At 36.0% G+C, this 57671-nt stretch carries 56 protein-coding genes (2 of these 56 cut by a window edge); 25 read left to right on the top strand and 31 right to left on the bottom strand.

From position 1 onward, the window contains the following. The 3 genes from rnpA to WFH39_RS06810 all read right to left on the bottom strand — a co-directional run. Positions 1-301: the 5' portion of a ribonuclease P protein component gene (gene rnpA, locus WFH39_RS06820; protein WP_271160089.1), read on the bottom strand. 74 nt of this gene lie to the left of the window's left edge; only the first 301 of its 375 coding nucleotides appear in the window; it begins with the start codon at positions 299-301; the stop codon falls past the left edge of the window. A 100-nt stretch (positions 302-401) separates the two neighbouring features. After that, positions 402-1127: a tRNA threonylcarbamoyladenosine dehydratase gene (locus WFH39_RS06815; RefSeq protein ID WP_185207380.1), complete on the bottom strand. Its 726-nt coding sequence runs from the start codon at positions 1125-1127 to the stop codon at positions 402-404. Beyond that, complete coding sequence (locus tag WFH39_RS06810) at positions 1120-1746, bottom strand: TatD family hydrolase (protein ID WP_336689292.1); 627 nt, start codon at positions 1744-1746, stop codon at positions 1120-1122. Before WFH39_RS06810 ends, WFH39_RS06815 begins: the two co-directional genes overlap by 8 nt. Before the next feature lie 98 nt (positions 1747-1844). Between WFH39_RS06810 and WFH39_RS06805 the strand changes: the two genes are divergently transcribed. From WFH39_RS06805 to WFH39_RS06760, 10 genes are all read left to right on the top strand, one after another. Then, the gene (locus tag WFH39_RS06805) at positions 1845-2474 is read left to right on the top strand and encodes a TetR/AcrR family transcriptional regulator (RefSeq protein ID WP_087708520.1); all 630 of its coding nucleotides are present in this window, start codon (positions 1845-1847) and stop codon (positions 2472-2474) included. A 103-nt stretch (positions 2475-2577) separates the two neighbouring features. Next, positions 2578-3573 carry an outer membrane protein assembly factor BamD gene (locus tag WFH39_RS06800; protein ID WP_290264253.1) on the top strand — a complete coding sequence of 332 codons (996 nt, stop codon included), beginning with the start codon at positions 2578-2580 and terminating at the stop codon, positions 3571-3573. 41 nt (positions 3574-3614) lie between these two features. After that, positions 3615-3938, top strand: coding sequence for a DNA-directed RNA polymerase subunit omega (locus tag WFH39_RS06795; RefSeq protein WP_002983982.1), 324 nt, complete (start codon positions 3615-3617; stop codon positions 3936-3938). Between the two features lie 120 nt (positions 3939-4058). Continuing rightward, positions 4059-5273, top strand: coding sequence for a bifunctional phosphopantothenoylcysteine decarboxylase/phosphopantothenate--cysteine ligase CoaBC (gene coaBC / locus WFH39_RS06790; protein ID WP_336689287.1), 1215 nt, complete (start codon positions 4059-4061; stop codon positions 5271-5273). Positions 5274-5309: 36 nt separating this feature from the next. After that, entirely contained in the window at positions 5310-6218 is a 909-nt protein-coding gene (gene porD, locus WFH39_RS06785; protein WP_336689286.1) for a type IX secretion system protein PorD, read from the top strand. A gap of 62 nt (positions 6219-6280) precedes the next feature. Further along, positions 6281-7930, top strand: coding sequence for a DNA repair protein RecN (locus WFH39_RS06780; RefSeq protein ID WP_336689285.1), 1650 nt, complete (start codon positions 6281-6283; stop codon positions 7928-7930). 301 nt (positions 7931-8231) lie between these two features. After that, positions 8232-8672, top strand: a complete 441-nt coding sequence (locus WFH39_RS06775) for a hypothetical protein (RefSeq protein WP_336689284.1) — start codon at positions 8232-8234, stop codon at positions 8670-8672. Between the two features lie 62 nt (positions 8673-8734). Then, positions 8735-10207, top strand: a complete 1473-nt coding sequence (locus WFH39_RS06770; RefSeq protein ID WP_336689283.1) for a DUF5687 family protein — start codon at positions 8735-8737, stop codon at positions 10205-10207. 1 nt (position 10208) lies between these two features. Then, positions 10209-10940, top strand: a complete 732-nt coding sequence (locus tag WFH39_RS06765) for an ABC transporter ATP-binding protein (RefSeq protein WP_336689282.1) — start codon at positions 10209-10211, stop codon at positions 10938-10940. Between the two features lie 83 nt (positions 10941-11023). Beyond that, complete coding sequence (locus WFH39_RS06760) at positions 11024-11656, top strand: nitroreductase family protein (protein WP_336689281.1); 633 nt, start codon at positions 11024-11026, stop codon at positions 11654-11656. Between the two features lie 132 nt (positions 11657-11788). Here the strand turns inward: WFH39_RS06760 and hemE are convergent, their stop codons facing one another. The 6 genes from hemE to hemA are packed head-to-tail and all read right to left on the bottom strand — an operon-like array spanning position 11789 to position 17006. After that, complete coding sequence (gene hemE, locus WFH39_RS06755; RefSeq protein WP_214588032.1) at positions 11789-12826, bottom strand: uroporphyrinogen decarboxylase; 1038 nt, start codon at positions 12824-12826, stop codon at positions 11789-11791. Positions 12827-12866: 40 nt separating this feature from the next. Next, positions 12867-13550 (bottom strand): uroporphyrinogen-III synthase, encoded by a 684-nt coding sequence (locus WFH39_RS06750; protein WP_336689280.1) that lies wholly within the window; start codon positions 13548-13550, stop codon positions 12867-12869. Next, complete coding sequence (locus tag WFH39_RS06745) at positions 13550-14209, bottom strand: peptidoglycan recognition protein family protein (RefSeq protein WP_336689279.1); 660 nt, start codon at positions 14207-14209, stop codon at positions 13550-13552. Before WFH39_RS06745 ends, WFH39_RS06750 begins: the two co-directional genes overlap by 1 nt. Next, positions 14209-14790: a DUF1287 domain-containing protein gene (locus WFH39_RS06740; protein ID WP_076391385.1), complete on the bottom strand. Its 582-nt coding sequence runs from the start codon at positions 14788-14790 to the stop codon at positions 14209-14211. Before WFH39_RS06740 ends, WFH39_RS06745 begins: the two co-directional genes overlap by 1 nt. Positions 14791-14833: 43 nt before the next feature. Then, positions 14834-15745 carry a hydroxymethylbilane synthase gene (gene hemC, locus WFH39_RS06735; protein WP_336689278.1) on the bottom strand — a complete coding sequence of 304 codons (912 nt, stop codon included), beginning with the start codon at positions 15743-15745 and terminating at the stop codon, positions 14834-14836. After that, complete coding sequence (gene hemA, locus WFH39_RS06730) at positions 15732-17006, bottom strand: glutamyl-tRNA reductase (RefSeq protein ID WP_336689277.1); 1275 nt, start codon at positions 17004-17006, stop codon at positions 15732-15734. The genes hemC and hemA overlap by 14 nt, the downstream gene beginning before the upstream one ends. Positions 17007-17401: 395 nt before the next feature. Here hemA and WFH39_RS06725 point away from each other — a divergent pair, with 395 nt between their 5' ends. The 6 genes from WFH39_RS06725 (at position 17402) to WFH39_RS06700 (ending at position 23749) form a co-directional block, all read left to right on the top strand. Then, positions 17402-18427, top strand: a complete 1026-nt coding sequence (locus WFH39_RS06725; protein WP_027381028.1) for a rod shape-determining protein — start codon at positions 17402-17404, stop codon at positions 18425-18427. A gap of 27 nt (positions 18428-18454) precedes the next feature. Next, positions 18455-19309 (top strand): rod shape-determining protein MreC, encoded by an 855-nt coding sequence (mreC, locus tag WFH39_RS06720; protein ID WP_235132486.1) that lies wholly within the window; start codon positions 18455-18457, stop codon positions 19307-19309. Then, entirely contained in the window at positions 19302-19808 is a 507-nt protein-coding gene (locus WFH39_RS06715) for a rod shape-determining protein MreD (protein ID WP_214588042.1), read from the top strand. The genes mreC and WFH39_RS06715 overlap by 8 nt, the downstream gene beginning before the upstream one ends. After that, positions 19805-21838 (top strand): peptidoglycan D,D-transpeptidase FtsI family protein, encoded by a 2034-nt coding sequence (locus WFH39_RS06710; RefSeq protein ID WP_214588044.1) that lies wholly within the window; start codon positions 19805-19807, stop codon positions 21836-21838. The genes WFH39_RS06715 and WFH39_RS06710 overlap by 4 nt, the downstream gene beginning before the upstream one ends. Further along, positions 21835-23064: a rod shape-determining protein RodA gene (gene rodA, locus WFH39_RS06705; RefSeq protein ID WP_336689275.1), complete on the top strand. Its 1230-nt coding sequence runs from the start codon at positions 21835-21837 to the stop codon at positions 23062-23064. The genes WFH39_RS06710 and rodA overlap by 4 nt, the downstream gene beginning before the upstream one ends. A 106-nt stretch (positions 23065-23170) precedes the next feature. Next, positions 23171-23749, top strand: a complete 579-nt coding sequence (locus WFH39_RS06700) for a pentapeptide repeat-containing protein (protein WP_336689274.1) — start codon at positions 23171-23173, stop codon at positions 23747-23749. Between the two features lie 651 nt (positions 23750-24400). On the opposite strand, the gene WFH39_RS06695 is transcribed toward WFH39_RS06700, so the two are convergent. After that, positions 24401-25114 carry a C40 family peptidase gene (locus WFH39_RS06695; RefSeq protein ID WP_336689273.1) on the bottom strand — a complete coding sequence of 238 codons (714 nt, stop codon included), beginning with the start codon at positions 25112-25114 and terminating at the stop codon, positions 24401-24403. Between the two features lie 442 nt (positions 25115-25556). Continuing rightward, entirely contained in the window at positions 25557-27752 is a 2196-nt protein-coding gene (locus WFH39_RS06690; protein ID WP_076391403.1) for a glutamine synthetase III family protein, read from the bottom strand. Positions 27753-28123: 371 nt separating this feature from the next. Between WFH39_RS06690 and WFH39_RS06685 the strand changes: the two genes are divergently transcribed. The 3 genes from WFH39_RS06685 (at position 28124) to WFH39_RS06675 (ending at position 32566) form a co-directional block, all read left to right on the top strand. After that, on the top strand, positions 28124-29815 hold the full coding sequence (locus tag WFH39_RS06685) for a DUF6909 family protein (protein ID WP_336689272.1): 1692 nt from the start codon (positions 28124-28126) through the stop codon (positions 29813-29815). A 309-nt stretch (positions 29816-30124) separates the two neighbouring features. Continuing rightward, the gene (locus tag WFH39_RS06680) at positions 30125-30589 is read left to right on the top strand and encodes a DUF1572 domain-containing protein (protein WP_336689271.1); all 465 of its coding nucleotides are present in this window, start codon (positions 30125-30127) and stop codon (positions 30587-30589) included. A gap of 135 nt (positions 30590-30724) precedes the next feature. Then, positions 30725-32566, top strand: a complete 1842-nt coding sequence (locus WFH39_RS06675) for a M1 family metallopeptidase (protein ID WP_336689270.1) — start codon at positions 30725-30727, stop codon at positions 32564-32566. 69 nt (positions 32567-32635) lie between these two features. Here the strand turns inward: WFH39_RS06675 and WFH39_RS06670 are convergent, their stop codons facing one another. Both WFH39_RS06670 and WFH39_RS06665 read right to left on the bottom strand, forming a co-directional pair. Then, on the bottom strand, positions 32636-32812 hold the full coding sequence (locus WFH39_RS06670) for a bacteriocin-like protein (RefSeq protein WP_336689268.1): 177 nt from the start codon (positions 32810-32812) through the stop codon (positions 32636-32638). A gap of 170 nt (positions 32813-32982) precedes the next feature. After that, positions 32983-33585 (bottom strand): hypothetical protein, encoded by a 603-nt coding sequence (locus WFH39_RS06665; RefSeq protein ID WP_336689267.1) that lies wholly within the window; start codon positions 33583-33585, stop codon positions 32983-32985. 157 nt (positions 33586-33742) lie between these two features. Between WFH39_RS06665 and WFH39_RS06660 the strand changes: the two genes are divergently transcribed. After that, a complete protein-coding gene (locus WFH39_RS06660; protein WP_336689265.1) occupies positions 33743-34501 on the top strand; it encodes a type III pantothenate kinase in 759 nt (252 codons plus the stop codon). Between the two features lie 316 nt (positions 34502-34817). Here the strand turns inward: WFH39_RS06660 and WFH39_RS06655 are convergent, their stop codons facing one another. The 13 genes from WFH39_RS06655 to WFH39_RS06595 form a co-directional block, all read right to left on the bottom strand. Continuing rightward, complete coding sequence (locus WFH39_RS06655) at positions 34818-35249, bottom strand: nucleoside deaminase (protein ID WP_336689263.1); 432 nt, start codon at positions 35247-35249, stop codon at positions 34818-34820. Beyond that, on the bottom strand, positions 35250-35879 hold the full coding sequence (locus WFH39_RS06650; protein WP_336689262.1) for an energy transducer TonB: 630 nt from the start codon (positions 35877-35879) through the stop codon (positions 35250-35252). 54 nt (positions 35880-35933) lie between these two features. Continuing rightward, a complete protein-coding gene (locus WFH39_RS06645) occupies positions 35934-36854 on the bottom strand; it encodes a helix-turn-helix transcriptional regulator (RefSeq protein ID WP_214588064.1) in 921 nt (306 codons plus the stop codon). Between the two features lie 122 nt (positions 36855-36976). After that, a complete protein-coding gene (locus tag WFH39_RS06640) occupies positions 36977-37606 on the bottom strand; it encodes a leucine-rich repeat domain-containing protein (protein ID WP_336689261.1) in 630 nt (209 codons plus the stop codon). A gap of 166 nt (positions 37607-37772) precedes the next feature. After that, complete coding sequence (locus WFH39_RS06635) at positions 37773-37946, bottom strand: hypothetical protein (RefSeq protein WP_336689259.1); 174 nt, start codon at positions 37944-37946, stop codon at positions 37773-37775. A 240-nt stretch (positions 37947-38186) separates the two neighbouring features. Then, on the bottom strand, positions 38187-38741 hold the full coding sequence (locus WFH39_RS06630) for a hypothetical protein (RefSeq protein ID WP_336689258.1): 555 nt from the start codon (positions 38739-38741) through the stop codon (positions 38187-38189). Between the two features lie 3 nt (positions 38742-38744). Beyond that, positions 38745-39434: a hypothetical protein gene (locus WFH39_RS06625; protein WP_336689257.1), complete on the bottom strand. Its 690-nt coding sequence runs from the start codon at positions 39432-39434 to the stop codon at positions 38745-38747. A gap of 68 nt (positions 39435-39502) precedes the next feature. Beyond that, positions 39503-40105, bottom strand: a complete 603-nt coding sequence (locus tag WFH39_RS06620; protein ID WP_336689256.1) for a DUF2589 domain-containing protein — start codon at positions 40103-40105, stop codon at positions 39503-39505. A gap of 590 nt (positions 40106-40695) precedes the next feature. After that, the gene (locus tag WFH39_RS06615; protein ID WP_214588076.1) at positions 40696-41733 is read right to left on the bottom strand and encodes a patatin-like phospholipase family protein; all 1038 of its coding nucleotides are present in this window, start codon (positions 41731-41733) and stop codon (positions 40696-40698) included. 188 nt (positions 41734-41921) lie between these two features. After that, on the bottom strand, positions 41922-42422 hold the full coding sequence (locus WFH39_RS06610) for a M15 family metallopeptidase (protein WP_235132504.1): 501 nt from the start codon (positions 42420-42422) through the stop codon (positions 41922-41924). 746 nt (positions 42423-43168) lie between these two features. Beyond that, positions 43169-44458, bottom strand: coding sequence for a hypothetical protein (locus tag WFH39_RS06605; RefSeq protein ID WP_336689254.1), 1290 nt, complete (start codon positions 44456-44458; stop codon positions 43169-43171). Between the two features lie 81 nt (positions 44459-44539). Next, positions 44540-45826, bottom strand: coding sequence for a hypothetical protein (locus tag WFH39_RS06600; protein ID WP_336689253.1), 1287 nt, complete (start codon positions 45824-45826; stop codon positions 44540-44542). A 10-nt stretch (positions 45827-45836) separates the two neighbouring features. Next, positions 45837-46397: a hypothetical protein gene (locus tag WFH39_RS06595; RefSeq protein WP_336689252.1), complete on the bottom strand. Its 561-nt coding sequence runs from the start codon at positions 46395-46397 to the stop codon at positions 45837-45839. Positions 46398-47019: 622 nt separating this feature from the next. On the opposite strand from WFH39_RS06595, the gene WFH39_RS06590 reads away from it, so the two are divergent. Continuing rightward, complete coding sequence (locus WFH39_RS06590; RefSeq protein ID WP_336689251.1) at positions 47020-48051, top strand: sensor histidine kinase; 1032 nt, start codon at positions 47020-47022, stop codon at positions 48049-48051. Here WFH39_RS06590 and WFH39_RS06585 read toward each other — a convergent pair. Then, positions 48040-48663 carry a response regulator transcription factor gene (locus WFH39_RS06585; RefSeq protein ID WP_336689250.1) on the bottom strand — a complete coding sequence of 208 codons (624 nt, stop codon included), beginning with the start codon at positions 48661-48663 and terminating at the stop codon, positions 48040-48042. The two genes, WFH39_RS06590 and WFH39_RS06585, sit on opposite strands and share 12 nt — an antisense overlap. Before the next feature lie 636 nt (positions 48664-49299). Here WFH39_RS06585 and WFH39_RS06580 point away from each other — a divergent pair. From WFH39_RS06580 to WFH39_RS06570, 3 genes are read left to right on the top strand one after another with little or no spacing between them, the layout of a single operon-like run. Beyond that, positions 49300-50547: a hypothetical protein gene (locus tag WFH39_RS06580; protein ID WP_336689249.1), complete on the top strand. Its 1248-nt coding sequence runs from the start codon at positions 49300-49302 to the stop codon at positions 50545-50547. 10 nt (positions 50548-50557) lie between these two features. Continuing rightward, positions 50558-51700 carry a hypothetical protein gene (locus WFH39_RS06575; protein WP_336689248.1) on the top strand — a complete coding sequence of 381 codons (1143 nt, stop codon included), beginning with the start codon at positions 50558-50560 and terminating at the stop codon, positions 51698-51700. Positions 51701-51705: 5 nt separating this feature from the next. Then, complete coding sequence (locus WFH39_RS06570; RefSeq protein WP_336689247.1) at positions 51706-52827, top strand: hypothetical protein; 1122 nt, start codon at positions 51706-51708, stop codon at positions 52825-52827. A gap of 101 nt (positions 52828-52928) precedes the next feature. Here WFH39_RS06570 and WFH39_RS06565 read toward each other — a convergent pair whose 3' ends face one another. Continuing rightward, positions 52929-53699, bottom strand: a complete 771-nt coding sequence (locus WFH39_RS06565; RefSeq protein ID WP_336689246.1) for an XRE family transcriptional regulator — start codon at positions 53697-53699, stop codon at positions 52929-52931. Positions 53700-54081: 382 nt separating this feature from the next. Then, a complete protein-coding gene (locus tag WFH39_RS06560; RefSeq protein ID WP_214588098.1) occupies positions 54082-54627 on the bottom strand; it encodes a peptidoglycan-binding protein LysM in 546 nt (181 codons plus the stop codon). A gap of 600 nt (positions 54628-55227) precedes the next feature. Here WFH39_RS06560 and WFH39_RS06555 point away from each other — a divergent pair. Further along, positions 55228-56505 (top strand): Y-family DNA polymerase, encoded by a 1278-nt coding sequence (locus WFH39_RS06555; protein ID WP_336689244.1) that lies wholly within the window; start codon positions 55228-55230, stop codon positions 56503-56505. Positions 56506-56513: 8 nt separating this feature from the next. Here the strand turns inward: WFH39_RS06555 and WFH39_RS06550 are convergent, their stop codons facing one another. Together WFH39_RS06550 and WFH39_RS06545 are read right to left on the bottom strand one after the other, a co-directional pair. Then, a complete protein-coding gene (locus WFH39_RS06550) occupies positions 56514-57125 on the bottom strand; it encodes a YdeI/OmpD-associated family protein (RefSeq protein WP_336689243.1) in 612 nt (203 codons plus the stop codon). Positions 57126-57129: 4 nt separating this feature from the next. Further along, positions 57130-57671, bottom strand: the final stretch of a protein-coding gene (locus WFH39_RS06545; RefSeq protein ID WP_336689242.1) for a serine hydrolase domain-containing protein. Its footprint extends 592 nt past the window's final position; 542 of the gene's 1134 nt are visible here — the last part of the coding sequence; the start codon falls outside the window, past its right edge; its stop codon occupies positions 57130-57132.

The following is a 57671-nucleotide window of genomic DNA, read 5'->3' as shown; positions in this document are numbered from 1 at the left end:
GAGAAGCCCAAAACATCATCGCCATTGTTTTATCGCCGAAAGCTTCTTTAAAAAGATCTTTATTCAGACGGTAACATTCTCTTAAAAGTCTTTTGATCCGGTTTCTGTGAACCGCTTTTTTAAAATATTTTTTGGAAACCGAAACCGCAAATTTCGTGCTTTCAACAGGTGTTGCCGGCTTATTTTTAAGAATAATGATTCTCAGATTCCCATTCGTTCTCCATTTACCTTTTTCGAAAAGTAAAGAGATCTCGGTATTTTTCTTGAGTTTTTCGGCTCTGGGATATCTGAAATTTGTCATGTACGGACTGTAAAGATAGGATTTGTATGATGTTTTTCCCACAGATTTTAAAAATTCAGGCAAAAAGATTTTTGATTGTCCTTAAAATCTGCAGGAAAAATTAATTTTTCTTGGTTAAATAATTGATGACTTCCGCTGCGGCATACAACCCGAAAATTGCCGGAATAAAGCTGATGGTTCCGTAAAAAGATCTTTTATAATTCGTTCCGTCCGTCATTTTTAAACTGTCGTCTTTTTGCAGCTCATCAGAAAAAACACATTTAAATCCTTTGTTTATTTTTTCTTTTCGAAGCCTTTTTCTTACCTGTTTTGCAAGATAACAGTTCTGGGTTTTGCTGATGTCTTTCACCATCACTTTGCTCGGATCGGTTTTTCCTCCGGCTCCCATAGAACTTACAAGTTTTATTTTTCTCTTTTTTGCTGCTTTTATCAGGCAAAGTTTAGGCGTTACACTGTCGATACAGTCCAGAACATAATCAAACTTTCCATTGTCAAGAATTTCGTCCATTCTTTCAGGGTTCAGGAATTCGTTGATTTTAATGAGGTTAAGTTTCGGGTTAATATCTAACAATCTTTCAGCAACTACTTCAACTTTATGTTTTCCTACTGTGGAATGTAGAGCAGGCAACTGTCTGTTAATGTTTGTAATATCTACCGTGTCACCATCTACAATCGTCATGTTTCCGACTCCGGCTCTTGCAAGAAATTCTGCCGCAAAAGAACCGACACCACCCAAACCGACAACTAAAACTGTTGCTTTATTCAACTTTTCCAAACCTTCCTCTTTTAAGAGAAGCTCCGTTCTTTCCAACCAGTATTTATCCATTTTTTATTGTCTCTAAATTTTCCGAAATCTGTTTGTTTAAATTTTCCAGCGAAATTCCCTTTATTTCAGATACTTTCTCATACAATTCTTCGATGCTGAAATCGTCATTGTCGGTTTCCAGAAAGATTTTATCTAAAGGAGTAATTTTCAAAGTATTTTGCAAAGATAAATTATACAAAACCGCTTTTCCAAAACTCAGGTAAAAATTATTTTTCAGCAGATCTTCCGCAATCCTTTCTTTTTTATTAAAACCATGAATAATCATAGGCTGTTCTGCATATTTTTTAAAAGAAATCACTTCATAAAACTTCCGTACACAATGAATGATTATTGGCTTTTTAACCTCATTTGCGAATTTTATCTGTCTTAAAAAAACTTCTTCCTGAATTTTCTCTCCGGTTTCAACGAAAGAATCCAGACCACATTCACCGATTGCGAAACAGTTTTCAAAAATCATGTTTTTCATCCATTTAAACTGATTATCAAGATTATTCACATCAATATCTTTCGGATGAATGCCTATTGAATACGGAAAATCCGGCGGAATCTGTTCAATATCCAGATTGTAAATTCCGTTTGGCATATTTTTCTTATGATGATGAAAGTCAAAAAAATCCATTGATCAAAAATACTATTAATTTAGATTTAACGTAAATTTCTTAAACGAACGTTTATAAATTTGTTAAAAATTTCATAACTTTACTCAAAGTGCACTTCATGAAGAAAAAATTTACAGAAAAGCAAATACATATTTTAGATATTGCGGAAGAACTTATTGCAAAAAAAGGATATGAGGGAACCTCCGTCAGAGATATTTGTTCAAAGGCAAATATTAATGTTGCAATGATTTCTTATTATTTTGGCTCGAAAGAAAAGATGATGTCGTATCTTTATCAGTACAGGGTTTTAAAAACAAGGGAGACTTTTTCAGAATTTGCAGATACCATTAAAGACGGGAAACCGGAAATGCAGCTCAAAGAAATTATTAAATATATTGTTTCCCAGTTATTTAAATATAATTATTTCCATGGGTTTGTTACGCAGGAACTTCGCCACACAGAAAATTTAAAAGATGAACTGCTGGATTTTTACCAGCTTTTCGTTAAAAAATTAGATGAAGTCATTAAAAAAGGCGTGGCTTCAGGCGTTTTTACCTTCACTCCCAAACCTGAAGATATTTTAACAACCATTATCGGTTCCACCTTATTCGTGATCCGCAACCGGAATTTTTATGAATTGTATGTTCCGAACAAAAGCGAGGAAACCTACACAAAGGAAGCAGAGAAAAAAGTGAGAATGAATCTTTTAATGACGGTTTTTGCCATTTTGGGATACGCTGCAGACTAAAATTACGTTAAATAATCATAAAAAAAAATCTATTGGCAAAAAAGTTATATTTTTGCAAATTAGTAAATCGGCTGAATAATCCGAAAACTGTTGAACTTTTTATATGAAAAAATATATTTTAGGTATTTTTACTGTAGCAGTAGTAGCTTCGTGCGTAAGTAAGCAGGAAAGAGCAATGAAAAGTGCGGATAAAAATCTTATCTTAAAAACTGCCAATGAAAACTTTGCTAAAAAGAAGTGGAAAAACGCTTTAGCACTTTACGACAGGCTTCCGAACCTTGTTGCAGGAACAGATGATGCTCCCAATGTGGTTTTTAATTCGGCGTATGCGAATTATTACGACAAAAACTACAGATTAGCAGGAAATCAGTTTAAAAATTTTGCGATCAGCTTTCCTCAGGATAAAAGAAGGGAAGAGGCAGCATATATGTCTGCTTTGTGTTACTACGAAGGTTCAATGGATTATAATCTGGATCAGTCTACCACACAAACGGCAATTAATGAGCTTCAGGATTTCTTAAATAATTATCCTAATTCAGAAAGATCTAAAAATATCAATACTCTTATTGACGAATTGTCTTACAAGCTTGAATTCAAAGCGTACGAAAATGCAAGACAATACTATAAAATGGCAGAATATAAAGCAGCCAACGTAGCATTTGAAAACGTTCTGGAAGATTTTCCGAGTACAAAACTTCGTCCGCAGATTTATGATTACATCGTAAAATCCCGTTACGAGCTCGCTACAAAATCTATTTATGATCTTAAAGATGAGCGTATAGAAAGTGCGTTATCTTTCACAAAACAGATCGAAAAGGAAATGCCGAATACGGAAGTTGCTAAAACTGCTTTGGAAATCAGAAGTAAGCTTGAAAAAGAAAAGAAAGATTTTGCGGTAGTTAAGAAGAATACAGAAGCAAGAATTGCTGCTTTAACAGAAAAACAGAAAAAGCTGGAAGCAAAGAATGCAGAACAGGCAAAAACGATCCAGCAGGAGAAAGATCAGGTAGAAGCAGAAAAGAAAGCAATGCAGATCCAGAGGGACAGTGCAGCGCTTAGCACACCTCCGCCGGCGGCGACTTTCAAAATTAAAAGATAATTCGTAAATTTGCGAACTTAAATAAAAATAATATTCTCAAAATGAGTGTAAAAGATACAAAAGCAGAAGTAAATACCATTACTTACGATAAGGATAAGATTGAAGACAAAGTAGGCTCAATCTACGAAGCGATTGTTATCATGGGAAAAAGAGCAGAGCAGATCAACGCTGAAATTCGTACAGAACTTCACAATAAGCTTGATGAGTTTGCTGTTCATAATTCTACATTGGAAGAAGTTTTCGAAAACAGAGAACAGATCGAGATCTCTAAACATTACGAAAAACTTCCAAAGCCGACTTCTATTGCAATTGAAGAATGGCTGAACGATGATGTGTACTTCAGAAAAACTGAAGAGAGAAAATAAAAATCAGTGTATTTTTTATATATGAAGGTCATAAGAAAATCTTTTTCTTATGACCTTTGTTATTTGGACGGCTTTGTGAGAAAAAATAAGTAATTTAGTATTCTTAAAAATTAAAATTGAATGAGTCTTTCCGGTAAAAAAATTCTCATCGCGATTTCCGGAGGAATTGCAGCCTATAAAATCCATTTTCTGATCCGTGATTTTGTAAAAAAAGGAGCCGAAATTCAGGTGATTATGACGCCTGATGCAGAAAATTTCGTTACAAAACTCAGTATTTCCACTTTATCTAAAAAGCCGGTTTATTCAGACTTTTATAGCGATAATGGGACGTGGAACAGTCACGTGGAAATGGCTTTGTGGGCAGATGTAATGATTGTTGCGCCCTGTACCGCAGGTACATTGTCTAAAATGGTTCATGGGTTATGCGATAATCTTGTAATTGCAACGTATATGTCTGCAAAATGTCCTGTTTTTATTGCTCCTGCAATGGATCTGGATATGTATGCGCATCCTTCCACAACAAAAAATCTGGAATTGGCAGAAAGTTTCGGACACCATATTATTCCGGCGGAAAGCGGCGAACTGGCAAGCGGATTAATCGGGCAGGGAAGAATGGCAGAACCGGAAACCATAGCACAAATAATTGAAGATTTTTTTGATTCTAAGTTTGGTTCTAAGATTGAAAAAACATTAGCAGGGAAAACGGTTTTAATTACAGCCGGACCAACGTATGAAGCCATTGATCCTGTGAGATTCATCGGAAACCATTCCTCTGGTAAAATGGGGTTTTCTCTGGCGGAAGAAGCCGCAAAAAGAGGCGCAAAAGTAATTTTAATTTCCGGACCGAGTGCTCAGAAAATCAATAACGAAAATGTTGAACTGCATAAGGTAACCTCAGCAAAAGAAATGTTATCCAAAGTTCTGGAGTTTTACGATACAACAGACATCGGAATTGCAAGTGCTGCCGTGGCAGATTACGCTCCGAAAGAAGTGGCAAAAGAAAAGATCAAAAAGAATGATGAAAATTTAATGATCGAACTGGTTAAAAATCCGGACATTCTTAAAACCATGGGTGAAAAGAAAACCCATCAGTTTTTAGTCGGTTTTGCGTTGGAAACTCAGAATGAAGAGGAAAATGCCAAAGGAAAGCTGGAAAAGAAAAATCTGGATATGATCGTTTTAAATTCGCTTCGGGATGAAGGCGCAGGTTTTAAAAATGATACCAATAAAATAAAGATATTTACCAAAACGGAAAAAACAGAATTTGATCTGAAATCTAAAGAAGATGTGGCAAAAGACATTTTGGATTTTGTTGAGTCTCAACTTTTAAAATAATTTTAATAAATTTCCGTTCTCAATTTTTAGAAGATAATGAAAAAAATTTTAAGCATATTTTTACTTCTGTTTTTATTCAGTCAGAGTTTTTCTCAGGAGTTACTGGCAACGGTACAGGTGAATTCCCAGCAATTGGGAGGAAGTAACCAGTCTGCCTACAAAGCTCTGGAGAAAAGTCTGAGAGATTTCATCAACAATACAAGCTGGACAGGAAAAAGACTGCAGAATTTTGAAAAAATAAAATCCAACTTCGCAATCGTGATCAGCGAAAGAGACGGAAACCGTTTCAAAGGAAGTATTGTGGTACAGGCAGTTCGTCCGGTTTTCAACACCACGTATGAATCTCCTTTGCTTAACCTTCAGGATACCAGATTTTCTTTCGATTACGTGGAAAACGAAAACCTTATCTTCAACGAAAGACAGTTTTCAGGAAAAAATTTAATTGATGTCATCAGTTTTTACGTGTACGTTATTTTGGGAATGGATGCAGACAGTTTTCAGTCGATGGCAGGAACGCAATGGTATCAGAAAGCACAGCAGATTGCACAGAACGGGGAATCTCAAAATACATATGACGGCTGGAAGCAGATTAATGAGCCGAGAAGCCGTTCTATTCTGATTAAAGAAATTATGAGCCCGAACTGGAGCCAGCTTCGCGCTACGATTTATTCTTATCACAGAGCCGGACTGGATAATCTGTTCAATCAGGATCAGAGCCAGGGTAAAAAAGTAATTTTTGATGCTTTAATGCAGTTAAAACAATACGAAAACTCTTTCCAGCAGGCATATTTCTTCAATCTTTTCATGGATTCTAAGGCAGATGAGATTTTCAATATCTTCAATTCCGGAAATAACGGAGGAATTGTTTTAGGAGATCTTAAGAATGAAATGATCATCCTTTCGCCAAAAAATATTGATGCAAGATGGAATAAATGGAAACAGTAATTCACTTGAATTCTGAAATCTAAAGTTCTATATTTGCAATAGCCAAATAATCGCTATTATCAATGCTTTCGAGAATTTACATTAAAAACTTTGCCCTTATTGATACCCTTGAAGTATCATTGCACAACGGTTTACAGGTGATTACCGGAGAAACCGGTGCGGGAAAATCTATTATTTTAGGTGCGCTCCGACTGATTCTGGGTGAAAGAGCAGATGTAAAATCGATCTCAAAAGCAGAAGAAAAAAGCATCGTAGAAACAGAATTTTCCCTGAACAATCAATTCAAAAAATTCTTTATCGAAAATGATCTTGATTATGAACATCAAACGATCATCCGTCGAGAAATTTTACCTTCCGGAAAATCAAGGGCGTTTATTAATGATGTTCCTGTAACACTGGATATTTTAAAGGAACTGTCTTCTCAGTTGATCGACATTCACTCACAGTTTGAAACATCGAATCTTTTTACGGCAGAATATCAGTTTAAAATCATTGACGGACTTTCTGAAAACAAACAAATCATTCATGAGTATCAGAATGAATTTTCAGATTTTCAAAGTCTTAAAACACAGCTTAAAAAACTACAGACGCAGCTTTCGGATTCCAATAAAGAAAGTGACTATAAAGCGTTTCTTCTGAACGAGCTTGAGGAACTCCATCTGGATAATGTAGATTATGAAGAACTTCAGAATCAGCTTTCCATTCAGGAAAATGCGGAAATGATCTCCGATAATCTGGCTCAGGTTTTATCAAGATTTCATCAGGAAGAAGTAGGAATTTTGTCATTTTTTAATGAAGCGAAAAATAAACTTGCCAAAATTGCGGAAGTTTCCCAGAGTTTTGCAGAACTTGATGAAAGGCTTGAAATGTCTTTTGTGGAATTAAAAGATATTATCTCCGAGCTGGAAGATGAAGCGGAAAGCATAGAAGTAAATCCGGAAAATTTAGCGTTACTGGTTGAATTAAATAACAGAATCAATAATCTTTTTGTAAAACATAATGTTTCCGATCTTACAGAGCTTAAAGAAATCAGAGATCAGTTAGCCGGAGAACAACAGGGTGCGTCCGAACTGGAATCTCAGATTGAAGAAGTGGAAGAAAGCATTTCCAAAAAGGAAAAAACACTTCAGTCTTTGGCTGAAAAACTTTCTAAAAACAGAAAAAAGAGCATCGCTGTTTTCATCAAAAAAGCAGAATCTTTGCTCAAAAAACTAGGTCTTGAAAAAGCCAGAGTTGATATTGAACTACACAATTCTTCGGACTTCAATCCATTCGGAAAAGAAAATATCCAGCTTTTGTTTCAGGCAAACTCAGGATTTCCGTTAAAGCCGATTCAGACGGCAATTTCCGGTGGTGAAAGGTCAAGGGTAATGTTGGCGGTAAAAAAGATCATTGCAGAAAGTGACGAACTTCCAACCTTGATTTTAGATGAAATTGATACCGGAGTTTCCGGAAAAGTAGCCGAAGAGATCGGAAATCTCATGCGCGAAATGTCTGCCGATATGCAGCTCATCGTCATCTCTCACTTAGCACAGGTTGCCGCAAAAGGAAACAACAATTATAAAGTGCTGAAACAGGATATCGCCGGAAAAACCCAGTCTACCATTGTCCCATTAAGTGACGAAGAAAAGCTGAACGAGATTGCCCAGTTGCTTTCAGGAAGTAAGATAACCGAAGCGGCTTTGGCGCAGGCGAAAGAGTTGATAGGATAAGTTTTAACGAAATAAACGATATAGGACTTCTGGATTTTCAGAGGTCTTTTTTTATATTTGAATTTTATCCATATTCATGAAACAATTATTAATTGTCATATTCTCGCTCTTTTTACATCTAGTGTACAGTCAAAACTGTGGCTGTTCAAAAAAGCCGGAATTAAAAAACTTAATTTCCTGTCAAGCGACAGTATTTAAAAATAAAGCGAAAATATATTGGGAATACAATTGCAATGCTTCCTGGATTACGTTTCAAAAAGGGAAAATTCGGCGTAAAATATATTCGCTGGATAAAAAGACAATGGAATTTACGACCAGATTAGGATACATTCAGTGGACTGAATATAAAAATTCATTTTTGATAGAAAACAGCAAGGCTTCCGGATGTTGTGATCCTCATGAATATATTCTTTACAGCAAAGAAACAGGGAAAAAGATTGCTGAACTGGGAACTGCAATTTTTAGCGATGATTCTTCCAAGAATCCTTATGTATTGACGATGTCGGGAAATGATGAAGTATTATTTACTAATCTCAATACCAATCAATCTTGCAGAATAAAAGTTTCTCAAAATAAAATTGAAAATACGCTGAAAAACTCGGATATATTGTATGCAGAAGAATTGTTTGAAAATTTTCAGTTTAAAAAAGGAATATTATCCATGCAGCTAAAATATAAAGATTCCGGAAATTTCTGGAAAAAGGAAAAAATCTTTTTAGATACAGCCAAAGATTGTAATTAATTAAGCTCCTGTATATAAATTCTGTAACAATTCTATCTTTATACAAACTAATGTAATAAAAGATGGCTATGTTTTTAAAATTCCTCAGATTAGAAATCAAAAGCTTTTTTCGGGGCAGTTCTTTAGGAATCAATCTGGCAATGAAGATCCTTCGTTTTATCGGGATTCTGTATTTTATGGCATGTCTTGTAGGAGGAGCTTTCGGCGCATTTTTTTATATTCAGGAAGAAATGCATCAGGATCCCTTTAAAGAGGTTTCAAAATTCATGATTGCAGCTTGGGCGGTCGATCTCATTGCCAAATACATATGGCAGGAATTGCCGACACAGAATATCAAGCCGTTTCTTACGCTCAATATTCCCAAAAAGACATTGGTGAATTATATGCTGGGAAAAACATTTCTGTCGGCTTTCAGTTGGTTCAATTCCCTGTTCCTGATTACTTTTTCCATCATTGCATTATTCAACGGATATGATGTTTTGGGCGTTGTTGGATGGCTCATCGGGATTTCGCTGTTATTTTACCTGAATAATTTTATCAACATTCTTTTTAACGATAAAGAAACCATTGCCATTGTTGTCGGATGTGTTTTTGCAGCAGTTGCAGGATTGGCGTATTACAATATTGTTCCGGTTCTGGATTATTCTGAGCAGTTCTTTTATAATTTTTTTGAAAGACCTTATTTTGTAGTAATTTCAATCGGATTGTTTTTCGGGTTGTGGAGAATCTGTTACAACCATATCCGGAAAATATTTTATCTGGATGAAGGTCTTGAAGCTAAAAAAGAAATCGGAAGAACCGAGAATATTACCTTTCTCAATAAATACGGAGCGATCGGAACGTTCATCAATAACGATATTAAAATGCTGAAACGCAATAAGGTAACGAAAGGGATTTTGTGGGGAAGCATAATGTTTCTGTTCTACGGACTGCTGATGTTTTCGTCACCGGTTTATAAAACTCCTGCGATGATGATGTTCATGGGATTGTTCGTTACCGGAGGATTTCAGTTTATGTTCGGACAGCGGGTTCCTGCTTTCGACAGCTCTTACTATCCTTTGATGATGACGCTGAATGTACCCTACAAAGAATACCTGAAAGCAAAATGGTGGCTGATGAATATTGTCACCGCTTTTTCCATGATTCTGGCAGTTTGCTATGCCTATTTCGGCTGGGAAATGTATCTCACCTTCTTCGCTGCCGGAATTTACAATATCGGGGTAAATTCTCAGTTTACACTTTGGTCGGGCGCTTTTAACAAAACGCAGATGGATCTTAATGCCAAAGAAAAAAGATTCGGACAGAAAAACAGCTTTAACGTAAAAGCACTCTTGCTGCTGATTCCTAAGATGTTTCTTCCGATGCTTGTTTTCGCATTGATGCAGAAATTTTTCAGTATTACAGCGGGAGTTATAAGTATCGGAGTTTTAGGAGTAATCGGATTTTTTATCAGAGAAAAGATCTTCGATATTATCGTAAAACACTACAAAGTAGAAAAATACAGCACATTAGAAGCATTCAAAAACAAAGATTAATATGATCACCATTAATAATTTAACAAAAACATACGGAAAAGCAACCGTTTTAAATATAGAACATCTGGAAATTCCGAAAGGGGAAACATTCGGTTTGGTAGGAAACAACGGAGCCGGAAAAACCACCCTTTTCAGCTTAATGCTTGATCTTATTCAGGCTTCGACGGGATTTGTAAGCATCGACGGGATAAAAGTAAATGAATCTGAAGCATGGAAAAACAAAGTTTCCGCTTTTGTAGACGATTCTTTCCTCATCGGTTATCTTACACCGGAAGAATATTTTTATTTCATCGGGGAACTGAGAGGGCAGAATAAAGCCTCCGTTGATGTCTTTTTAAAACAGTTTCATGATCTTTTCAGCGGAGAAATTTTAAACTCCGGAAAATACGTCCGTGATCTTTCCAAAGGAAACCAGAAAAAAGTTGGAATTGTGGGCGCCATCATCGGAAATCCCGAAATCATTATCCTGGATGAACCTTTTGCCAATCTGGATCCTTCCACACAGATCAAGCTTAAAAATTTAATTAAAGAATTGTCTAAACATGATGGAGTGACTTTTCTTATTTCTAGCCACGATCTTTCGCATACCACAGAAGTCTGCAACAGAATTGTAGTCGTAAACAAAGGACAATTGGTAAAAGATATTCAGACCAACCCTGAAACCCTGAAAGATCTGGAGCAGTACTTTGCCGATCAGATTTCAAGTCCGGTGGAAGAAGATTCTGTATTATAGATAATACCAATAAATGAAATTTGAAAATCATAGATCAAAAATTGTGGTACATCATTTAATTTTGTGGAGTTAAAATTTAATCTATGGAATTAATTGAAAAACTGAACTGGAGATATGCTGCCAAAGCTATGAACGGTCAGAAAGTACCACAGGAAAAAGTGGATAAAATAGTAGAAGCGGCAAGACTGGCTCCTACATCAAGCGGTCTTCTGCCTTTTGAAATCATTGTCGTAACCAATCAGGAAGTTAAAGAACAGATCAAGCCTCACGCGTGGAATCAGCCGCAGATTACAGATTGTTCGCATTTATTGGTTTTTGCAGCGTGGGATAATTACACAGAAGAAAGAATCAATGCAATGTTTGATCTTACCAATGAAGTAAGAGGATTTAAAAATGAAGGATGGGAAAATTACAGACAAATGTTGTTGAGTACCTATCCGCAAAGATCTGCTGAAGAAAACTTCACTCATGCCGCAAAACAGGCTTATATCGGTTTTGGGGCAGCGATTATTGCAGCCGCTTTCGAAGAAGTAGATTCTACCCCAATGGAAGGCTTTATTCCGCAAGAAGTTGATAAGGTTTTAAACCTGCAGAAAAAAGGCTTAAAAAGCGTTCTTTTGTTACCAATCGGGTACAGAGATGCTTCCAATGACTGGTTAGTGAATTTAACCAAAGTAAGAAAACCAAAAGAAGACTTCATTACAGAAATCAAGTAATTATTGATTATTTTACTCATAAAAATACCCTTTCAATTGTTGGAAGGGTATTTTGTTTATTTTTCGCTAAATTTTTGAATAAATCTTACATACGGTTTGTCATTCCGTAGGAATCTAAGCTAAGTTTTGTAATTAAAACTCAGCATTCGGTTTCCAATCCACCACTGCTCTGATGAACGCTTCTGCATTTTCTACAGGAATATTCGGTAAAATTCCGTGTCCTAAATTGGCAATGTAACGGTCTTTTCCGAAACGGTTGATCATTTCCGTCACCATTTTTTTAATTGTTTCCGGAGTTGAATGCAATCTTGCAGGATCAAAATTTCCCTGAAGCGTCATTGTATGATTGGTTAAAGTTCTTGCAAACTCAGGCTTAATCGTCCAGTCAACACCCAAAGCAGAAACCGGAGACTGTGCCATATCTTCCAGAGCAAACCAGCATCCTTTTCCGAAAACCACAACGTGCGTTAAAGGGCTTAAAGCTTCAACGATCTGGTTGATGTATTTCCATGAAAATTCCTGATAGTCTGCCGGAGAAAGCATTCCGCCCCATGAATCGAAAACCTGAACCGCAGAAACTCCTTTTTCAACCTTTCTTTTAAGATAAGCAATCGTTGTATCAGTAATCTTTTGAAGTAATAAATGTGCCGCTTCCGGTTGCGTAAAGCAGAAAGATTTAGCAATATCAAAAGCCTTGCTTCCTTTTCCTTCCACACAATAGCAAAGTATCGTCCACGGAGAACCTGCAAAACCGATCAACGGAATTTCATTATCCAATTTCTGTAAAGTCAGTTCAATAGCATCAAAAACATAACCTAAAGTATCATTCACATCCGGAACCACCACACTCTGCACATCTTCCATCGTTCTGATCGGATTATCCAGCCATGGACCTACAGATTCCTTCATTTTAAAATCAATTCCCATCGCTTGCGGAACAACGAGAATATCAGAGAATAAAATCGCTGCATCCAAAGGAAATCTTCTGATCGGCTGTACGGTAATTTCGGAAGCCAGTTCCGGCGTCTGACATCTTGTGAAGAAGTCGTATTTGTCGCGCAATGCAATAAATTCCGGCAAATATCTTCCAGCCTGTCTCATCATCCAAACCGGTGGTCTTTCTACGGTTTCTCCGCGAAGTGCTTTTAAGTATAGGTCGTTTTTAATCATAATATACTAGACTTTATTGCCAAGAATGACAATTAAAATATCAAATTTTATTTAAAATCTCTTTTCGGATCAGCTTTAAAACAGACAGTAATGTGCTTCCTTCCGAAACCAAAACAGGCTTTGAAGTATGCTTTCTGAGTTCATTGGCAGTCGTTTCTCCAATGGAAACCAGAATCATATCCCCAAAAGAATTTCGATTTGCAAAACTACGAACTCCGCTCGGACTAAAAAACACTGCGGCATGATATTTTTCATTTATCAACGGATTGATTTCTTCCGTATTGTACACCGTTATTTTTCTGTAGCTGATGTTTTGAAGGGGAAGATTTTTGTCAAGCACGTCTAATGCGATGTTTCCACAGAAATGAAGAAATTTTTCCTGCTGACAGTGCATTATGATAAACCGCGAAAGTTCTTCCGCGTTTTTAAGGACTTTAAACGTTCCGAATCCGTTTCTTCTCAGCTCTTTTTTTGTCTTTTCACCGACGCAGTAGATTTTATTGTAGTTTTTCGCCGTAAAATCTTCGTTGGGTTTAAATCCGTTTTTAAAAAAGGAACTTACTCCTTTTGCGCTGGTAAAAATCAATGAATAATCTTTGAGATCAAAAGCATCAGTTTTTATAGAACTTGTTTTAATTACCTCAACACAGTCAAACGAAACATCGTCTCCCAATTCTTTGGTTACAATCGCCGGATCTAGGTTTTTGGTAAATAAAATGTTCATTATGGTTTATCTTTTAGATGTAAATCGGCGGTCTGAAGCCTTACTTTGTTCATAAAATCCTTTCCCGGATCTTCTTTCCCTGTGAAATAATTCGGATCAGCTTCTTTCCAGAGCTTTGAATTTCTGAAGATTCCGTATTCCGAATGTCCGATGAGGTATTCTATTTTATATTTTTGGGTTAAATATCGTATCAGTTGTGCATTCGCGGAAACCTGTTTATCCGTAAGCGGTTCTTTTTTACTTCCGATATTTTCAATTCCGATGGCGCAATAATTCAAACCAATTGTATGTCTGGCAAACTGATTCGGTTCCATCAACTGATAAACCGTTCCGTCTCTGTCAATGATGAATTGTGAAGAAACATTCAGCGTACTTTGCTTTTTTAAAGTGTTTCTTGCGTTTTCAAGATGCGTTTTATTGAAATATTTAAAATTGCTTTCCACATTTCCGCCTGCCGTGTAATGAAGAACGATCATTTTGGGAACAATCGTTGGTGTTTTCTGAGCCAGACCGTGATGCTCTTTCAGATATTCTAAACTTAAACGAATTCTTTCCTCAGAATAATTGATAGGCTTACTGATGATTTTCAGTTCGTTTTTTTGAGCTGATGCAAAACCCATCAACATAAAAACCAATAAGCAGATTACATTTCTCACCATTATTTCTGATATTGATAATGTCCTGTAATGGTAAACTTAAACAAACAATCTTCCAGAACCTGTCCGCCTCCGATATTGTGTACAATGAGATACCTTTTGCCATCGGCAGACTTTCTGTTCACTACAATTCCGATGTGCGTTAAATTTCCCGGAAGATCCCAGGTTACAATATCTCCGGGAACATATAATTCCGGTTTGGTTTCAATGGATTTTGATTTCCCAAATTTGGCAAAGAACACTCTAAGGTTGGGAACTCTGCGATGGTCGATATTCGTGTCGGGCTTTTTCAGTCCCCATTTTTTAGGATATTTTGAAAAATTTTTCGCCATATCTTCATGCACTTCTTTCTGAAGATCAATCCCCAGTTTTCGGTAAGCACGGATTACAACATCGGTACAAACACCTTTGTCCGCAGGAACGTCTCCGTTCGGATATTTGATGTTGAAATAGGCAGGATCGTAAGTTACCCGATCTTTTGTAAGACTCAAAGCCGCATCAGACAATTTTTGGGCAAACTGATTCTGTGCTTTTCCAAAAAACACACAAAGAACTACAATAAATATTGAGAAATATTTCTTCATAGAAATCCGGAACCTTAAAAATTAAAAATGTAAAAAATGAATTTTAGATCTGGCTTTTAATTTCTGCCATCAATTCCTTTCCGCCGTTTTCAAGAACTACTTTCGCGAATTTTTCTCCGAAATTTTCTTCATTATTATATACAAAGCTTTCGTCTGTTGCGATGCTGTTTTTACCATCCAGAGAACAAAGCGCTGCCTTAAAACGGATCTGGTCTTCAAAAAGTTCTGCAAATGCTCCGATAGGCGCAGTACAGCCTCCTTCAAGTGTACTCAGGAAATTTCTTTCCATTTCTACACAGATCTGCGTGCTTTTATGATTGGTAAACTGTCTGATGATATCATTGATCTCAGTTTTGTCTGAATGTCCTGCAACAGCAATTACACCTTGCGACGGAGCCGGAATTAAAAACGGAATCATTTCATAATCAATGTCCATTTTCATTCTCTTAATTCCTGCCAGAGACAGAATGGTCGCATCAAAATCTCCATCCTCCAACTTCTGAAGCCTTGTCTGAATATTTCCACGAATGTCTGAAAATTCAGCATTTGGAAAATTCTTCAGCCAGAATGCTCTTCTTCTTAAACTGCTGGTGGCTAATTTTAGCTCATGAAGTTCTTTATTTTTTGCCGATTCTTTTCGGATCAGGACATCCTGCGGAAAATCTCTTTCCAGATAAGAAACGATCTCAAGATTTTCAGGAAGTTTTGTAGGAACATCTTTTAAAGAATGTACAGCAATATCAATTTCGTCATTTAATAAGGCAACATCAAGATCTCTGGTGAAAACGCCTGTTATCCCTAATGAATATAGAGGCTGTGTAAGATTTTTATCGCCCGAAGAGACAATAGGAACGATTTCCGTTAAATAATTGTTGTTCTGAAGATGCCTCGCAACTTCTCTCGCCTGCCAAAGTGCCAATGCAGAATTTCTGGTTCCGATTCTAATGCTTTTCATTGAATTCGTTGTTTGGTTGTTCAACTAATATTTCGTGCATTAATTTACTAATTTCTTCGGCTTTTAAAGGATTATCGATGATATATTTTGCAAAACGGTTGGTAATTTTCTGGATCATTTTATCAGAAAGTTCCATATCCGTGATGTTTATGTATTTATTTTTTTTGTAAAAATTATGCATTTCATTGCGTTCCATATTCTTAAGAACCGCTTTGAAATGATGAATATTGGGCGCCAGTTTTCTCTTTTTTTCCCACTCAAGGAAGTCTTTCGTCATTTCCTTGATGATTTTTTCGGCTTTCGGGATCTCTTTTTCTCTCTGCTGAATGGTTTCCTGAATCTGTTTGGAAAGTTCATCTACGTCGATCAGCGTTACATTTTCATTCTCCTTTACATTTTTATCCACGTTATTGGGGATGGATAAATCGATTACCAAAGTTTCTTTTCCGTTCGGGAAATGAGACCTGTTCACGATGGGATGTCTTGCGCCGGTCGCAACGATAAGAATATCTGTATTGCCCAATTCTTTATCAAAATCGGCGTAATCAATATGCGGAATATTGTACTTCTCGGAAATCTTAGCTGCCGTTTCCTGAGTTCTGTTGGCAATTTTTATTTTCGGCTGATAAACGTGTTTTACAAGATTTTCAACCGTATTCTGCCCGATTTCTCCTACGCCAAGCAGAAGAATATTTTTTTCGGTAATTCTTTTCTGGCTGTTTAAGATATAATGAACCGCCGCATAAGAAACAGAAGCCGCTCCGTTGGAAATTCCGGTTTCGTTTTTTATTCTTTTCGAAATCTGAATGGCGGAATTGATGGCTCTTTCCAGATAAGGATTAGAGTTCTGTCTTTCTTTTTTGAAACGGTTGTAGGCTTTTTTAATCTGTCCGATGATCTCAAAATCCCCGATAATCTGGCTTTCCAGTCCGGCTGCAACCCTGAAAAGGTGAGTTAAAGCTTCTTCCTTCGTTAAAATATTCGCGAACTGAAGAAAATCCATCAGATTAACCCCGATGGTTTTACAGTATTCTTCCGCAACCAGAAGATAGTTGGGAGAAGTGGTATAGATTTCGGTTCTGTTACAAGTAGAAACAACAAAGGAATCCCCTAAATCTTCATTATGGATTCGGGCAACGAAATTCTTAATGTTTTCATCAAAAAATGCAAATTTACCTCTTGTTTCTGCGTCAGCTTTTTCAAAACTAACGGAAAGTACAGCAAAATTAGACGTCTGATGTATGTTTGAATATTGTAACATAAGCGTCGCAAATTTACGTTTTTTTTAGCAAATTACTTTCTGAAAATGTATATGATAATTATCGTAAAAAACTATTTCAGGAAATTGTGAAAAGCAATGTCTTGTTGTTAATAAACGTTAAAATTAATTTTGAAAAAATAGAAATTTTCACCATTTCCATCTTCCCGAAAAATATTTCACCATACAGGATTTACTTGTCATTGTCGGTTTACCCGCATTAAGCCTGCATTTGCCTTAGATCCAGCTTAAAATAAATCCTGTAAATGCTTACGGTAAAAGTTAATAGCTTGTTACAAATTTTAATAAAAATTTAACCAAATTATATGCTCGCGGAATTTCTTGGGTTGTCTTAAATTTATATCTTTGTAACTCTTTAAAAAATCAGAAGTAAAAGTATGAGTTTATTCGATATGTTTACGCAAGAAATTGCGATAGACCTTGGTACTGCCAACACCCTTATCATCCATAATAATAAAATTGTTATAGACCAGCCGTCTATTGTCGCGATCGAGCGTTCGACAGGCAGACCGATTGCCGTGGGTGAACAGGCAAAACATATGCAGGGGAAAACTCATGAGGACATCAAAACAATCCGCCCTTTGAAAGACGGGGTAATTGCCGATTTCCATGCTTCTGAACACATGATCAAGGAATTCATCAAAAAAATTCCGGGAATTAAAGGGAAATTTATTCAGCCCGCATTAAGAATCGTTATCTGTATTCCTTCCGGAATCACAGAGGTTGAAAAAAGAGCGGTAAGAGATTCTGCCCAGAAAGTAAACGCTAAAGAAGTTCGTTTGATCTATGAACCAATGGCTGCCGCGATAGGAGTGGGAATCGATGTACAGAAACCTGAAGGAAACATGATTATCGATATAGGTGGCGGTACTACAGAGATTGCTGTTGTAGCTTTGGGAGGTATCGTCTGCGATAAATCTGTGAAAATTGCAGGAGATGTATTTACCAACGACATTGCTTATTACTTAAGAACTCATCACAACTTATACATCGGAGAAAGAACAGCAGAGAGAATTAAAATCGAAGTTGGTTCTGCCGTTGAAGACTTAGACGTAGATATCGAAGATATTCCGGTACAGGGAAGAGACCTTATTACCGGAAAGCCAAAAGAAATTATGGTGGGTTACAAAGAGATTGCCAGAGCATTGGACAAATCAATCATCAGAATTGAAGATGCGGTAATGGAAACACTTTCTCTTACTCCTCCGGAATTGGCGGCAGATATTTATAAGACAGGAATTTATCTTGCCGGTGGCGGTGCATTATTGAGAGGTCTTGCAGACAGGTTACACAAAAAGACAGGTCTTCCTGTATTTGTCGCTGAAGATCCGTTGAGAGCGGTTGTTCGCGGAACCGGTATTGCACTTAAGAATATGGATAAATTCAATTTCTTAATTAAATAATTTTAACCTTTTACGAAACACATCTGAATGGGATTTTTGCTGAGATTATTTTCAAAGAATGCACTATTTGTCTTCTTTATATTTCTGCAAATCATTGCTCTTGTTCTGATATTCTCTAAAAATGCCATGCAGAAATCCTGGATTGCAGGGCAGTCTGCTGCTTTCAATTCGTGGGTTTCGGGATATATTGATGAAGGGGTTTCGTATCTTAAGCTGAAACAGATCAACGAAGATCTTGTGGCACAAAATAAAGCCCTGATGGTAGAACTTTACGGAAAACAGGGAGCGAAAAATCCTGTGTTCAGAAAAGTTCATGATACCATCGGAGGCGGACAAATCTATACTTTTGTAGATGGGGAGATTGTTTTCAACAGTATCAACAGAAGAAATAATTACTTTACCATCAACAGAGGCCGCAGAGACGGTGTTTTTCCGCAAATGGGCGTGATGGCTCCGAAAGGGATCGCCGGAATTGTTATTAATTCTACAGACAGCTATGCTTTGGTTCAGTCGGTTTTAAGTGTTAATAAAATCAGAATCAATGCTGCTTTAAAAAACTCAGGATATTTCGGAACTTTAACATGGAACGGGGACAATTCCAGAGTCATGCATCTGGCGGATATTCCAAAATATGTTGCGTTAAAAATTGGTGATACTGTGGTTACCGATGGAAAATCAGCGATTTTCCCTAAAGGTGTACAGATCGGAACCATTGCAGGATATTCTGTGGATAATAAAACCGGATTCTGGGATATTTCGGTGGAACTAAGTGAAAAAATGGGGGCTTTAAGCAAAGTTTATGTGGTTAAAAACCTCAAAAAAGCTGAAGTTCAGAAGATTCAGGATACCATGCAGGCTGTAATAAAAAAGGAAAATGATTAGCAGGACATTATTTACGGATATATTGATTATGATTTTTCTTGTTTCATTACAGATTTTTGTACTGAACAGGATCACCATTTTCGGAAAGTACACTCCTGTACTTTATCCCGTATTCGTTATGTTTTATCCTTTTTTCAGAAATAAATTTCAGTTTTTAGCATTAAGTTTTCTCATCGGACTTTCCGTAGATGCATTTCTTGGAACCTGGGGAATGAATGCGTTTGCAACCACTTTGATTGCTTATTTCAGGACTTTGATTTTCAGAACTTCTACAGATACTTCCACAGATTTTTTCTCTTTTCAGTCCCTGCAGTGGGCGCAGTTTTTACTGTTTTTATTTTCAAGTATCTTTTTGCATCAGCTTTTAGTTCAGTACATTGAATTCTTCAAGTTCAGCAGATTTTTTGAAATATTGCTTAATGTATTGGTAACTAGTTTAATTTCGTTTATATTTATAGTTATTTACGCATTAATCTTTAAAATCAAACAAAAAGTTTGAACACACGTTATTTAAAAATCTTTTCCGTTCTTATCGTTATCGCTCTGATTTTTGTGGCGAGAATTGCTTATTTACAGTTGTTTACGGATCGTTACGCTTTAAATGCGGCGAACACTTCCATTAAAATTGAATACGTTATTCCGCAAAGAGGAGTCATTTTTGACCGGAACGGTAAAATTCTGGTGGGAAACCAGCCTGCTTACGAAATTTCCTTCACTCAGGCTTTGATGCGTCCTGATTTTGATACCGTTGGATTCTGTAACCTGATGAAGATTTCGAAAAATGATTTCGTCAGAACCATCGAAAATATTAAAAAAGAAAAATATTATTCTAAGCTGACTCCCATGACCTTCATGAAAAATCTAAGCCGTGAAGATATTGCGAGAGTTCAGGAAATCATATTCAAATATCCCGCTTTCAGCATCGTTTCAAGACCTCAGCGACAATATGAAGTTTCTACGTCGGGAAATCTTTTGGGATATACCAGTGAAGTTAACGAAAGAGAAATTAAAAAAGACTCTGCCTATTATTTACCGGGCGATTTCATCGGAAAAACAGGGGTTGAAAAAGCCTACGAAAAAGACCTTCGCGGAGTGAAGGGAATGAAATATATTCAGAAAGATATTAAACTGCGGAATGTAGGACCTTACAAAAACGGATCTTTAGACAAAGACGTTATCACAGGAAAAGATATTACACTTACCATAGACTACGATTTGCAGAGAATTGCTGAAGAAATGCTTGTCAATAAGCATGGTGCGATTGTAGCAATTGATCCCAATAACGGAGAAGTTCTGGTGGCTGCAACCGGACCGGATATCGATCCGAATCTTTTTACAGGACCGAATAAATCTAAAAATCTATACGCTTTATCCAAAGATACGATCTACGAGAACAAACCGACTTTCGACCGGTCTTTACAGGCGGCTTATCCTCCCGGTTCCACATTTAAATTGTTAACCGCTTTGTCTGCTATGCAGATGGGCGTGATGGACGAAAATACAATCTTCCCTTGCGGTGGCGGATTTAATTACAGAGGCTTGAGAATTAAAGGTCATGGTGGTGCAGATCCTCTGATCCCTGCTATTCAGGTTTCGAGTAACTGTTACTTTTCGTACGCTTATTTAGCAATTCTCAATAAATATCCCGGAAATCCTTCGAAGGGAGTTGACGAATGGAAAAAGATCATGAGCAGCTTTGGAGTAGGAGAATTTTTGAATAATGATTTTGCAGTAGGTGCAAAGGGAAGAATTCCTACCGGAGAGTTTTATGAAAAAAGAATGGCTTCCATTTACAAAGCAAGTGGTTCTAAAAAAGATCCTAAAAACTGGGATCCTTTGGCTACAGGAGCTGTTTTCAACGGAATGGGACAGGGTGATGTTCTGGTAACTCCGCTTCAGCTTGCCAATTATGTTGCTGCAATTGCCAATAAAGGATGGTATTATACTCCGCATATCGTAAAATCGATCGACGGAAAACCCAATCCTGATCCGAGATTCAAAAAGAAGCATCAGACTTTGGTTGATAAAAAACATTTTGAACCCGTTCTGAAAGGAATGGAAGCCGTAGTTTTAAGAGGTACGGCACATGGTTTAAAATCAAATGACTTCACGCAGTTAGCAAAAACAGGAACTGCACAGGTTCCACAGGGAAAAGATAATTCCATTTTTGTTTTAATTGCTCCGGCTGATAAACCTAAAATTGTGGTTGCAGCGGTAATGGAACATGCAGGATTTGGAGCAACCTGGGCGGGTCCAGCCTCAACGGTAATCGCCGAAAAATTTATTACGGGTGATCTGAAGCGTGAAAATCTCTACAAAAAAATGACTTCCTCAAGCTTTATGCCTGAATACAAAAGACAGTGGATTGCAGATCTGAAGCGCAAAGGATTGTACAAAGAACCGGTAGATTCTCTCAAGCAAAAAAGAATACAGGACAGCCTGAAATTCGTAAAAGAGCAGAAAGCAAAACTGCAGAAACAGATAGACATCGAAACGAAAAATAATAAAACAAAACCTGCTAAACAATGAAATGGGCAGAAGGAATAGATAAATTAGGTCTTGGCTTATATTTCCTGCTTTGTGCTTTTGCCATCGCAAATATTTACAGTGTAGACCAGAAGTTAGGAGAAAAACAGCTTATTTTCTTCTGCATTTCCCTGTTCGTAGGATTGGTGATTTTCGTGGGACGAAGCAAGTTCTTCGAAAATATGTCAGGAATTATTTACATCGGTGGAGTATTGCTTCTCGTAGGGCTTTTTCCTTTTGGTAAAGAAATTCTCGGGCAGAAAAACTGGTATAAATTCGGAAGTTTTACCATGCAGCCCGTTGAGTTTGCAAAGATAGGAACCGCTTTAATGCTCGCAAATTATGTTTCCGGACCGGAATTTAATCTGAAAAACAGGAAATCTTTACTAACTACTTTAGCCATTGTAGGTATTCCGGCTGTTGTCGTTCTTGCCATTCCCGATGTAGGTTCTATGTTGGTTTTTATCGCCTTTTTTATTGCCTTGTATCGTGAAGGATTGAGCGGAGTTCTGTTTGGAGTAGGATTTCTTTTTGCAGGGGTTTTCCTCGTTTCTCTGGCAATAGATCCGATCTGGGTTGCCATTACCATCGTTCTGATTATCGGAGGTTACATTGCAATGAATTATTACAAAATGTCGTGGAATATTATTTCCATTTCAAGTATTGCGGGTTCGGTGCTGCTTTTATGTGGTCTGGCTTTCGGTGCGCCTTATATTTTAGAAAAACTACCAAAACACCAGAGAGAAAGAATTGAGGTTCTTTTTAAAGGTGAAAAAGCATTCAGAGATACTTCCGGTTATAATTTATTGTATTCTAAAACCGCTATCGGTTCCGGAGGACTTTGGGGAAAAGGATACCGCGAAGGTTCCGTTACGCAGGGGAAATTTGTTCCGGAGCAGGAAACCGACTATATTTTCTGTACGGTAGGTGAAGAATGGGGTTTTATAGGAAGCGCTGTTCTTATTCTTTGTTATATGATCTACATCGGACGAATTTATTATCTCGCCGAGCAACAGAAATCGGGATTTAACCGCGTGTTTGGATATTGCTTTGCCTCGATTCTTTTAATGCACTTTACCATCAATTTAGGAATGGTAATGGGGCTATTCCCAACTGTTGGTATTCCGTTGCCGTATTTCAGTTACGGAGGAAGTTCTTTACTGGCGTTCTCAATGATGACTTTTATTTTCTTTAAACTGAATTATTCGGATAAGAATAGTCTGGTTTAAAAGCTTAAAGCCGGAAGTGGGATGATGGAAGTTTAAAATGCTATGTTTTAATTTTCAAACTTGAATCTGCTAAATTCGCGAAATAAAATAACTCTCAACAAAGTTCATGAAAGAATCCTATTTTTCAGATCAGCATTTCGAGAACATAAATTTCACGCAGCCTTTAGACAAAGGCGAATACGAAAACTGTACTTTCCGAAACTGTAATTTTGAATACGCGAATCTTTCAGGATTCAATTTTAACGACTGCGAATTTATTGACTGCAACCTCAGCATGATGAATCTGGTTTCAACAGCTTTTCGCGAGGTGGTTTTTAAAGAGTGTAAAATGTTTGGACTGCATTTTAACGACTGCAATGAATTCGGATTATCATTTACATTTGAAAGCTGTTTTCTTAACAATTCCATATTTTATAAAACATCAATCAAAAAAACACTATTCAGAAATTCAAAATTAATTGAGGTCGATTTTTCTGAATGCGATTTATCGAACGCAATATTTTCCGGATGCGATCTCTCCGGAGCTGTTTTCGACCACACCAACCTTGAAAAAGCGGATTTCCGTACATCGTTCAGCTATTCCATCAATCCTGCTTCAAACAGGCTTAAAAAGGCTAAATTTTCGCTCTCTGGAATTCATGGTCTTCTTCATCAGTTCGATATTGAAATTGATAAAAACGGATAGGGTACAGTTGATGGTTAATTGTTGATCGTTGATCGTTTTGCTGTCTAATACCATTTTATCTTTGGATTTTCTGTACATAAATATTCCGTAGGAATGATATCTGTGTAGCATTAATGAAGAACGCAGAATAAGAACTCCGCAGGAGTTCAATTTCAAAGTATTTTAATAACAAAATTAGATGAGAACTGATCTAAGTTCAATCTCGAAGCTTTTACAGGTGAAGTTAGTTTGTTAAACTAACCTCAGTCCAGATTAAGAAATGAATTTAAATAATTGATTTACAGTATTGTATTAATTTATCGCAAAGAAAAACAAAAGATTTTTTTACTTATTGAAAGTTTGTAAGCTAAACAAAGGCACTTTGTTTATTTAAAAAAGACAAAAATGGTATTACTTTGATAAGTTTTACGCATTTGTATATCTTAAAAGTTAATTTAATCTCTTGGTTTAACCTTGCGTTTAAGAAGACTTATCCCGAACTCAGATTAAACTAAAAATAAATTATTTATCCTCTTAGTATTAGAAAAAAGCAATTCCCCTTCTCTGAAGGGGTGGATTTTGCGAAGCAAAAGACGGGGTAGTCAAAAACGAAACAATAAAAAAACCATCAAAATTTCTGATGGTTTCATTATTTAAATCAATTATTTAAAATTAAAAACTTGCTGCGTTTGCTGCCGGAGTTGTTGTTGCAAGATTATTGTAAGCTTCTCCGTTTTCGTTAATGATTCTCTTTCCGAATCTGTATTTTGGACCCCAATAAGAATCATTTAATGAAGAAATCATAACTCCTTTTGATGTTGCGGCGTGAATAAACTTCACTTCTCCGTCTTCAGTTACGCTTTCTACGATTCCTACGTGAGAAATTCTTCTTCCGTGAGAAAAGAAGATTAAATCTCCTTTCTGAAGGTTTTCTTTCTCGATTTTTTCACCTTCTTCAGATTGTGAAGCAGCTACTCTTGGTAAGCTAAGACCTGCTGCAGCTCCGAAAACTGAAAGAACGAAAGCAGAACAGTCGATTCCGTTTCTTGTCATTCCTCCATATCGGTAAGGAGTTCCAAGATAAGTCTGTGCTTCGTTTAAGATGTTGTCGATTGTTGCGTTATGCTTGATTGCTTTTGCAATCTCAGAATTTTTGATAGAATTTTTTGTGTTGGCTAAAGTAGCTGCCTTTTCTGCAAGAAATGAGTTGATTAATTTCTGCTTATCCTGCTCCATTTTGTTTGTTTCAAGAGAGGCAAGTTTGGCATCTGTTTTGTATTCTTTAGCGTAAGTTGCTGGTTTTGAAACTACGTAGTTTGTAACACACGATTGTAACGATACAGTAGAGACGAAAGCAACTAGATAAAACAAAACTCTTTTCTTCATATATATTTGATTACCGTGTTAAAAAAAGGATAGTATATTTTCAAAAGCAATACAAAAATATAGAATCCGAGTAAAAGAGCCCCGATATGACAATTGTCAGGTTCTTTATTTAACACATTTTAACATAATTTTTACGTATGTTAAAAAAAAATAAACCGCAACCGCCTGTTTTGGATAGGTGTGCGGTTTTTTTTATTAAGATTCTTTAACAAAATTATTGCAGATTATGGTGGAATAAAGGATAGTCAATCAAATTAATTCAAAATACCCCATTATAAATTTTGTTAATAAATGATTGGTTTTTCGGCTGTTTCAGGTTTTTAACTCTACTTTTTAATGCTTTTATAACGGCTGTTGTTATCGATTTAACAAAGCATTCATATCTCATAAAAAAACTCCCCGATCAATAGGGGAGTTTCACTAATATGGAACTTTACAAATGTTACTTTGTAAATAACATTTCTCTGTATTTCGTCATTGGCCAAAGCTCATCATCTACCATCATTTCAAGATCGTCTGATGCATCTCTGATGGTGTCGAATAAAGGTTTTACCTTATTACAGTATTCTTCAGCCTGTTTTTGGCTCTCGGTAACTGCTTTTGCCGCTTCTCTTGCTTTAATAAGATCTTCAACGCCTACTTTAATTTTAGAAACATTCTCGGAAATGCTTGTAATTAAGCTCATCTGTTCTTTTGCCAAAGACTTGAATTCTTTGTCTCCGAAAATTTCTTTTAACCCTTTTACGTTTTCGATCAGTCTGTTCTGATAATTTAAAGCAGAAGGAATAATGTGGTTTCTAGCGATATCACTTAATACTCTTGCTTCGATATCAATAACCGTAGAATATTTTTCTAATTTAATTTCGTTTCTCGCTTCAACTTCTCTGTGCGTGAAAATTCCCATCTCTTCGTAAAGCGCTAAGAATTTCTCATCCATTTCCTGCTTAAGAGCTTCCGGAGTTGTTTTTAAGTTGTTTAAACCTCTCTTTTCCGCTTCTTTAGCCCAGTCATCAGAATATCCGTCTCCTTCAAACATAATGTTTTTACACTGTTTAATGTACTCTCTTAATACATTGAAGATTGCTTCATCTTTCTTAAGACCTGTTTCAATTAAAGCATCTACTTCTTTTTTGAAGTCGTTTAATTGTTTTGCAGCAATCGTGTTCATTACCGTCATGGACTCTGCGCAGTTTGCAGAAGAACCTACCGCTCTGATCTCGAATTTATTTCCTGTAAATGCAAATGGAGAAGTTCTGTTTCTGTCTGTGTTATCCAACAAAATTTCAGGAATTTTTCCTACTACATTTAATTTTAAATCTGTTTTTTCGTCCGGAGAAAGTTTTCCTTCCGTTACTTTTTCAAGCTCTTCCAAAACTCTGAACAACTGACTTCCGATGAATACGGAAATAATTGCCGGCGGAGCTTCGTTCGCACCCAATCTGTGGTCGTTGCTTGCAGAAGCAATACTTGCTCTTAAAAGATCTGCATATTCATGAACTGCTTTAATTGTGTTGACGAAGAACGTTAAGAACTGTAAGTTTTTCTTAGGATTTTTTCCCGGGCTTAAAAGATTTTCACCTGTATCGGTAGCCAAAGACCAGTTATTATGCTTTCCGCTTCCGTTTACGCCAGCGAAAGGCTTTTCGTGGAATAGAATGTGGAAATGATGTCTGTGAGCGATTCTTGCCATAACGTCCATCAACAAAGAGTTGTGGTCAACAGCAACATTTACTTCTTCAAACATCGGAGCCAACTCGAATTGATTCGGAGCTACCTCGTTGTGTCTTGTTGTAACTGGAATTCCCAATTTCATACATTCGATTTCCAGTTCTTTCATGAAATTCATGACTCTTGTAGGAATTGAACCGAAATAATGGTCATCCAACTGCTGTCCTTTTGCAGGAGAGTGTCCTAACAAAGTTTTACCTGTTAATACAAGGTCTGGACGAGACTGATATAATGCAGAATCTACTAAGAAATATTCCTGCTCCCAACCTAAAGTAGGAGTTACTTTTGTTACATTTTTGTCGAAATACTGCATGACATTGGTTGCAGCTTCGTCTACCGCGTTCAAAGCTCTTAGAAGAGGAGCCTTATAATCTAAAGTTTCTCCTGTGTAAGAGATGAAGATCGAAGGAATACATAAAGTAGTTCCCATGATGAACGCAGGAGATGTAGGATCCCATGCGGTATAACCTCTTGCTTCAAAAGTGTTTCTGATACCTCCATTCGGGAAAGAAGATGCATCCGGTTCCTGCTGGATCAGTAAATTTCCGCTGAATCTTTCGATCGCTCTTCCACCTTCAATCGGAGTGAAGAATGAGTCGTGCTTTTCTGCCGTAGAACCTGTTAAAGGCTGAAACCAGTGCGTGTAGTGCGTTACGCCTTTGCTCATTGCCCAATCCTTCATGGCTACCGCAACCTGATCTGCAATGTGTCTCTGGATTTTACTTCCTTTTTTTACGGCATCCATAATAGACTGGAATGCTTCTTTCGTTAAATATTCTCTCATTGTTTCTTCAGAGAAAACATTCTGACAGAATAATTCTGATAATTTCACGGGAACTTCTACAGAATTATCTCTTCTGAAGTCCTTGAATGGTAAAGTTTCTAACGCTTTGAATCTTAAAGTTGACATATTAGGTTAATTTTTACGGGGCAAATTTACGAAAAAATTAAACCGAAAATTATTTTACCCTAAAAATTTAAGGGGTGTTTTTAAAATTTAATATAATTTTAAAATAATTGTAGTTTTTGGAGGGGCTGACTTTCAAAATTACATTCATACCTTATTATATATAAGATGTTTTTTCTGAATGGAAAATTTAATATTAATAAAATTTATTCCTGAAACTTTTAAAAACAAGCGGTGAAAATCTTAATTTTAAAACAGCAAAATATTTGTAGACTGATGAAATGAGATTTGCTAAAACATTGGTTATTAAGTTAAAAATTTCATTTAAAATATTTTTCGTAACTTAGCAGACTTTTTATAAAAATTTTAAATATATGACAAATTCTAGAGCAAGAGAAACCACCGAGGCAATTGAAAGACTATACATATCTATGAGACACCTGTTTTATAGAGGTTTTTTCAAGCCGAGCGGAGTTTCAGGAGAAAGCATTAGAAGTTTGTTGAAGACGATCAATCCGGAAATTTACGGTACCATGAGTATTCCAGGGAAACTGGAACTCGATGGTTTGATGTATGTTTTAGACAGACTTCCAGAAGGAATTGAAGAATGCGCCTTCATTCATCTTACATCAGACGAAGGTTTTGATAAAGGAAGTTTCGAACCGATTGTTCCTAAAAAAAGAAGAAGAAACTGTTACAGAATCGATGAACACCAGATGAACATTGAAGTTCTTTTGGGACGTTCGGAAATTTATGATATTCTTACCCACCTTACCTTTTTATTTATTGAGGCAGATAAAGTCCGTAATCTGGCTTTCATTCAGGATGAAAACTGGAAACCGACAAGGGCTTTCAAAATTATCGAAGAAGTGGTGAAAGGGGAGAAAAAATTCAGCAGAAGAGAAAAAGAAGTTGCCCTTATTCATTTGTCTTCTTTAATAGGAAGAACTTTTGATGAAACTTTAAAGGCTTACAATACTTTCGGGGATGATGAAAATCCTGACCGTTTATTCAAAATCATCTACAACCTTGCGAAAGTAAGTCTGGAAGATGCAAAACAGACGAGAGAAAGAGAAATTCATTTCAGTGCTATTTTAAAGGAAAGAGTAGGGCATCACTATTTTGGTGAAAAGTGGGCAAATAAAGTGAAAGAAGTTTTGTTTGAAAATAATCTTCACATGAGGCCGCTTCACATCATTTCTGCGAATATGCACTCTGTGAAAAATATGTTGTATGCCAACGAAGCATTGAAGAAAAAAGATCATAAAGAAGTAGATTATAAAATGTACGGAGAAATTTCCGACAAAAAAGAACTTCGCGATAAGGTTTCAAAATACGCTTTGGAACAGGGAATGATCTACATTAATGACAAAAGCGGAAGTAATATCGATGTACAGATCATCGACCTCAGCAAAACAGATCTCAGAAATACGCCTTTTCAGGATATTAAATTTGCAGGTGATGATGTCGTAATGGTTTTCGATTATGCATTCGGAGAACAGGCTTACGAGGTGATGGACGAATTGCTGAGACCTTACGAACATAAAGGCGAAGTATACATGATGAAGGTAAAATCTGTTTCCATCATGGGGAAAGCGGGAATTCTTGCCGGAAGAAAAGGAGACATCATGATTCCGACTTCACATATTTTTGAAGGAACAGCAGATAATTATCCGTTCGAAAATGCGCTGAAACTGGATGATTTCAAAGATGATGAATTGAAAGCTTTCGAAGGTCCGATGATTACCGTTTTGGGAACTTCGCTTCAGAACAGGGATATTCTTTCGTATTTTATGAATACTTCATGGAAAGCTATTGGTCTTGAAATGGAAGGAGCGCATTACCAGAAAGCCATTCAGGTGGCGTCGAAAATAAGACACCATATTTCTCCGGATCTGTTTGTGATGTATGCTTATTACGCATCGGATAATCCTTTGGAGACAGGAAGTACCCTTTCTTCGGGAGGTTTAGGATTAACAGGAGTAAAACCAACGTATCTTATCACCTTAAGAATCTTAGAAAAGATCTTACAGAGCGGAAAAAAAGAATCTTCAGCGAAAAAATAGTCTGATTAATTTCAATACATATAAACCTCGAATGTCTTCATTTGAGGTTTTTTGTTGAGGCACGAATTCAGTTTATTTAAACACGAATGACGCGAATTTTCTACACGAATTTCATTAAGTTTATTTGTGCCTAAAATTGTGATTATTATTTATTGAATTTGTGTTTAAGACATTTGCTTTAAAGAAAGTAAACTGAGCCGCGCGAATTTTCCACACGAATTTCACTAAGTTTATTTGTGTCTAAAATTGTGGTTTTTATTTGTGGAATTTGTGTTTAAGAACATTTATCTTTAAGAAAAATTAAAACAGATGAGTTCAACAGCACAATTAGCCAAAAGATTTCGGGAGGTTACATTAGATGGTTTATGGATTGCCAATACGAATTTTAAAAATCAGCTTTCAGATGTATCATGGGAACAGGCAACAGCGAAAATAGGCTCCTTAAATACAATCGCAATGCTAACTTTTCATATTGATTATTATATTGCTGGTTTAATTAATGTTTTTGAAGGGGGCGATTTGGAAATCAGGGATAAATTCAGCTTCGACCTGCCTCCGATTGAATCTCCGGAACAGTGGGAAAGTTTGAAAAGTAAATTTTTAAGCGATGCCGAAAAGTTCGCAGATTTATTACAGAAAATGCCCGATTCGAAAATGAATGAAGGTTTTGTAGACGAAAAGTACGGAACCTATCTCAGAAATATAGATGGCATGATCGAGCATTGCTATTATCATCTGGGACAGATTACTTTGATTAAAAAATTGTTGAATTAAACACAGATGACGCTAATTTTTCACGAATCACACGAATTTTTATTTGTGCTTAAAATTGTGTGAATATTAGTGATATTCGTGTTTAAATAGATTATTATTTTTAAATACTTATCTTTAGAAAAAATAAAATTTTAAATGAAAAAATCGGTTGCAATCCTGTTTGCATTTATCATTTCACAGTTTCATGCTCAGCAGGGAGCTTATTATCAGCAGAGTGCGAAATATAAGATGGATATTGATGTAAATGCTGAAAAGTTTACCTACGAAGGAAAACAGACCTTAGATTACAAAAATAACTCTCCGGACGAACTGAATGTTGTCTATTTCCATTTGTACTGGAATGCTTTTAAGCCCAATTCGATGATGGATCAGAGAGTTGCAGGACAAGGAAAAAACGGAGATTCCAGACTGCAGAAAGACGGTGTTTCAAGATTAGCTTCTATCCCGAAGGATCAGGAAGGAGCGCAGAATATCCATTGGATCAAGCAAAACGGCAAAACACTTAAGTTTGAAGTTCAGGAAACGATAATGAAAGTGTACCTTGCAGAACCGATTAAACCTAATTCATCCACTACATTTACTTTAGAATGGGATGCGGTAATTCCGCAGCAAATCAGAAGAAGCGGAAGAAATAACAGGGAAGGAGTGGATATGACGATGACGCAGTGGTATCCGAAAATCGCAGAATACGATTACGACGGTTGGGCGACATTTGATTATATCGGAAGAGAATTTCACGCGCTGTTCTCGGATTTTGATGTAACCATTAAAATCAATAAAGAGTATGTCATCGGGGCAGGAGGAATTCTGGAAAACCCTTCTGAAGTAAAAGGGTATGATGTCAATGCTAAAATTAAATCAGATAAAAATAAAGCAACATGGAAGTGGAGCGCTAAAAATATCCTTGATTTTGCGTGGGCTGCAGATAAAGACTATATCGTAAAAAGTTTTGACGTTCCGCAAGGTCCGAAAGTTTTCTTAGTATATCAGAATAACGATAAAACAAAAGTCTGGGAAGAAGCACAGCCTTACATCACGAAATATTATCAGTTGATGAATTCCCATTTCGGGAAATATGTGTATCCGACATATTCTTTCATTCAGGGAGGAGACGGAGGTATGGAATACGGAATGTGTACCATGATTTTAGGTGAAGCAGATGATATTGAGGGACTAATGGGATTAATGGCTCATGAAGGAGCTCATTCATGGTATCAGCAAATGTTGGCTACCAACGAACCGATGCGTCCGTGGATGGATGAAGGATTTACAAGTTATGCGGAAGGATATGTCATGAATCAGTTATTTCCTCCTGCAAAAGAACTTCCGAATCCTTTTGCCAATTCATTAAATGCTTATAGAAATTTTGTAAAAAAAGGTATCGAAGAACCGGCAATCTGGTTGGGAGATCATCATGATAACGGAACTTCCTATACGTATGCTTCTTATGTAAAAGGAGAATTATATCTGGTTGAGCTGGGTTACATTATGGGGGAACAGAATCTTGCGGAAACATTGAAGCAGTATTACGATCAATGGGCGCTAAAACATCCTTCAGACAGAGATTTTTTACACATTGCCCAAAAGGTTTCGGGGATGGATCTGAAATGGTTTCAGAATTATTGGATTAACACCACAAAAACAATAGATTACGGAATCAAAGACGTAAAATATGATGCAAAATCCACCACCATTACTTTGGTGAATAACGGACAGGTTCCGATGCCGATTGATTTCAGCGTAATGACGATCGATAAGAAGGTAATTAATTATCAGATTCCTATGAACATGACACATACGTGGAAGGAAAAAGATGCTTACGGAGAATTCAAAACAATGCCATACTGGCCTTGGACTCAGAAAGAATATTCGATTACTGTGCCTTATACAAAATCACAATTGTCTGTTTTAGGAATAGATTTTAGTCAAAGACTTGCTGATGTAAATATGGCAGATAATTTCGTTGAAGTGAAATAAATTTATTAGATAATAAAAGGCGAGGCTGTTCTTTTGAGACAGCCTCGCTTTTTTATTTAAATTAAAAAATTATATAAGACAATATCTTTTTACGGAAGTTGGGCATCCCGGAATTGATGTATAAGTTAAATCTGGTCCTGGATTTAATTGGCATCCCATAGCATACATGTTATCTGAACATTCTTTCGTATAACCACCTTTTACCGTTTTAAGGCTTTCTCTTGAAAGTTTTTTTAAATTTTTCATAATTACTAATTTGTTTTAATTTCCTACTCTAATTAAGCTTTTCGGACTCCGCTTTAAATTTGTCCTAAATTAGTGAATTTTATAAATAAACCAAGAATTAATTTTCTATCATGTAAATTTTTTAGAAAATGGACTTTGAACGATTAATAACCTAGCAATAAAGAAGGGTATTACTGAATCCCGAACTGCTTTACCATCCAATGATTGGAATGGTTCTTAATCAAATCGTTTTTAAGGGCATCATCATTGGTATTGAGATAACTATAAACTTTTAAAGGAACAGAATCTGGATATTCTTTTAATCCCTGAATAACTGCAGCTTTGGCTTCTTCTTTTTTATCGCCACTGTCGAATGATTCGTATTTATAGATATAAATGATGGCTGGGATTTTTCCATAGATTTTTTTTGTTTCTTCTTCCAGCAAGCTCATCGTTTCGATCTGAAATTCAGGGTTTGATTTTTTCCCGACAGCACCAGTCTGGCTGATGTGCTGCTGATACATCAAAAAAAGCAAAAGAATATGAATATTTTTAGTATCGGGATTAGAAATCAGAGTCTGAATTTTTCCTATAGTTTCGTCCGTCATTTCATCATTTTCCGCCTGCAAAGTTTTATTGTAAAACTCATCCAGAATATTATACACTGTTTTGTCGGTTCCATCAGTTTTGGATTCTTTTTTAAGCTTTTCAAAGACTTCCTTTGCAGCAGCGGCAGTCTGAGAGAAGCTGTTTATTCCCCAAAGAAATAAAAATAGAAGGATCAGTTTTTTCATGAAAATTAAGTTGAAGTGATTTTTAGGTCTAAATATAAATAATTGTTTTTTAAGTATAACAAAACTTATCCCGAAGATCGACTGTGTTTTTATTAAAATCATTAAATTTAGTGCCTTAAAATTAAACGGAGATTTCCATCTTTTTGAAAATAAATAAATGAAGTCAATTGTAATAAACATAGGAAACAGCAACATCAGATTCGGGCTTTTTAACGAAGATAACTGCGAGATTTCCTGGGTAATTAATACAAAACCTTACCGAACGACAGATGAGCTGTATGCGCAAATGCTGATGCTGTATCAGACTTATAAAATTGAACCTGAAGAAATTGGTAAAGTCATTATCGGTTCCGTTGTACCTCAGCTTACAAAAGTGATGAGTGCGGCGATAAAAAAAATTCATGATATTCATCCCGTAATTGTAGACAGAAATACACCTTCCGGAGTTCAGGCAAAATCTAAACAGATGGGAACGGATATTTATGCAAACCTTGTTGCTGCTCATAATATGTATCCTGACAGGAAAAAAATTGTTCTGGATTTCGGAACGGCACTTACAGCGAGCTGTGTTGCGGAAAGTGGGGAAACTTTAGGGGTAATTATTGCTCCGGGAATTGTTACCGCTCTTAATTCTCTGATCAGCCAGACCGCTCAGCTTCCGGAAATAGAGCTGCTAAAGCCAAAAACAGTTTTGGGATTAGATACCGTAACCTGTATGCAGAGCGGAATGGTGTATGGATTTCTGGGAATGGTGGAAGGGTTTATCGACAGGATAAACGATGAAGTGAATGATGATTGTTTTGTGGTAGCTACAGGAGGAGTTTCTCACGTTTACAAGCCTTTAACAGATAAAATTCACGTGATGGACAGATTGCATACTTTGAAAGGGTTATACTTTTTGGGAAAAGACAAATAAAAAAAGCCAGCCTACAGAGAAGCTGGTTTAATTTTACAGAGTACAAGATACGCAATCTTGTCCAGGAATAGGATAGATCCAACCTCCACAACAATCAGGCACAGGCTGAAGTCTGCATCCTAGCTTCCTTACCCCGTTTTCATCGATATAAAAACATTGACCTGGGGCTATCCCTCCGTTGATTTTTGCTGTCTCTTTTCTTGATAATTTTCTCATATTGATTATTTAATTTTAGTTCGTGTCAAATATAATTAATATTTCAATATAAAGTGATTTTAAAGAAAAATTATTTAAAGTTTATCAATTAATACTGATATCATCTTTTAGATTTAAAGAATTCTTTCACAATTAAAGAACAGTCATGTTCTAAAACACCTGTGATGATTTTTGTTTTTGGATGAAGTGAAAGATGTTTGTTGATGAATCCTCGATGCTCGTCTCGCGCTCCGATCACGACTTTTGAAATTTGTGACCAAGACAATGCCCCTGAACACATTACGCAAGGTTCCATTGTAACATACATCCTGCAGTCTTTTAAGTATTTTCCGCCCAGAAAATTGGCTGCAGAAGTTATGGCCTGCATCTCTGCGTGAGCCGTTACATCATTTAATGTTTCGGTAAGGTTATGGGCTCTTGCAATCACCCGATTGTTTGAAACGATAATGCATCCGATGGGGACTTCATCTTTTTCCAGTGCAATTTCGGCTTCATGAAGAGCCATTTTCATGAAATATTCGTCGGTAAACATTTATTGCTCAATATTCATGGTGAGTGGGAGCCGGAAACGGTATCTTACCGGACCGCCGTTAATGATAGCCGGAGAAAACTTCTGAGAAACAGAATACAGAGCAATTTCTGCCTGTCTGTTAAAGGTAAAATTATCTCCTTCTGCCTGAACGTTACTTATACTTCCGTCTTTTTCTACGATAAATGCAACATTTGCCTTTACGGTTTTTACATCAGAATATACACCCCCGAGATAAAAAAGGTTGGCAACTTCTTTCCGAAGTTCATTAATTCCTCCCGGATAATCTGCCATCTTATCGATAACAACAGAAGGAATAGGAGGAGTTTCAGCGGACGGAGTTTTCAATAATTTTAGTTTATTAAGATCTTCTAGATTTTTTGTCTTTAATAAAGCTCCTGTAAGCGCAACATTCTCTATGCTGTCCATTTTCTGCATAAAAAGCATATAGTCGACCTTTATGGAAGCCTTATGATAATTGTCTGTCTCGGCATCAAATTTTTTCTTAAACTCTTTGCCGAGCATGGAACGGTGCTGGTTGTAATAATTTTTAATAAGCTTAAATTCCTCAGTCTGTTGGGAAAAACAGAAAGAAAAACCGCAGCAAAAAAGAAAAACAAAAAAAGATTTCACTTTGATATATTTATGTAAATGTAATCAAAAAAATGGATCAATTTAATAAGTTTTTTAGCTTTCGAGATACCTGTTTAAGGATTCCTGCAGATGTTTGCGGATATCGTCAACTAAAACTTTAGGTTCCAGTACCTGAACTTCTTTTCCGAAGGAGAGAATTTCCTGCAAAAAATCGTAAGTAGGATGCAGGAAAAACTCAAAAAATATTTCTTCCGGTGTTTCTTTGGTTTCTTTCTGAGACTGATGAAGCGGAAAACTTCTGATGTATTCTCCCTGATGTCTGCTGCATTTTAAGGCAATTTTCTGTGGATTCTGTTCTGTAAGATTCATCACTCCGAAAGCATTTTTAAAATGTTCTCTGAAATTGTATTTGTATTTCTCTCTGAAAGTATTTTTAGAAACATCCAGATAATTAATTCTGTCTAATCCGAAAGATTTCAGCATTTTATCTTTTGTATCGATAGCGATAAGATACCATCTTCCTTTGGATTCTTTTAAAGCCAGCGGATGGACTTTTCTTGAAGTCATCAGTTTATTTTTGTAGTTGTAATGCTCAAAAGAAACAATTCTTTTATTACGGATGGCAAAGAAAAGGTCATAAAAATGCTCAACCCCAGTTGGTTTTCTGCTTTCAAAAAAGATAAGATTTGAAAAATCAGGATGAAGGTTCAGGGCGTTGCTTACCTGAAAAGACTCCAGTAATTTTTGATTGTATTCATCCACTTCCATAATCGGGCGGCTCTCGATATAATACCGATTATCGCCTTTCTTTTTGTTATGAATAGAAAGATTGAAAAGATCTGAAATTTCCCGGATATCTCTTTGCAGTGTACGGATGGAGTAGCTTTTAATCCCCGCATCCTGAAATTCGAAGGAATTAAGAAGATATTCTTCCAATTGAGAATAAGTAGCCGGAGAACCTTCCAGTCTTTTAATAATTAGGGCGTATCTTGTGAGATAAAAATCTTTTTTCATTGTTAAAAGTTTCTACCACAAATATATGAGGTTAAAGCGACAAAACTTGTCGTATTTTAATTTTTTAAAGATTATTTTTTAGAATTGATATAGCTTTTGGTGCTTTTGTTATTCTCACATAATTATTGTCGATATGTAATTACTGCTGTTGCAGGAATTCCGGCGGCGCTAAGATCTAAACCGGCAGGTGCAGATACGGTTTCTAGTGAAGGAATGAGAAAAGCATCTTGTCCTACTGATTGTACAGTGGCTGGAATATATAAGTCTTTAACTTTTGCTTTTGAACTACTAAATGCATATCCCTCAATTTTTATTAATCCTTCATTCAAGATAATTTGCTCTAAAATACCTGATCCCCTTTGATTTCCCTGATTGGAAAAAGCATAAGATCCGATAGATTTAAGAGAGGAAGGAGTTTTAATGATTTGGATATTTTGACCATTAAATGCGTTTTGTCCTATCTCTTCTAAGCCCTCGTTAAAAATAACTTTGGCTATCTGATAATTAAATCCTTCATATAGGTATGCCGATATTAAAATCTTTTTTACATTTAAAGGTATTGTTAACTCTATTCCAGGACCGATGAAATTATCTTCATCAAAAAGCGGAATCACTTTTTCAAATGTTTCAACAGAATCCTGTGGTATTTTTTCTTCCTTATGCCAATACGAATCCATCCATTCCCAGAACTGATTTTGTGTAGGATAATCTCCCTTTTCAAAGTAGAGTTTTAGTTTTTCTTTTGTTGTCATAATATATGTATTTTTTTTGTTTATTGATTTATATAGATGTTTTGATAATTATTTTTAAGCAAGTTCCGGCTGTTCAGCATTTTAAGAATATTGAATTTAGAAAAACGAAACAGAAATGGTGGTATAAGAGACTGCTGAACAGCAGCAGGACTTGATATGTTTAAATTTAATTGATATATATATTTTTGAATGTCATCTTTTTTAAAACTCCGTCGGAAGACGTTTCAATGTCATTAAGATAATTGTCGTAATCTGTTTCTGCATTTTCAATATCGCTCCATTCAATAGTGTAGCGGTTTCTGTCGAAAATAATGTCTGAGTAATGATGTTGTGTTTTCATTTTGTTTTGGTGTTTGGCATTAAAAAATTGAATACATTTTGAGCTGTTCAGCATAGATACGTTGAGTGAGAATTTATTTTTTTAAATGATACTTTGTGTTTTGTTTTATACTTCAAATGTAGACATGGTGAACGTCAAAACTTGACGTATTTTTTTAATATTTAAAAATTTATTTCCTGATGAAAAAAATAACCCAAATGTTGAGTTATTTTCTACAATAGATAATGCGCAAAAATAGTGTCACATAAATTCCGTTATTTCGATCTCATCGCCAACAACCATGATGATGTCTGTTTCAGACAGTATAGATTTTAATTTGATGGCTCCTACGCTAAGTTCATTATCCATAAGTATGGTCTGCCATACACTATTAACAAATACTTCAAAAGAAACCTGAGGGTTGTAATGTATTGTTCCCCTTTGTTTTAGAAGTGTAAGCAGCTGTTTTATAAGTTCACGACAGTCGTCTATTTTCTTTTCAAAAGGCATTAATACCGTTAATACCGTACTTTGCAGATCATACAGAATATCTGAAGCTGCTTTAATTTGTTTTTTTTTAATATTGCCTCCTCTTTCGTTACCTATTCTTGCAGCGAGAATTTTTGCTCTGAAACCTGCCAGTTCGGAAACAGCACTAATGTTATAAGAAGAAAAGATATCTTCAGCAGATTTCAGCCAGACCAATAGCGAGTCGATAAAATAAGGATCTTTTTTTTCCAGTTTCGAAACAATAGAAGGAAACTGGAGCAATTTCTCTTTCAGTTGTTTGATCAAAATAAATTGTGATTTTTTCATATTTTATTCAGGAATTAATGTTTCGACTATGTTACCGTCAATATCTTCATGTCTGGACCATTCCATTCCGGATTCGGTGACACTCATTTTCGCTATAATGATACATTTGGGATCCAAATCCATCAGTTTACTTGCTTCTACAATTACCTCGTTGGAGTTATCAGGTGTATTCTGTAATGCTTTTTCGGCTTCTGTAAGAATACGTCGATGTACTTTTTCAATCAAACTATCTTTTGATGAGGCTTCCAAGGAGAAATTAGAAAGTGAATAGCAGAATTCTACAACATAATTAGAAATGTCTTTAAAAAACTTTATCTCATTTGGAGTGAGAAAAGTAATATTTTGTCGTTTTAAACTTATAATAACTTTGTCATATTCATTCTGCTTATCCATAAGATTCACTTTGAGTTCTTTATCATTTTTTACATCGGAAGCATCATAATCTGTTTTAGCATTTTTAGTAATTTCTTCATATGTAAAATCAGAGAAAGATAAGGCGGGTGATGCTGCTGCTTTTGCAAAAGGAACCGTAAGTTCTACAGTTCCTACCTTCATTCTTGGAACTGAGAAATGCTTTAGTAAATTATCTTGAGCATATTCTTGAGCAATTTCTAATGTTTGTATATCTGCCATTTTTCTGGCTGCGGTAATTTCTGATACAATTCCACCTAAATATTCTTTTAATGTCGGCATAATAAGTTAGTTTTTAGTATTAAAAAATGAAGTAAAAAGATGGCTGCCAAAGCAGCCACCCTGAAATTTTAACCTCCCGTAGCAGGTGTTGCTGTGTTTACAGCTGTAATTGAATCTTCCAGCATATCAAGAATTCTAGAAAGACCAGAAGGCAGTTCATCATTCACTGCTTTAACATGTACTCCTAAAGTATACGTTTTTTCAGTTGTAGAGGTACTAGATGTATTTTTCTTGTAAGATGCTGTTGCATTGAGTTTTACTTTCCAGAATTTTGCACTGATAGAAGCGTTTCCTGAGAATTCGCTAGATACATTTTTTGTTTCTACTGAATTCAATTTGGCATTAAAATCGATAGTCATTTCTTCAATTCTAATTGCCGGTAGCGTAAGCATTGTTAAAAATGGAACTTTTAATGTGACCTGAGAATTTTCTGTTACTCCGGTTTCTGAATTAGGCGCAGACTTTGTATAGGAGAAATCTACATATCGCAACTGAGAGGGTACTGCGGGAGTACTTCCTGTAGCGGGAACTGCAGGGGTAAAGCCTACTTCTTTAATGAAATTAACCTGGGAAATCGAAGCGTCGTGTTGTGCTTTTACTGCAGCCTGCAAAGGACCACCAATGTAAACACTAAAATCTAAACTGTTTAATTCTTGTACTAAATTTGCCATAATTTGTGAATGGTTTTAAAATGTTAATAATAATTGAAATATAGTTAGTGCTAGCAAACTAATCTTATTTTGAACATAATCTTATCCTATCCAGTGAGAAAACTGAATGATTCTTTGTAGAAAAAAAGCCGGATAGATTAAAGAGAAAGAATTCTGAAGATCATCCTTTCAGAACTGAAAGTATAATTATTAATATTCTTTTTGTATTAAAATTTTCATCGTTGTAAGTTTTTAGATTATTGTTTTTAATTTCTGAGGTAAAGATATTTACCCAAAGCGTCAAAACTCGACGTATTTTTAATTATTTTCTTAAAAATTAAAAATTTTCTGAAATATATTTTCTGATGAATACGAAAAACAGAATAGTAAAAACAAAGGCAGCTATTACCGAACATAATACATTTTCAATCGGCATATATGGATGTCCATCTTTTGTGACCGAAGGATTGAAGTAGTCTAACAAAAAATAAAAAATAAAACAGCCTGCAATGAAAGATAGGATATTGAGAATAATAAATGTGAATATTGTTTTCATGATTATTTAAATATAATTAAAAAAGCTTATATCGATGTTTTATAATGTATATAGCTTATATTTTGTTTTTAATGAGTTTTTGAACAATCTGATTTAAGATTTCTCTGTTATCATCAATATAGCTTAATCCGGCTTGTATCAGATTTTCAATATTAGATCTTTTTACATTATCCATTGCGGGAGAAGCATTTTTTAAAGAAGGATTAAGTCTGTAATAATTTTTCTGATTTCTCAGTCCTAAAGTCTGGAACATCTGACAAAGCTGATAGTCTACTGTTTCTGCGTTGGCAGACATCAAAATATCGATTATTGGATTTACCCAGCCTATTTTTCCGGATTTTTCCAGTTTTTTAAAAGAATATGATCTCGCTTCGATTCCCGTTCCGATAGAAATAACAATCATATCATTTACGCTTGGATGATTGGCTTTCTGATGATTTTTCAGAACTTCCGCAAACGGAATTTTTCTTGCTTCTGCGTACGCGCACAAAGCCGGATTATTAGCAAACATTCCACCATCAATTAAGCTGAAAATTTGCCCGTACATCGATTTTATCTGAACCGGGCTGAAATACGTCGGAGCTGCAGAAGTTGCTCTGCACACGTCTTTTACATAAAAATTATCTGTACTTAAACTGGCTTTCCACGAATTGAAAAGTTTTGCTCTTCGGTTTTCTATATCGTAACTGGTTATTAAACAAGGTTTTATTAGCTCTTTTAATTCTAAATTTCCAAAAAAATCATTCAGGTTTTTTTCAAGTGCTTCCTGAGAAATTTTTTCGTTCAGAAGTCCGAAAGGATTTACCAAACGTTCCCAAAAAGAAACCTGAAATATGTCACCACCTTTTTCAGCATATAATTCTAATCCTTTTTGGATAGAATATTTTGCTTTTCGGTGTTCATCGGGACAAAGAATAATCGAAGCAATCAGTCCGCCGGTGCTGCTTCCCGCAACAAAGTCGAAATAATCACCAAGTCTGGCACTTGGCTTGTCATGAATCTGAAGCTGCTCTTCTATGTAACGCAGAATAATACAGGTGATAATTCCTCTGATTCCGCCTCCGTCCAAAGAAAGAATGGTTGTTTTTTTCATATGATTTTTCTCTTTTTTGAAGAAACATTTAACAATTTTAGACAAGTAAAACCAATAGATTCAGGAGAAATAACTATTGGTTTTAGCTTGATATGATGATTGTCTTAGTGTTATCTTACTGAAGCAAAGATAGATCGGGGAAGCGACAAAACTTGACGTATTAAAAATAATTTTCAAATAAATGAGAATTAAAGTATAACGTAGTTTTCTTTATCTCTGGGCATTTTAGAAAGCGTTCTCCAGGATGATTTTACCAATCCTTTCTTTGTTACAATATTTTTCTTTTCGAAATGCGGAAGATCTTTAAAGGTTTTCCAGTTTCCGCCCCAGTCCCATCCATACTTTGCGAAAATTTTTACGCACTCGTACCAATCGGCAACCTGATCATTATCCCAGTCTTTGGCGGTATCCCAACTTGCCGTTGTTCCGTCAATTACCAGACAGATGTCTACAGCCAATCCGTAATTATGGATGCTTTGTCCTGCCTTTGCATTGGTTACTTTTTTTCCTGAAGTAATTCTTCCGATGGCATAAAGTTTTTCCTGTTCTTCAAAGCTCCTTAAACCTTGTGTAATTCGTACTTTTGCTCTGCCTGTTAATGCTTTGTCGCATTCATCGATTATCTTCTTTACTTCCTCTCTTACATAGGGGTGAAGTTTTTCAATTCTCTGTAAAGTTGCTTTATCCATTATCAAATATTTTTATGATTTTGAAATACAAAGATATACACTGACAGCGCCAAAACTTGACGTGTTTTTATGAATTTTGGTCTAAATGAATGTTAATAGGAGAACTTTTATTAACCGGAAGATTAACAAGCAAATCTGGATTTGTTTTGGAAAATGACAACAATAAAATTATGCTTAAAAAGAGTCAGCTGTATACTGAGAGTAGGCGGAAAATTGATGCATTATCACATTATATGATGTAATATTGAAGTTGCTTAAAAGATTTATATCTGAATAAATCATTTGATATGGGCGCGAATATTGTGTAAAAAATGAAAGTCTGGAATAGAATGAAATTCAGAAAGAATATAATTATGCAGAATGTTTTGAATCCAGATTTTATAACAGAATGTTTAAAGACTAATACCGAAAAAAGCTCTAAATTTTAATATAAAAAATGGAGTCAAATCACATTATAGGCTATTTCTATTTTGAGCTTGAAAAATAATTGTTTGCCTAAAAACTTAAACTATGTGTTAAAATTAAGCGTTAGGATTGCTGAAAGATACTCAGATTGTTTTATCTGCTTCTGAAATTCTTTATCTCATAAAAAAGTCTTCAGGATGATAAGAATATAAGATATGTTTTCAGGTTCCAAAAGAAACCGCAGATACATTTATTCTAAACATCCTGAAGACGGGGTGGTAGCATATAATAGTGAGAAACATTGTGTCTTACCATTATATTTATTGGCTGTTACCTCTGGATTATCTTAAAGGTAGTGCAGTAATACTTAAGTTATCATTAGCAGAACTACCTAAAGTAGCCGTAAAACCTGTTCCTCCTGTAGCATCTGTCAGCCTTCCCACCATTTGTACTGTATAAGTTCCCGGAATTAATGCCAAGGAGACATTGGGAGTCATGTTAAAAACTCCTGAAATTGCAAATGTAGTTCCACGAAACAATCCGCTGCTGGGACCATAAGGGGTGCTGGTTGCCAGTGTGGATCCCGCAGGAAGAGATGTAAATTGCCAATAAGAACGGTAAAGTTTAGAAACTGCAGTATCATTAGCCGGGGTTCCAGTCATACCACACCCTACACTGGCTTTAAAAGTAACCAAAGAAGGCTTCGTAAGGGTAAATGTAGCAGTGTATAGAGTGGTATTCACGCTTCCTCCTGCCGGAACTGTAATCGTGGCGGTAGTAGCCATGGCATCTGTACCATCTGCTCCTGCAACAATGTTTATATCATTGATATTTAAAGGTCTTCTCCACGCAGTACCATCATTTACATATTTTCCGGGATATACTTCCTGCCCCGTAGTGGACGTATTCGTAGCAGTATTATAAACTTCCATTCCCGCTACATGGGCAGAAAGCGGAGATGCGTTGTTGGTTGCGGATAATGTTACTCTTGGGAGCAGCAGTCCTTTGCTGGTAGAATTAACATCTAATGCTGCATTAGTGTTGGGTGCTGCTGTACCTATCCCCACTTCATGATTGGCTGCATCCACAGAAAATGTGGTGCCGTCTACTGAGAATCCATTGGTCGCTGTCGGGGTAAATGCCAGTGTATTAGCTCCCTGTGTTACGGTTCTGTTTGCAGTAAGGGTTCCGTTCGCAGTATAAAGATTAGAGACATTTACAGAAGTACTCGCGACTCCGTTTACTGTAGTTACCAAGCTGTTATTATTTCCCGTAAGTACTGTGGTGTTAGCTACGGTATTTACTGAGGGTGCAGTAGCAGCTGTTCCATTTACTGTACTTGTAATAGTATTGGTAGTATTAGTAAGGGTATTCGTGGTAATTGGCGTAATTGAAACTGTTGTCCAGCTGGGAGCCGTTCCGGCTCCGCCAGAGGTAAGAACCTGCCCTGCTGTTCCCGCACTTCCGGCTGTTGAGGCATTACCTCCTACATTAATTTCGTTTGTGACCTGCAGAGAACCATTAACATGGAGGTTTTTTTGAGGGGTGGTTGTATTCACGCCTACATTTCCTGTCTGTGCATATATGAATGTTCCGAGAACACAAGTATATGTTATAATTATCTTTTTCATTTCTTTAGATTTTTAGTAAGACATAGAAGTTACGGTTATCGTATTCTATTATTTATGGTAGATAACCCAAATTAGATACGATTATTTTATAGGTACCGCTGTTATGCTTACGTTATCATTGCTTCCGGCTCCAAAGTTTGCCGTAAAGCCGGTTCCTGATGTAGGTTCTGCCGCTCTTCCCGTTAATTGTACCGTATACGTTCCGGCAATGAGTCTCAGAGTTACACTAGGGGTAAGTTCAAAAATTCCTGATGTGGCATTTGTCGCTCCAAAATATAATGCACTACTTGGTCCGTATGGTGTTGCCGTTGCCAGTGTAGAGCCCGCCGGAAGCGATGTGAACTCCCAAAATGAACGATATAATTTAGATACTGTGGTATCGGTAGTATTGCTAAGCATTCTGAATGAAACACTTGCACTGAAAGTAACTAAAGAAGGTTTAGTAAGGGTAAATGTGTTGGTATAGATGGCTGTATTTACAGCTCCTGCTGCCGGAACCGTAATCGTTGATGTAGTGGCAATGGCGTCTGTGCCATCTGCTCCTGCAATAACATTAACATCACCGGAATTTAAAGTTCTTCCCCAGGTGGTTCCGTTATTTACATATTCCCCAGGGTATACTTCCTGTCCGGAAGTGGCAGTATTCGTAGCAGTGTTATAAACCTCCATTCCTGCTACATTCGCAGAAAGCGGAGACGCACTGTTAAGAGCTGATAATGTAAGTCTTGGGATTAATAACCCTTTTGTAGTAGAAGTAAGATCTAATACCGCATTGGTATTGGGTGCTGCTGTACCTATCCCCACTTCATGATTGGCCGCATCTACAGAAAATGTGGTGCCGTCTACTGAGAATCCATTCGTTGCTGTTGAGGTAAATGCGAGTGTATTAGCTCCCTGTGTTACCGTTCTGTTTGCAGTAAGAGTTCCGTTTGCAGTGTAAAGGTTAGGGACGTTTACAGAAGTACTCGCGACTCCGTTTACCGTAGTTACCAAGCTGTTGTTATTTCCTGTAAGTACGGTAGTGTTAGCTACAGTATTTACTGCGGGTGCAGTTGCAACTAATCCATTTACTGTGCTGGTAATAGTATTGGTAGTATTGGTAAGTGTGTTGGTTGTAGAACCGGCTCCAGGTACTGTTGCCCACGTGGGAGCTGTTCCGGCTCCGCCAGAGGTAAGAACCTGTCCTGCTGTACCGGCACTTCCTGCTGTAGAGGAATTGCCCCCTACATTTATTTCGTTTGTAACTTGTAGAGAACCGTTAACGTGTAAGGTTTTTTGAGGAGTAGTAGTATTTACTCCGATATTTCCTGTCTGTGCACTGATTGCAGAGGCAAAAAATAAAAATATAATGGTAGATGATATCTTCATTTTAGTAAAATTAAAATAGGTTGTATGCTTTATTTGAATATTCAAAATAGTCTGATGGCTCAAAATCAAAGCCATTGGATAATCGAACAGCAAATGGCGGAGCTCTTGAAGAGTTTTTACAAATTTTTAAACTCGAATTATAAAATTTGTAATGGTAAAACTTTTTATGAACTCCCCACAGTCTTCCCAAAAAAGGGGAAGATCCAAAATGGAAGATAATCTCTTTTTGAGTTTTATTGTCTACAGAAGCCAGAGAACTGCCTCCTTTATTTTTTATTGTGGAATTATTCTGGTCCTGATGAGGGGTGTAGTTACAATTACTTTTGGCGATGCATTGTCCGGAATCTTTTTTAGTGTTTTTTTTCTTGCTTATCAGCTTGTTTTTTCCGGATCTATTCTTAGTCGCTTTTTTTTCCGGATTAGTTGATTTGCTTATGGTTATTTCTTCTTCGTTCGTTTTTTCATAAATTACTGCATCCCCTGTTACAACAATTAGATCTTTATTATAAATGTAGGTCTGGGTTGTATTTGCTTCTGAATCATCAGATGTAGCAGCATTTACAAATTTCACTTGAGAAAATGAAAAAGATGAATTAATAATTAATAATAAAAGCACTACTTTTAATAAAAAGGCAGTGTTTTTAAAAAATATCTTATTAATTATCAATTTACACACGTAGTGAAGCTTTGTACAAAAATATGCTGTAATAAAAACAGATTGTGTAGAATAAATAAGTTTCTTTTTGTAGAACTATTTCTACAAAAAATAACCGTAAAATAAAAATAAAACGAAATAAATCTCTTTTCGTTATTATATTTTTTGAGGTATTAAAAACCGAAAATTTCTCCTGTTCTCAAGCTGTGCAGAACTTTCTTACCCTCTTATAATTCCCGTTTTGCTGAATTTTTCTTGACGGAAAATGGCAGGTTGAAAAAAAATAGTTTTTATAATAAGAGATTTATTTATTGTACGATTCCGATTATTCAGATTTCGTTAAACTTTTTTATACGGATAAAATAAAGAACTTATAAAAGCTTTGCGTGTAGAATTTTTTCTACTTCTTTTTGTAGAATTTTTTTATATATAGTTTCTGCAACTATTTTATATTTTTGTAGTAAATGATATGAAAAAATTTGCTGTTCTTTTTATCTTTTTCTTTTCCCTTTTTTTTTCTCAGCAGAAAAAAAAGAATTTGGAATGCTATATTTCAGATAATGGGCGGTCTTTCCAAAGAGAAATAAATAATATTCATAGAATAACGGATGTCTTTGATCCTTTTACCTTATTTGAAAATAACATATTTTTTGATGAAGCTCTAAATAATTTATTTGCAGATTTTCAGGATGGGAATCTAGATCCTTCTAAAAAACCTGAAATTTGGGAAACCGGGATCTTCAAAGTTGCTTTTTTTATACTTTTCATCTTAATGGTTTTCTTCCTTGTTAAGATAAGAAATTTTTATATTGAAAGAGAAAATGAAAAGCTAAGAATAGAAATAGAAAATCATACAAAAGATCTGGTCATTCTGCTGGATAAATTACAGAAATCCAAAGAAAGATTAAAGATAAAGCTGGAAAATCAGGAAAAACTAACCCGCCTTATCTGCCATGACATTAAGAGTCCTCTGAGGTTTATTAATTTAAACCTGAAAAGTCTGATTTCGACTACAGATGATATGGAGATTAAAGAATCATTAATTTCTACACAGGAGACCACAGAAGAGCTGTATCATTTTGTTTTAAACAGTCTGGATTATACCAAATTATTTTTAACGGATGATGAATACAGGGAAACGATCAATCTTAGGCAGCTTATCCATGAGAAAATCATGATTTTCCGTAATCTGGCTGCAAAGAAGAATATAGATATCATTAATAATGTAGACGAAAACATTATTCTCAATAATAACAAGGCTTTGCTGGAAATGCTTTTCCATAACCTCATAGATAATGCTGTTAAATATACTTCTATTGGTACGGTAACTATTTCTGCACATCAGAAAGAACAAAATATAATTGTTTCTATACAGGATACAGGAAATGGGATGAATCCTGAAAAACTTGGCAGAATAAACAATTATCAGAATACTGATGTATATATTTCTAAGGGTATTGGCTATAAAATTATTACAGAAATAGTTAAAAAAACAGGAGCCAAAATGAAACTCAAAAATAGATTGGGCGGCGGATTGGAAGTAAAAATATGGCTGATGTTATATAATTGAAAATATTTCGAACAGTTCTGCAATATTGCTTATTTCAAGCTTCTCGTATATTCTCTTTTTGTATGTGCTTATAGTGGATTTTTTCAGATTCATTGTTTTTGCTATACTGGAAGTAGAGTATCCCTTAATGATAAACTGGGATACTTCTAATTCTTTATCGGAAAGAAGGGATATCTGACTGCTGGTTTTTTTGTTTAAATAATCGTCTATTATTTTACTTTTGATATTTTCACTAATGTATCTTCCATTTTTAAAAAAGTAATCTAAGGCAAAAATAAGTTCTTCATCGCTGGATAGTTTGTTGATAAATCCATCGGCTCCCGCTTTTATAAATCTTGAGGCATATATTTCCTCATCCATTGCAGAAAAAATTGTAATCTTAGCATTGGGTAAAATGTGTTTCATCAATTCTACAGTTGTTGTAGATATATTTTGATCAGGAAAGCTAATATCCAGAAATATGAAATCTACAGCCGAAGTTTTAATAAGCTCTATAGCAGATTTAACGTCATCAGCATTAAAGATTTCAGCTTGTGCTATGATGCTTTTAATGACATACTTCATTCCCTGCCTTACAATACTGTGATCATCTACTAATAAAATTCTTTTCATTTGAGTTTTTTGTTTTTATACTCCAAACTCACTCAATGATAAGGGCTTATGTATATTTACGTATCTTTCATCAAAGGTGTAATTGGAAGTGTGTTTTTATCTGTCCGGTCGTAGTGTAAATTTAGCCAAAAAATCTTAAAGTCCTAAATTTTTATTATGGTTTATGATTTGAGGGTTAAAAATCTTTATTTATACGTCTGTTGTATTAAATATTCTTCAATGTCTGTGTTGGATTTCTTTTGAATGCTGATGCATAACTAAATAGCTTAGCTTATTCAAGGATATTCTGCTTTGTATAGATTGCTTTGGGACAACTTAATTTAATTGGGAAAGAAATATGTTTAACGCCTTAATTTATTTTAATCCTAAACAAACAGGCGCATCGCAGCTCCTTTATAATTTTTTCTCTTCTCTAAACTATTAAAATGTATAAGTTGGGATTTGTAAATAATTACGGCTTTAAATATTTTTTTACTGTAACGTTTTTATTATCAATATTAAAGAGTAGAGCTGTAAAAAGAATTTAAAGAGTTTAAAAAGAAAATTTTTGCTGAAAATTGATTTAACTTTTACAAAAATTCTTGTATATTTGTTTTCCGGGAAGAAGATCATTCCTGAAAAATAAAAAAACACTAAATGAAAAATAATTATCTAATAATTCAGGTATTATTACTGCTATGTAGTAGCGTATCATATTCTCAGGTAGGTATCAACACAACAACACCAAAAGCAACTTTAGAAATAGTAGGAAAAAATTCAGGAGGAGCTGTAGACCCTAAAGATGGGATCGTAATTCCTCGGGTAAATCAGGTTTCCAATGCATCCGGTACTACAAACAGCCAATTGGTTTATTTAACTGCAAATGACGGAAGTCTGGTTCCGGGATTTATATTCTGGGACGGCACAGCCTGGAAACAGTTAGGAGGAGCATCATTAACTTTATCAAATTTTTCGGCAGCATCACCGTTAACTTATAATAATTTAACGGGTGTATTCTCAATTTCTCAGGCAGGATCTTCGGCCAATGGCTATTTATCGTCTGCTGATTGGAATATCTTTAATAATAAGCAGAATGCTTTAACTTTCTCAACGGGGCTTACCAATACGGCTAATACAATTACATTAAATCCGGCTACAGCTTCTTCTATCGGAGGAGTAAAAGTAGGTAGCGGATTAAATGTAGCGCCAGACGGTACTATAAGTGTCCCTTCAAATGTAAGTAGCTTCAGTGCAGGAACTACAGGATTAACTCCTTCCACTTCAACTTCAGGAGCTGTTACTTTGGCCGGAACCTTAAAACCATCTAATGGAGGTACAGGAAATACATCTGTACCCGCTGTCGGCGCTGTTTTACAGGGAGACGGAACTGTTTACCAAACTCTTTTGCCCGGAACGGCAGGGCAGGTCCTAACATCAAACGGAACAGGAAATGCCTTAAGCTGGTCTACACCCTTTACTTCAAGTGTAGCAGAAATATATGATGCGGCAGGAACACAGACTTTTGCTACGGCAGCCGGATTTACAACGATGTTAATAACCACCGCCGGAGTTGTAGACAGTGGTTATAGTGCGGGTTCAGGGACAATTACGATTACCAGTGCAGGAAAGTACAGGGTAACTTATCGTATATCTGCATCCGTAACTACAAATTCTCAGGCTACCGGAGAATACAAACTTCAGGTAAACGGAACCGATGTTGCAGGAACTTCAGGCTTCACGTTCCATAGAAACAGTGCAGACCCAAGAGGTTCTGTAACAGTAACGAAAATACTGAGTCTTAATGCTAATGATATTTTAAGAGTGCAGGGAAAGGTTTGGAATACCACGAACAGAACTCTTCAGCTGGTTGCTAATGGTTCATCTTTAATTGTAGAAAAACTGTAATTCTTTAAAAATGAAAATTTTAAACTTAGGCAAAATATTTCTTATTATACTAAATTTCGCGGCTATTGATTCTTTTGCTCAGGAGACTATACCAACGGCAATAGGATTTGCAACAGCAGCCGAAGGGAATTTATATAAAGCAACAGATGATGGGCAGATTTATATAGGTCTGCGAAACGGAACTCTTAAATTAGTGGGAGGGAATATCGTTGTAGATAATGTGACACTTTCGGGAGCAGGTACGGCAGCGAATCCTCTTAAACTGGCTCAAAACGGAGCGGCCAACCAACAGGTGATGACTTGGGATTCTACCCTTAACAGCTGGAAGCCTGCAACGCCGGCAGCTGCATCTAACTGGCTTATTACAGGAAATGCCAATACAACTTCCAGTAATTTTCTGGGCACTACTAACGACGTAAAACTTCAGCTGGCATCAAACAACACCCCTATGCTGGAAGTAGGGCGAAGACAGACTTTAGGGCTGTATGATTCCAGCAGTACAGGTCTTTATCCCTATAATCAACCTGATGCATCGGTGATGTATGTTCGCGGAACAGGAGGGAATTCGGCGTTACAGTTTGAAGCAGGAGGTGCAAGTTTTTACAAGCCTGTTTTTTATACAGACAGTAACGGAAACTTCAGGCTGAGAGGTTCTTCTGCAGGAACCGATTTCTTTGAAATGGGAAGCAGCGGAGCATCCAATGCCGGAAGATTCGATTTTATCATCGGGGATGATGGAGATGAACCTTTTGTTTTTAATAAATACAATGGCGCTACAGCCACTACGGTTGAGTTAATGCGCTTATCAGGCAATGGTCTCAATACCAATGTAAGAGTAGGAATAAATACCGGTGCTTTAGCCAATTCCACATTACAGAACAACGGATCATTATCCACGTCAACAATTATAACCACAGCGGCTTTAACACTTACTGAAAGTCACTTTACAGTAATTATCGGAGGAAACCACGCCATCACCTTACCGGCTGCAAATACCTGTACAGGAAGGATGTATGTGATTAAAAATCCTACAACCAATACCCCGGCAATTTCTTCATACAGAAACTTGTCAGGAACTGCTGTAACTGCACTTACGGCAAACTCTATTTTATGGCTTCAGAGTGATGGAACTAACTGGCAACGTATAAATTAATAAAAATGAAAGGAATTTATTCTGCTGTTTTTATCATTTGTATCAATATCTTTTCTTTTGGACAGGAAAGCATAGCGTCCGCTTCTACTGTATCTAATGCAGCAGAAGGTAACCTGTACAAAGCAACTGATGATGGTCAGATCTATATAGGTTTAAGAAACGGTACCGTGAATGCATTAAGTCCGGTTTTTACCGCAGCCATATTTTCCGGTAACGGAACATCATCTAGCCCATATTCTCTGGGACAGATGGGAGCGACCAATGGTCAGGTTTTAAGCTGGAACAGTACGACAAATACGTGGGTGCCTTCCACAGATGCAGCCACTAACAATTGGTTCCTCACTGGTAATACGAATGCTTCGGCAAGCAGTTTGTTAGGTACAACGAATGATGTGCGTTTACAGCTGCGTTCCAACAATACCGAAATGCTAGAATTGGGAACAAGGCAGACTTTAGGGCTTACGGAAAGCTCAAAGCCCAGCCCTTATAACTCTACAACTGCATCTACTATGTATATGAGAGGAACATCAGGAAATTCGGCACTGCAATTTCAGGCAGATAACGCTGCCATCTATAAACCTGTTTTCTTTACAGACAGCAACGGTAACTTTAGAATGAGAGGATCTGCTGCTTCCAGCGATTTTTTTGAACTTGGAAGTAATGGATCATCAGAAAATGGACGATTTGATTTTCTGGTAGGAGACGACGGCGATGAACCTTACCTTTTTTATAAATACAACTATACCTCTCAGACCTATATAGAAATGCTTCGTCTGCAGGGTACAGGATTGGATAATACAGTCCGGGTGGGAATTAATATGGGAGGAAGCGTTCCTAATTCAACACTGCAGATTTCAGGATCCCTTTCTTTACCGATTGTTACTACTACCGCATCCTTAACATTAACCGAATTAAACTTCACTGTCATTTTGGGCGGAAATCATAATATAATTCTTCCTTCTGCAAGTTTATGTAACGGAAGAATGTACATCATTAAAAATCCGACTACGAATACCCCATCAATATCAGCTTATAATAATATTTCCGGAGGAAGTACTTCAACTATTGCTGCAAACTCTGTGCTTTGGTTGCAGAGTATTAATAATCAATGGGAACAGATTAATTAAAGCTTTTTAAAAAAATCATAGAATAAAGTCTGAATTTTAAAATCTATTGTAAATAATTACATTAAAAGTCTGGTATGGCTAAGAAGCTTTTACCCTGATTTTTAATTCTTCAATTTATCATTCACTTCTTTAATATCTCTTCTTAACTCCAGAAACATATCTTTTAAATTATAATTATCAAAATTATCAGGTTCAAAATCTTCCGGAAAAATTCCAGATGCATATTGCCAGATTTCAACAATTTCTCCCAAAGGAATATCATAAGGTTTGTAAAATGAATTGTCTGAAGCTACTGTTATTGCTTTTTTCTTTTTGGTTTTAAATCTTTTGTAAGAAATGCCGTCATTCAAAGTCACGAAAACATAACTTTTATTCGGTTTTAGATCTTCAATATTTTCAACATACTTCCCGATAATATAAGAGCCGTCTTTAAAAGGCGGCATTGAATCTCCTTCTGCCGGAAATGCCCTGTACTTTCCGCTAATTAAGAAAGGTAAAGAAATTCGCTGTAAACTTTCAATATATTCAGGATCACTGTAACCGGATAAATAACCCATCGATGCTTTTTGAGGGACAATTTCAATGCTGTTGTTTCCTAACTGATCCACCACAACCGGAAGAACAATTCTGTTATCCGGAAGTTTCAGTACATCTTCCAGCGGATATTTGCGGATATCTACTGTAAGAAGCAGATCGATACTGATATTGAAATACTTCGAAATTCTGATCAGCAGTTCATAAGGCGGCTCAGAACGTCCGTCTTCATATTTCGAATACCGGACACGACTCATTAATGTTTTGTCCGCAAGTTCCTGCTGTGATAAATTTTTCTGAGTCCTTAAAAACCTGATGTTATCTGAAAAAATTGACATTGATACAAATTGTATCTGTAAATATACTAAAAATGATACAAATAGTATCTAATCTTATTCTGTAGAATTAACAATTATGTATGCTTTGGCAGATTCCAATAATTTCTTTGTTTCCTGTTATCAAAAGTTAAATATTATCAATAGTTAAAAATATCTACTTATTTAATGGATTGATAATCAATATGAATTTTCATAATAATGTTTGGTGTGTATGAACTAGATTTAAAATGTTCAAAACATAAATTTTACCTTACAGCTGATAAATGATTATTCCCGGATTTTGAATTTTCTTTATATTGGTATTGATACATACAAAATCAAAGGCCTCCTTTAGGAAGCCTTCGAAACACCAAATCACAAAATATTAATATGAAATTTTTTTTTATAAAGCTGTTGCAGTATAAGTTACTGTTTGAGTATAAGTTCCAGCCGGTTTACCTAAAATGTCAGAAGAAGAAGACTTTGCTGCCGGAATGGTATAGTCCAAATTCAGTGTTAAGGCACTTCCAAGCGGAGCATTTGATACTAATGTCTGATCTGTTGCAGATAAAACAACAGCACTTTTTGTTCCTCCCATAGTTCCGGAAGCTGTAGCTGCTTTGATGGTCAAAACATTTACAGGAATGAGGTTCGTTCCATTCATAAAATTCGCACCTCCTGCTTTTACTTTAACATTAAAGTTCTTCGTTGAAGTAACTTTTAAAGAGTTAGCTTTAGTTATCGTTTGATCAGAGTTATAATCCGCTGCAGTAACATAGTTGAAATCTACAGTGTTCCCGATTGCAGTACTTCCCGCATCGATAGAGATTACATCGTTCAGGGTAATGTTTACTGTTGTGGTCGCTGTAGTATTTTGAGCTTGGGCATTGTTAGTCCCTAAAATGAATGCTCCGATAGTTAATGCTGCGATGGCGATTTGTTTTGTCATGATCGTATTATTTAATTTTTTATTCTTTGTTTAATTGTTCTCTTTTCAACATTACAAATCTACAGCGGCGAAAAAATTTTCTTTGTAGTGGAAAACGGAAGTTCATGTAGTAAAATAACTACAGGATCAATTATTTGCGTTAAATAGAAAAGCCCTCAACACTTAGAAATTGTTGAGGGCATATATCAATTGCTGTTATTTCCATTAATCCATATCATTCCAAATAGTTCATTTATTCACAATTTTTACAAATTTAGGGGACATCATCAATTCCCTCAGATATATCAATTATATTTTCAAAATGCGTTGTACATTAAATATCACTTCTATAATTTAGACATTTTTAGAGCCACAAGTGATACAAAATTTTTATTTAATTAAAAAGGAAAACAAGTTGGTTCTTATACAGCTTAAAAAGCATTTTCTACCAGAATTATAATGATTTTATAATAAGAAGTCAATTCCTGCTGCGATACATTTTTCTGAGTCCTGGAAAACCTGATGTTATCTAAAAAAATTGACATTGATACAAATTGTATCTATAAATATACTAGAAATGATACAAATAGTATCTAATTTTGTTCTATAGAATCAACAATTATGTATGCTTTGGTAGATTGCAATAATTTCTTTGTTTCCTGCGAAAGAACGCTTGATCCGAGGCTTGAAAATAAGCCCGTTGTAGTACTTTCCAACAACGATGGCTGTGTAGTGTCCAGAAGTAAGGAAGCTAAAGATCTGGGAATTCCGATGGCGGCTCCGGCTTTTAAGTACAGGGAATTATTTAAAGAGAATGATGTACAATGTTTTTCCGCAAAATTCGAATTGTATAATTTTAAAAGTCAGCGTGTTATAGAGATATCCACAGCGTATGTGGATAAGTCTGATTATGAGGTGTATTCAATCGATGAGCTTTTTCTGGATCTGAAAAGTTTCAAATATATCGATATTTACGAGTACTGTCTCAAAATCAAAAATGAAATTGATGAGCAGGAAAAGATTCCTGTAAGTATAGGAGTTGCGCCTACAAAAACTCTATGTAAAGTAGCAAACCTGATTGTAAAGCAATTTCCCGAAAAGTTTAACGGAATTTATATTTTAGATACCCCTGAAAAAATAGAAAAAGCCTTAAAGTGGTTAAAAATTGGTGACGTTTGGGGAATCGGAAGACGCCTCGCCGTAAAAATGCATGATAATGGGGTGCATAAAGCGTGGGATCTTCTTCAAAAGCCTGAAATGTGGGTTCGGAAGATTATGGGAATTCACGGAGTAAGAATGGTGAACGAACTGAAAGGAATCCGTCAGTTAGAACTGGATGCTCCGTCTCCGAAAAAATCCATTGCTGTAACCAGAAGCTTCATGGAAATGCTTACCAGAAAAGAAGATGTTCGCGAGCGTGTGGAAACTTTCGGGATGTACTGTTCAGAAAGACTCAGAAAACAAAATACCTGCTGCAAAATGGTAACGGTTTTTGTACAGACCAACCGTTTCAGGAAGGATCTTCCGGAGTACCGGAATGCGGTAACCAGAATTCTTCCCAATCCCACCAATTCATCGATTTTAATTGGCAGAGTCGTAAATGAACTGTTTGAAGATATCTTTAAAGAAGGGTTTCACTATAAAAAAGCAGGCGTTATTGTGAACGATTTTGTGCCGGAAGATCAAAGGCTCATCAATCTTTTTGAAGAAGATACGCAGAATCTGCATTTGCCGGTGATGAAAGCAATGGATGCAATGAACAGAAAATACGGAAAAGATAAAGTACGTCTCGGAAGCATGAGCGGCGAAAATACTTTCGGACGAAAACAGCTGTCTCCCGAATATGAAGCTTTTCTAAAAAATAATACGCTTAAAGAGGCGAATTTCAGATTTCATTAAATTTAAAACTACCTTTTTTCATACTTCCAGTTCCTGCCTTTTCCTTCAGAGATCCACTCTAAAGCCTGTTCCATTCTTTTGTTTCTGGTTGATTCCGTTTTAGCTTCCGTGATCCAGTTGATATATTCTTTACGGAAAGAGGGCGAAGCTTTTTTAAAAATTTCCAGAGCTTTTTCATTTTCATTCAAAGCATTTTGAAAATAATCAGGAACCTCTGTTTCTGTTTTCGATGGAGCTGCTTTTTTCAAAGTAACGCCCATATCCGTCAGTTCCATTGCTTCAGTAATCATCTTTTTAAGCTGAGGTTTTGAAGGAAGATTTTCTGTTTCTGTAATTTTACCCAAACTGAACATATTCGTTTTTTCGGTATCTGTTTCAAACTCTTTCAGCGATGACATCTCATCATGAAGCCAGAATCCCATACTGCAATACTGTTTAAAAGCAACCATTGAACAAAGTATCTTCCCTTTATACAGGAACGTGGGAAACTTCCACTTAATCGCTTCTTCTGCATCAGGACAGAATTCGTGAACGGTTTCACGGATATAATTCAGAATGGGTTTTGCAAAATCCTGAGATTTTTCAATGTATTCATCAACTTTCGGGCTGTATTTTTCCATATTTTTATTGAAATACTTTTACCGTTTCATTCACCAGAAATTTCACCTGATCCGGTCTTCCTCTGTCGTTTTTCGGAAGATTATTATAGCTTCCGGTTCTTACAATCACCATATCATGCTCAGGAATCATAATGATGTATTGTCCCTGAAGCCCTAAAAAATAATAATGCTTTATAGGATTGTCATGATTGATCCAAAATCCCATTCCGTAAATTTCCTCAGAATTTTTAGTCGGAGTCCGCATTGTATTGATGAAGTCCGAATTCAAAATCTGTTTATCCTCAACTTTTCCGTCGTTAAGAAATAACTGTCCCAATTTTGCAAAATCCCTGGAGTTGGAATGAATGCAGCAATACGTTTTCTCCATTCCGTTTTCGTCCGTGCTCCATGTTGCATTTTGCTCCATTCCCATCGGAATCCAGAATTTTTCGGATAAATAACTTGCCAAAGACTGTCCGACAGCTTTTTTAATGGCAAAACCTAAAAGCTGCGTAGAACCGCTCTGATATTCAAATCTTTCCCCCGGATTTTCTTTAAATTTCCTTG

Source organism: Chryseobacterium sp. MMO-72, from assembly GCF_037146035.1.
Lineage (GTDB): Bacteria > Bacteroidota > Bacteroidia > Flavobacteriales > Weeksellaceae > Chryseobacterium > Chryseobacterium indicum.
This window is presented reverse-complemented; position numbering and strand designations above follow the sequence as displayed.

What these genes read in the sequence shown, in the direction of transcription:
- WFH39_RS06815 (WP_185207380.1), bottom strand. Translation starts at nt 1,127, where the DNA reads ATGGATAAATACTGGTTGGAAAGAACGGAGCTTCTCTTAAAAGAGGAA.
- WFH39_RS06810 (WP_336689292.1), bottom strand. Translation starts at nt 1,746, where the DNA reads ATGGATTTTTTTGACTTTCATCATCATAAGAAAAATATGCCAAACGGA.
- WFH39_RS06805 (WP_087708520.1), top strand. Translation starts at nt 1,845, where the DNA reads ATGAAGAAAAAATTTACAGAAAAGCAAATACATATTTTAGATATTGCG.
- WFH39_RS06800 (WP_290264253.1), top strand. Translation starts at nt 2,578, where the DNA reads ATGAAAAAATATATTTTAGGTATTTTTACTGTAGCAGTAGTAGCTTCG.
- WFH39_RS06795 (WP_002983982.1), top strand. Translation starts at nt 3,615, where the DNA reads ATGAGTGTAAAAGATACAAAAGCAGAAGTAAATACCATTACTTACGAT.
- coaBC (WP_336689287.1), top strand. Translation starts at nt 4,059, where the DNA reads ATGAGTCTTTCCGGTAAAAAAATTCTCATCGCGATTTCCGGAGGAATT.
- porD (WP_336689286.1), top strand. Translation starts at nt 5,310, where the DNA reads ATGAAAAAAATTTTAAGCATATTTTTACTTCTGTTTTTATTCAGTCAG.
- WFH39_RS06780 (WP_336689285.1), top strand. Translation starts at nt 6,281, where the DNA reads ATGCTTTCGAGAATTTACATTAAAAACTTTGCCCTTATTGATACCCTT.
- WFH39_RS06775 (WP_336689284.1), top strand. Translation starts at nt 8,232, where the DNA reads ATGGAATTTACGACCAGATTAGGATACATTCAGTGGACTGAATATAAA.
- WFH39_RS06770 (WP_336689283.1), top strand. Translation starts at nt 8,735, where the DNA reads ATGGCTATGTTTTTAAAATTCCTCAGATTAGAAATCAAAAGCTTTTTT.
- WFH39_RS06765 (WP_336689282.1), top strand. Translation starts at nt 10,209, where the DNA reads ATGATCACCATTAATAATTTAACAAAAACATACGGAAAAGCAACCGTT.
- WFH39_RS06760 (WP_336689281.1), top strand. Translation starts at nt 11,024, where the DNA reads ATGGAATTAATTGAAAAACTGAACTGGAGATATGCTGCCAAAGCTATG.
- hemE (WP_214588032.1), bottom strand. Translation starts at nt 12,826, where the DNA reads ATGATTAAAAACGACCTATACTTAAAAGCACTTCGCGGAGAAACCGTA.
- WFH39_RS06750 (WP_336689280.1), bottom strand. Translation starts at nt 13,550, where the DNA reads ATGAACATTTTATTTACCAAAAACCTAGATCCGGCGATTGTAACCAAA.
- WFH39_RS06745 (WP_336689279.1), bottom strand. Translation starts at nt 14,209, where the DNA reads ATGGTGAGAAATGTAATCTGCTTATTGGTTTTTATGTTGATGGGTTTT.
- WFH39_RS06740 (WP_076391385.1), bottom strand. Translation starts at nt 14,790, where the DNA reads ATGAAGAAATATTTCTCAATATTTATTGTAGTTCTTTGTGTGTTTTTT.
- hemC (WP_336689278.1), bottom strand. Translation starts at nt 15,745, where the DNA reads ATGAAAAGCATTAGAATCGGAACCAGAAATTCTGCATTGGCACTTTGG.
- hemA (WP_336689277.1), bottom strand. Translation starts at nt 17,006, where the DNA reads ATGTTACAATATTCAAACATACATCAGACGTCTAATTTTGCTGTACTT.
- WFH39_RS06725 (WP_027381028.1), top strand. Translation starts at nt 17,402, where the DNA reads ATGAGTTTATTCGATATGTTTACGCAAGAAATTGCGATAGACCTTGGT.
- mreC (WP_235132486.1), top strand. Translation starts at nt 18,455, where the DNA reads ATGGGATTTTTGCTGAGATTATTTTCAAAGAATGCACTATTTGTCTTC.
- WFH39_RS06715 (WP_214588042.1), top strand. Translation starts at nt 19,302, where the DNA reads ATGATTAGCAGGACATTATTTACGGATATATTGATTATGATTTTTCTT.
- rodA (WP_336689275.1), top strand. Translation starts at nt 21,835, where the DNA reads ATGAAATGGGCAGAAGGAATAGATAAATTAGGTCTTGGCTTATATTTC.
- WFH39_RS06700 (WP_336689274.1), top strand. Translation starts at nt 23,171, where the DNA reads ATGAAAGAATCCTATTTTTCAGATCAGCATTTCGAGAACATAAATTTC.
- WFH39_RS06695 (WP_336689273.1), bottom strand. Translation starts at nt 25,114, where the DNA reads ATGAAGAAAAGAGTTTTGTTTTATCTAGTTGCTTTCGTCTCTACTGTA.
- WFH39_RS06690 (WP_076391403.1), bottom strand. Translation starts at nt 27,752, where the DNA reads ATGTCAACTTTAAGATTCAAAGCGTTAGAAACTTTACCATTCAAGGAC.
- WFH39_RS06685 (WP_336689272.1), top strand. Translation starts at nt 28,124, where the DNA reads ATGACAAATTCTAGAGCAAGAGAAACCACCGAGGCAATTGAAAGACTA.
- WFH39_RS06680 (WP_336689271.1), top strand. Translation starts at nt 30,125, where the DNA reads ATGAGTTCAACAGCACAATTAGCCAAAAGATTTCGGGAGGTTACATTA.
- WFH39_RS06675 (WP_336689270.1), top strand. Translation starts at nt 30,725, where the DNA reads ATGAAAAAATCGGTTGCAATCCTGTTTGCATTTATCATTTCACAGTTT.
- WFH39_RS06670 (WP_336689268.1), bottom strand. Translation starts at nt 32,812, where the DNA reads ATGAAAAATTTAAAAAAACTTTCAAGAGAAAGCCTTAAAACGGTAAAA.
- WFH39_RS06665 (WP_336689267.1), bottom strand. Translation starts at nt 33,585, where the DNA reads ATGAAAAAACTGATCCTTCTATTTTTATTTCTTTGGGGAATAAACAGC.
- WFH39_RS06660 (WP_336689265.1), top strand. Translation starts at nt 33,743, where the DNA reads ATGAAGTCAATTGTAATAAACATAGGAAACAGCAACATCAGATTCGGG.
- WFH39_RS06655 (WP_336689263.1), bottom strand. Translation starts at nt 35,249, where the DNA reads ATGTTTACCGACGAATATTTCATGAAAATGGCTCTTCATGAAGCCGAA.
- WFH39_RS06645 (WP_214588064.1), bottom strand. Translation starts at nt 36,854, where the DNA reads ATGAAAAAAGATTTTTATCTCACAAGATACGCCCTAATTATTAAAAGA.
- WFH39_RS06640 (WP_336689261.1), bottom strand. Translation starts at nt 37,606, where the DNA reads ATGACAACAAAAGAAAAACTAAAACTCTACTTTGAAAAGGGAGATTAT.
- WFH39_RS06635 (WP_336689259.1), bottom strand. Translation starts at nt 37,946, where the DNA reads ATGAAAACACAACATCATTACTCAGACATTATTTTCGACAGAAACCGC.
- WFH39_RS06630 (WP_336689258.1), bottom strand. Translation starts at nt 38,741, where the DNA reads ATGAAAAAATCACAATTTATTTTGATCAAACAACTGAAAGAGAAATTG.
- WFH39_RS06625 (WP_336689257.1), bottom strand. Translation starts at nt 39,434, where the DNA reads ATGCCGACATTAAAAGAATATTTAGGTGGAATTGTATCAGAAATTACC.
- WFH39_RS06620 (WP_336689256.1), bottom strand. Translation starts at nt 40,105, where the DNA reads ATGGCAAATTTAGTACAAGAATTAAACAGTTTAGATTTTAGTGTTTAC.
- WFH39_RS06615 (WP_214588076.1), bottom strand. Translation starts at nt 41,733, where the DNA reads ATGAAAAAAACAACCATTCTTTCTTTGGACGGAGGCGGAATCAGAGGA.
- WFH39_RS06610 (WP_235132504.1), bottom strand. Translation starts at nt 42,422, where the DNA reads ATGGATAAAGCAACTTTACAGAGAATTGAAAAACTTCACCCCTATGTA.
- WFH39_RS06605 (WP_336689254.1), bottom strand. Translation starts at nt 44,458, where the DNA reads ATGAAAAAGATAATTATAACATATACTTGTGTTCTCGGAACATTCATA.
- WFH39_RS06600 (WP_336689253.1), bottom strand. Translation starts at nt 45,826, where the DNA reads ATGAAGATATCATCTACCATTATATTTTTATTTTTTGCCTCTGCAATC.
- WFH39_RS06585 (WP_336689250.1), bottom strand. Translation starts at nt 48,663, where the DNA reads ATGAAAAGAATTTTATTAGTAGATGATCACAGTATTGTAAGGCAGGGA.
- WFH39_RS06580 (WP_336689249.1), top strand. Translation starts at nt 49,300, where the DNA reads ATGAAAAATAATTATCTAATAATTCAGGTATTATTACTGCTATGTAGT.
- WFH39_RS06575 (WP_336689248.1), top strand. Translation starts at nt 50,558, where the DNA reads ATGAAAATTTTAAACTTAGGCAAAATATTTCTTATTATACTAAATTTC.
- WFH39_RS06570 (WP_336689247.1), top strand. Translation starts at nt 51,706, where the DNA reads ATGAAAGGAATTTATTCTGCTGTTTTTATCATTTGTATCAATATCTTT.
- WFH39_RS06565 (WP_336689246.1), bottom strand. Translation starts at nt 53,699, where the DNA reads ATGTCAATTTTTTCAGATAACATCAGGTTTTTAAGGACTCAGAAAAAT.
- WFH39_RS06560 (WP_214588098.1), bottom strand. Translation starts at nt 54,627, where the DNA reads ATGACAAAACAAATCGCCATCGCAGCATTAACTATCGGAGCATTCATT.
- WFH39_RS06555 (WP_336689244.1), top strand. Translation starts at nt 55,228, where the DNA reads ATGTATGCTTTGGTAGATTGCAATAATTTCTTTGTTTCCTGCGAAAGA.
- WFH39_RS06550 (WP_336689243.1), bottom strand. Translation starts at nt 57,125, where the DNA reads ATGGAAAAATACAGCCCGAAAGTTGATGAATACATTGAAAAATCTCAG.